This is a genomic window from Kineosporia rhizophila (assembly GCF_021277265.1).
Taxonomy (GTDB): domain Bacteria; phylum Actinomycetota; class Actinomycetes; order Actinomycetales; family Kineosporiaceae; genus Kineosporia; species Kineosporia rhizophila.
In genome coordinates this window covers 171,642-228,600 of sequence record NZ_JAJSOH010000009.1, presented here as the reverse complement: position 1 = coordinate 228,600, position 56,959 = coordinate 171,642, and the positions used below count along the sequence as shown (strand labels likewise).

Here is a 56,959-nt window from a genome sequence, read left to right as displayed (position 1 = left end):
GAGCCGGTAGCGCGGGAACAGTGCGGTGCCGCCACGGGGCAGTTCCTGAACGCCGGGACTGCCCGAAGGGGTAGCGGTGGCGGTCGTCGTGCCCGGGGCAGTGCTCGTGTCGCTCGGGCTCACCGGCGAACTTGAGGACGACGGACTCGTCGATGCGGTCGGGCCCGGTGACGCCGGGGTCGAGTCCGGGTCGGAGGGGGCCGGGCTCGCCGCCGGCGGCCCGGCGGTCTCAGCCGTTTGAGCCGTCTGGGCCGTCTGGGCCGAATCCGACTGACAGCCCGCCAGCACGAGCGGGACCAGAGCCGCCGCTCCCACCCCCATCAGCAGTTTCCGGTTCTGCAGGGGGCGAGCGGGACGCACGAGGAGCACCTCCGGGGGCTGTGGGTCGCTTGTGACATGCGGGCAGTCGACCCATCCGACCACGACCCCGGCGAAGCGCGCATCCCGGCTGCAAACGCTGCGCCGAACGAGTGCATCACCCAGCGCGTCCGGGCCGCCACGCAAAACCAGAAAGGGCCCTGTGGCCAGCCGTGTGGCTGACCGCAGGGCCCTTTCGGACCGCGGAGGCGGCGAGATTTGAACTCGCGATGGGGAATAACCCCCAAACCCGCTTAGCAGGCGGGCGCCATAGACCGGACTAGGCGACGCCTCCCCGTGATGCGGCAAGGCTACCGGTCGAGCCCGGTCCGCGGCAAAGCAGATGCTCCGGCGCGTCGTGTCCGTCCGGATTCACAGCGTTCCCCCGGGCAGTCGAAGCGTTCCGAAGGGGTCAAGATCCTGGCGTGTGGGTAGCCAACACAGCCAAGAGCTTTATTGTTAGCGCCGAGGGCGGATCCGCGCATATCACTTGCATACGGTGCGAATCGGCCCATGTCACGTGAGTAACGATTTGCCCATGTGACTCACGGCACGACCCGGATGCGGTAACGATTCTGCCGTCTGCAGCGAGGCAGAGGGTTGGAACCAGTGGTGCATCTACTACCGGTAGCTCATTCAGCAGGCACCACTTCACACGGCAGGAGGCGTGGGTGACGCAGGTCGAGCCCTTCTCGCGGCGCCCACGACGAGCCGACGCCGAGCACTACGGCGAGCAGTCGTCCGGTCAGGGCTCCGCGGCGGGTGACCGCTATGCCGATCGGGGCCGCGGCTCCGATCGCGGCGGGCGTTATGACGAGCGCGACGAGTACGCCGAGAGCCGCTCCGGTCGTTCCGGCGGCGACAACGGCGGTTACGACCCCCGGCCCGGTAACCGCAGCAGCAACGGCGGTTACGACCCGAGGCCCGGTAACCGCAGTGGCAACGGTGGTTACGACCCGCGGCCGAGCGACCGCAGCGGTGGTTACGACCCCCGGCCCAGCAGCCGTAGCAGCAACGGCGGCTACGACCCCCGGCCCAGCAGCCGTAGCAGCAACGGCGGCTACGACCCCCGCCCCAGCGACCGCAGCAGCAACGGCGGCTACGACCCCCGGCCGGGCGCCCGTAGCGCCGCAGCGGCGCCTGAGCGGCCTCGCGCCGCCGACGACCGCGAGCCCGGTGGCCACGCCCAGGCCCGGGAGCCGAAGAGCCGTCTGGCCGCGCCCCCGCCGGGCGACGAGAGCGACCGCCGCGGCAGCCACGCCACCACCTACGGCCAGGGTTTCTCCTGGGTCGTGGCCTGGACCATCATCGGCGCCCTGGTGCCCGGCCTCGGCCTGATCGCAGCCGGCTGGCGCCGGCTCGGCGCCGCCGTCCTCGGGGTAATCGCGGTGTCGTTCGCCGGCTTCGCGGTCTGGGCCCTGACCGGCAACATCCTGCAGCGCGGCCTGTCCGTGGCCCTCGAGCCGCAGAAGCTGCTCATGCTGGCCATCGCGGCCGTGGTGATCGGCGTGCTGTGGGCCCTGGTCGTCCTGCTCACCAACAGCCAGCTGCGCCGCTACGCCACCCTCGACGGCGCCCAGAAGGCGTTCAGCTGGGTGGTCGTCGCCGCCCTGGTGGTCGGCGTGGGCGTGCCCACCTACACCGTCGGCAACTACGCCCTGGTACAGCGCGACCTGGTCAACACCGTCTTCGGCGGCGACGGTGACGAGGACTCGGACGACCAGAAGCCGAACACCGAGGCGGCCGACCCGTGGGCCGACACGAAGCGGGTCAACGTGCTGCTGATCGGCTCCGACGCCGGCGAGACCCGTACCGGTATCCGCCCGGACACGATGATCCTGGCCAGCATCCAGCCCTCGAGCGGCAACACCGTGCTGTTCAGCCTGCCCCGCAACCTGGAGCGGGTGCCCTTCAAGGAGGGCAGCCCCGGCGACAAGTACTGGCCGGACGGTTACTGGTGCGAGGCCAACCAGTGCATGATCAACGGCATCTGGCGCTGGGCGGAAGACACCCCGAACTCCGGCTACGCCAAGTTCAAGAACCCCGGTCTGAAGGCCACCGAGGACGCGATCACCGGCGTGCTCGGCCTGGAGATCGACTCCTACGCGATGCTCAACCTCAAGGGCTTCGAGGAGTTCATCGACGCCATCGGTGGGGTGGAGCTCGACGTCTACGAGCGTCTGCCGATCGGCGGCAGTTCGACCAACCCGGAGAAGACCAAGGGATACATCGAGCCGGGCACGAACCAGGACATGGACGGCTACCACGCCCTCTGGTTCGCCCGGTCGCGCTGGAGCACCTCCGACTACAGCCGGATGGAACGTCAGCGCTGCCTGATCGCCGCGGTCTCCTCGCAGGCCGACCCGGTCACCCTGGCCACGAACTTCCCGAAGATCGCCAAGGCGCTGAAGAGCAACATGTCGACCAGCATCAAGCAGGACGAGCTGCAGGCGTGGGTCGAGCTGGCCACCCGGGTCCAGGGCGGCAAGCAGACCAGCCTGGCGTTCACCGACAAGGTGATCCCGGACCGGGCCAACCCGGACTACGACCTGATCCACGAGCAGGTCGACAAGGCGATCGCCAAGTCCGAGAAGGCCGCCAAGAAGGCCCAGAGCACCCAGGCGTCCACCCCGAGCCCGAGCGTGAGCGCCACCGAGGGCACGACCACCACCAAGAAGCCGAAGAAGCCGAAGGCCACCGGCGACGCCACCGAGGCACAGGACGTCGCGGCCGTCTGCTGATCCACCTCCGCCGGTCGGCCGACCTCCACATCGGCCGACCGGCGTTCTGGTGTCCCCCACTCGCACACAAGTAGCCGCCTTGTCCGTCTTTGCCGCGCCCAATGCCGTCGAGACGGGCTGCTGCGCAGGCATACTCGCGGCTCAGTGCGCGATCCGCGGCTGCCCGGGCCACCTCTAGGCGGGTTCCGGGGAACGCGACCTTGTGGGGTGGAATGTCCGACGTCCGTCAACGCCACCCCGCCCCCGGACGCCCGGGGCGGTCACGTGAGGACGCACCCGGCGCCCCGGTCGTCTCCACCGGCCGTCGCGGCAGCCACGCCACCGCGCACGGCCAGGGCTTCGCCTGGGTGATCAGCTGGACGATCCTCGGTTCGCTGCTGCCCGGCAGCGGGCTCCTGGCCGCCGGGCGGCGCCGGGCGGGCGGCTTCCTGCTCGGGCTGACCGCGGCCGGCGGCCTGGCCCTGGGCTGGCTGGCGCTCGGCGACGACCCGCTGGAACGCGTCCAGACCCTGGTGATCGCACCCGGGCGCCTGGTCGTGGCCACCGTGTCGATCGCCGTGATCGCGACGCTCTGGGTGCTGGCCATCCTGCTCACCCACGTCCAGCTGCGCCGTTACGCCAGCCTGGGCGGCGGCCAGCGGCTGTTCGCCTCGCTCGTGGTGGTGGCCCTGGTCACCGCGGTGGCGATGCCCGCCTACGAGGCCGGCCGCTACGCGCTGATCGGCCGCGACCTGGTGGACACGATGTTCCGGCAGACGGTCGACACCGAGACCAGCACGGCGCTGACCGAGACCACCGAGGCCGACCCCTGGGCCGGTACCCCGCGGATCAACGTGCTGCTGCTCGGCTCGGACGCCGGTGACTCCCGGATCGGGGTGCGCCCGGACACGATGATCGTGGCCAGCATCGACACCCGGTCGGGCAACACCGTGCTGTTCAGCCTGCCCCGCAACCTGAAGAACGCCCCCTTCCCGTTCGGCACCCCGGGCAACAGCGCCTGGCCGGACGGGTTCAACTGCTACGGCGACCCGTGCATGCTGAACGCGGTCTGGACCTGGGCCGAGGGTGCGGGCTCGGGCTACGACCGGTTCCGCAATCCGGGGCTCGCGGCCACCCAGGACGCGATCGAGGGCGTGACCGGCCTGAAGATCGACACCTACGCGATGCTCAACCTGAAGGGCTTCGCCGAGTTCGTCAACGCGATCGGCGGGCTCGAGGTGAACGTGCGGGAGCGGCTGCCGATCGGGGGCGACGGCAATCCCGAGTCGCCGATCTACCACAAGGCCACCGGCGGCTGGATCGAGATCGGCGAGAACCAGCACCTGGACGGCTACCACGCCCTCTGGTTCGCCCGCTCGCGCTGGGCCAGCGACGACTACAGCCGGATGCAGCGGCAGCGGTGCGTGATCGCCGCCTTCGTCGACCAGGTCGACCCGGTGACCGTGGCCCTGCAGTTCCCCCGGCTGGCCCGGGCGGCCAAGCGGAACATCACCACCGGCATCCCGCGTCGCGACCTGGACGCCTGGGTCGAGCTGAGCCGGCGCGTCCAGGGCGCGAAGGTGACCAGCCTGCCGTTCACCAAGGCCGTGGTCGACGTGACCGCCCCGGACTTCGACAAGGTGCACAAGCTGGTGAAGCGGGCGATCGCGAGCTCGGAGCGGGCCCCGCAGGAGCCCACTCCGAGCGCGTCACCCGGGCCGTCCCGGCCGAGGAACCCCTCGGGGCAGCCGAAGGCGGCCAACCCGAACCGGGCTCAGGACGTGGACGCGGTCTGCTGAGCCGGGCTCAGGCCGAGGCCGCCTTCTGCACCTGGACCACGTCCAGCGCCCCCTCGGCGTACCGGGCCCGCAGCACCTTCTTGTCGAACTTGCCCACGCTGGTCTTTGGCACCTCCTCGACGAAGGCCCAGCGCTCCGGCACCTGCCAGCGGGCGACCCGGGCCTGCAGGAAGTCGCGCAGCTCCTCGACCGCGGGCGTCTGCCCCTCGGCCGGCACCACGATGGCCAGCGGGCGCTCGCCCCACTTGTCGTCCGGCACCCCGACCACGCTGGCCTCGCGCACCGCCGGATGCGCCATCAGCTCGTTCTCCAGGTCGATCGAGCTGATCCACTCGCCGCCGGACTTGATCACGTCTTTCGCCCGGTCGCTGATGGTCAGGTAGCCGTCCGGGGTGAGACTGCCGATGTCACCGGTACGCAGCCAGCCGTCGTCGAACTTGTCGGCCGAGGCCGGGTCGTCGTCGCGGAAGTAGGAGCCGGTGATCCAGGGCCCGCGCACCTCGATCTCGCCCACCGCCTTGCCGTCCCAGGGCTGCGGACTGCCGTCCGGGCCGATCAGGCGGGCGTCGACGTGCAGGGCGAGCCGGCCCTGGGAGTGCCGGTAGTTCCAGTACTCCTCGCCCTCCACGCCTTCCGGGGCAATCGCCACGGTGCCCAGCGGCGAGGTCTCGGTCATGCCCCAGCCGTGCAGCAGGGTGACGTCGTAGCGCTCATGGAAGGCGTGCATCAGCGCGGGCGGGCAGGCCGAGCCGCCCACGATCATCCGGTCCAGGCTGCTGACGTCGACCTCGGGATGCCCGTCGAGGAACTCCAGGAGCCCGGTCAGCAGGGTGGGGACCGCCCCGCCGCAGGTGACCTTCTCGCCCTCGATCATCCGGGCCAGGGGCTCGGGCTGCAGGAAGCGGTCGGGCATGATCAGGCTGGAGCCGGCCATCATCGCGGCGTAGGCCAGGCCCCAGGCGTTGGCGTGGAAGAGCGGCACGATCGCCAGCGCCCGGGAGGAGTGGGTGAGCCCCAGGCCGTTGGCGCCGGCGCAGAAGGTGGCGTGCAGCAGGTTCGAGCGGTGCGAGTAGACGACGCCCTTGGGGTGCCCGGTGGTGCCGGAGGTGTAACACATCAGCGTGCCGTCGTTCTCGTCCAGCTCCGGCCACTGGAAGGTGTCGGGCTGGGCGTCCAGCAGTGCCCGGTAGTCGTGCACCTGGCGTTTACCGCCGCCGGCGAGCGCCTGTTTCACCTCGTCCGGCACCGGGCCGTTGACCACCACGTGCTCGACCAGCGGGGTGTGCTCCAGCAGCGCCGAGAACGGCTGGGCCAGGGAGTTGTCGACGAAGACGACCTTGTCCTCGGCGTGGTTGACCACGTAGACCATCTGCTGCGGGAAGAGCCGGATGTTGATCGTGTGCAGCACCGCCCCGGCCGCCGGAACACCCAGGTAGAGCACCAGGTGCTCGACGTTGTTCCACATGAACGAGCCGACCCGCTGGTCGCCCTCGACCCCGAGTGCCCGCAGCGCGTGCGCCAGCCTGCGGCAGTCTTTCGCCACCTCGGGGAACGACTGCCTCCGAGGGCCTTCCGCGCCCCAGGTGACCACTTCCGACGCGGGGTAGACGGTGCCCGCGTAGTCGATGATGCGGGAGGTCATCAGGGGAACGTTCTGCATGGTGCTGCGCACACAAATCACCTCGTCGTGACGTGGGACACATCGGTGTGTTGCCCAACGGTCACGACCAGGTGGGGGTTTCCCCAAATGCGGAGATCAGCCGTTCCACTGATCGATGACCGGGGTCCCACGATCCCAGCCCAGCACGCTGAGTGTCGAGGTGTGCAGCGCCAGGTGAGCGGCCAGCGAGGCGTCCTGCCCGATCCAGCGGGCGGCCAGGATGCGCAGATAGTGGGCGTGGGCCACGACCACGGCGCGGGTCTGCGCCTCGCGCCGCACCCGCTCGATCACGAGGTCGGCCCGGGCCGAGACCTGTTCCAGGGTCTCCCCACCGGGCACCGGGGAGGTCCAGATCGACCAGCCGGCCACCTGCTCCTGGATCTGGGCGGTGGTGATGCCCTCGTACTGCCCGTAGTCCCATTCCTGGGCGTCGGGCTCGGCCTTGGGGTCGAGTCCGGCCAGTTCGGCGGTGCGCCAAGCCCGCTGCAGCGGGCTGGACAGCTGGAGGTCGAAGTGGACGTCGGCCAGGCGAGGAGCGAGCTTGGCGGCCGCCGCCTCGCCCTCGGGCAGCAGCGGGATGTCGCTGCGGCCGGTGTGCCGGCGGTCGCGGGCCCACTCGGTCAGCCCGTGCCGGATCAGCCAGAGTTCAGGTTCATGCAAGGTCACAGGCGTGATCCTCACACGAGCGGGAGCCCGTGCTGCGGATCAGGGCCGTAGCGAGGAGACGTCCGGTGGCTGTCTGGGCGTGGCCGGTGGGGCCCCTCATAGCGGTGTTTCTACGTGGGGCCACGCCGGACGCGTCCAGGCGGCCACCGGGCGCCCCGCAGTAGGTCATGGTCCGCAGCACGGGCTCTTACACCGGCGCGAGGACGGTCCCGACGATCTGGCCGACCTGGCCCACCCGCCACAGCTCCGAACGGTGGAAGTCCAGACCGCGGGAACGCACCAGGACCAGAGCCAGCGGACCGGGGCCGATCGGGACCAGCGCGGTACCGCTGTAGGGCTCGGCCGCCCCGGGCGCAGTCATCCGCACCGTGGCCAGACGCAGCGGTGAGGTGAGGGCGACGTGTTCCGGACCCGGGCTGGCCACGCTGACGGTGAGCACGGAACTCACGGCGGCCAGGTCGGAGCCGTACTCCACCAGGGCGGCCCACTCCGCCCCGAAGCAGTGGGGTGCACCGTCGACCAGGGTCTGCAGCCCGCGCTCGGGCCGGGAGAGCACCTGGTCGATCAGGCCGAGGTCGGCGTGACCGGTGACCGGGGGCGCCGGATGCTGCACGCCGGTCACCGCCACCCCGGCCAGGGCGTCCAGCGCAGTCGCCACCCGCTCCAGGTGGGCGGCGTCGCGGATCTGCACGAACACGTCGTCCAGGGCCCGGCCGGACTCGCTCTCGAGCACGTCGATCTTGACGATGTCGGCCCCCACCGAGCCGATCGCCGAGGTGACCCGCCCCAGACTGCCGGGCCTGTCCGGGACGCCGAACCGAATCCGAGCGAGCAAGCCGGGCCTCCTGACGGCCAGGTGGAATGAGACGGACAGAATTCCACACGGCGACCGGCCGCAGACCCCGATGCAGCGCAGATCACGCACCCCGGAGAATGCGGCGGATGAACGCGCATCGCCCTGGTGAGACCCCGGCCGAACGGGCCGACCGCAACTTCGTCGACCTGCTGCAGGAGCTGCGGGTCACCCAGACCGGGGTGCAGATCCTGTTCGCGTTCCTGCTCACCCTGCCGCTGCAGAGCCGGTTCGAGGACCTGGACCGCTGGGAGCGCAACGTCTGGGTGGCAGCGCTGCTGCTGGCGGCCGGGGCCACCGTCTGCCTGATCGCACCGGTGGCCTACCACCGCGCCCTCTTCGGCCGCCGGCAGAAGGCTCAGGTGGTCCTGGTCGCCTCCCGTTTCGCCATCGGTGGCCTGTTCTTCCTGGCGCTGGCCATCTGCTGTGCGGTGGACTTGGTCCTCGACCTGGTCCTGGGGCGGTCGACGGCGCTCGTGATCACCGGTGGTCTGGGAGTGATCCTGCTCGCGGCCTGGGCGCTCTTCCCGCTCCTGGCGCGCTCCGGCAGTGCGCCCGGGGCGCAGGCGGGGGAAGGCGAGGGCGAGTCGCCCCACCAGGACCACTAAGCTACTGCCGTAGATACGCGTCGGCCCGGAGGTGGTCACCGTGACGGGGCCGGACGAGGTTCATGCCCTTGATCGCTCGAGTCCCATGCCGCTCTGGGCGCAGCTCCAGCAGGAGCTCACCCGCCGGCTGCAGGCTGGTGCGTTCGATCAGGAGTTCCCGGGCGAGCTCGAGCTCGTCGAGGCCTATGCGGTCTCGCGGTACACGGTGCGCGAGGCGCTGCGCCGGCTGCGCGAGTCGCGGCTGATCGACTCGGCCAAGGGCCGGGGCTCGTGGGTGCGTCGCGGCGGTGACTCCAACCCGCCGCTGGGCAGTCTGTACTCGCTGTTCCGGGAGGTCGACGCGCAGGGCATCCTGCAGCGCAGCATCGTGATCGCCCAGGAGATCGTCACCTGGGCGGCGGCCGCCGAGGAGCTCGGCCTGGAGCCCGACGTGCCGCTGTTCCACCTGGAGCGGATGCGCCTGGCCGACGAGCTGCCGATGGCCCACGACCGGGTCTGGATCCCGGCCGAGGTGGCCAGCCCGCTGCTCGAGGTCGACTTCACCGTCTCCGGCCTGTACGACGAGCTGGCCGCCCGCTGCGGGGTCTCGATGGCCGGCGGGCGCGAGCGGATCGGCGCGATCATGCCCACCCAGCGCGACCGGGAACTGCTGGCGGTGCCGCCGGACGTGGCCTGTTTCCAGATCGAGCGGGTCAGCACGGTGCAGCAGCGGCGCATGGAGTACCGGCACACCGTGGTCCGCGCCGACCGTTACTCGGTGCTCGCGGAGTGGTCGCCGCAGGGGTACACGGTGGCGGCGGAGCCGCTCGACGGGCCGCCCAAGGCCTCCTCGGAGTCCTGAGAAAAACAAACTATGGACGTCCGTCCCGGGTCCGCGACAATCGTCCCCAATTGTTCGGTGAGACCTTGGGGAGACCGCGAGTGACGCTGTCGTACACCTTCTGGCACCGCCCGCAGAACGGCATCTCGCCCGAGGGTTACGAGCGTGACCTGGCGCTCTTCCACGAGCGCCTGGCCATGCTGGGCGCCGGGCAGGTCCCGGGCTACCTGGCCTCGTACACCCTGCGGGTGCCGCCCCTGCCCTGGCAGAGCACCCCGGGTTACGAAGACTGGTACCTGATCGACGGCTACGCCTCGCTGGGCGTGCTCGCCGAGGCCGCGGTGGACGAGACGCGCCTCGAACGGCACGACGCCCTGGCCGGCGCGGTGCTCGACGGCACCGGCGGGCTCTACGGGCTGCGCGCCGGCACCGCTCCCCCGGTGGAAGGTGCCTGGGTGGGCTGGGGGCGCAAGCGCGCCGGAGTGAGCTACGCGGAGCTGTTCTCCGACCTGGAGGCCCGGGTGGAGACGGGCTCGCTCACCGCGGTCTGGCAGCGCCAGCTCGTGCTCGGCCCGGCGCCGGAGTTCCGGCTGGAGGGTCCGGCTCCGGTCACCGTCGCCGGTCTGGAGCCGGACACCTCGCTCGCCGTGTCAGTCGTCTCGGTGCTCGCCTGACCGCCAGCCGTAGGGGGCGGCCAGCTCGTCCGCGGCCTCCGGCCCCATGCTGCCGGGGGCGTAGGGCTGCGGCTGCGGCCGGTCCCGCAGGATCGGGTCGACCACCCGCCAGGCGTGCTCCAGCCCGGTGCTGCCGGTGAAGAGCGAACGGTCGCCGGTGAGCACGTCGTACAGCAGCGCCACGTAGGGCGGCAACGGATCCGCGTCCTGCACGTCCTGCAGTTCCAGCCGCTGCCGCACCTGGGCCAGCTTCAGCCCCTCGCCCGGGCGCTTCAGCACGAAACCGGCCTCGAGCGAACCGGCCCCGGCCAGGGACAGGTCGATCGTGCTGGGCTGCTCCGGAGCAGGCAGCGGGCCCTCGACCGGCCGCAGGACCAGGCTCACCCGCTGCTCGCTGATCCCCAGCTTCTTGCCGGTGCGCAGCAGGAACGGCACGCCGTGCCAGCGGTCGGTGTCGACCCAGAGGCGGACCGCGCAGAACGTGTCGGTCTGCGAGTCGTCGGCCACCCCCTCGATCTCGCGGTAGCCCTCGAACTGGCCGAGCACCACCTCTTCGGGCTTCAGCGGCCGGAACGCCGCGATCACCGACTCGCGGGCCTGCTGCAGGTCGTCGGCCCCCAGGCTGAGCGGCGGTTCCATCGCCACCTCGGCGGCGACCTGGATCAGGTGGGTGACCACCATGTCCATCAGGGCGCCGGTGGCGTCGTAGAACTCCGCCCGGTTGGCCACGTCCAGCGTCTCCGGCACGTCGATCTGCACCGCGGCCACGTGCTCGCGGTGCCAGATCCCGGCCATGGTCTGGTTGGCGAACCGCAGCACGTGCAGGTTCTGGGTGGCCTCCTTGCCCAGGAAGTGGTCGATCCGGAAGACCTGCTCCTCGTCGAGGATCTCGTGGACCACCGAGTCGAGCTGCCGGAAGTCGTCGGGCGAGGTGCCGTAGGGCTTCTCGAACACCACCCGGGCCCGGTCGCTGAGCCCGTGCTTCTTCAGCGCCCGGGCGGTGGACTCGAAGGCCTTGGGCGGGATGGCCAGGTAGTGCACGAAGTCCGGCTCGGCGGTGTCGTCCAGCTCGTCCTCGACGTCGCGGATCACGTCGAGCAGGCTGCCCGGGCCGGTCTCGTCGAACCCGCCCCCGGCGAACAGCAGGCGCCCGGCGAACTCGTCCCAGGAGGCCTCGTCCACCTCCGGGCCGTACTCGTCGAGGGCGGCGCGCACGTCCTTGCGGAAGTCCTCGTGCGCCACGTCGCCCCGGCCGTTGCCGATCAGGCGCCACTGCGGCGGCAGCAGATTCTTCTGCGCGAGGGTGTAGAAGGCGGGCAGCACCATCCGGGCGGCAAGGTCGCCGGTGGCACCGAACAGGACAAAAATGGTCGGTGACTGCGGGGATTCGGTCACCCGCCGATCCTCACCCCAGATCCGGAACCTCGCCATCCGTGTGTGCCGACCGTATTGTCGCGGTTGTGCATGCATGGGGGCAGGTTCGTGGAGTCAATCTGGGCGGTCTGCTGGACCTGCGGGAGGGGGTCCGGCCGGGCTGGGAGCTGCGGCCGGAGCACCTCGACGCCATAGCGGCGGCGGGTTTCGACTGCGTGCGCCTGCCGGTGCGGTGGTGGGACGAACCCCTGGGCAGCCTCGACGAGGTGGTGCGCTCGATCACCGAGCAGGCGCTGGCCCGCAATCTGGCCGTGGTGCTCTCGATGCACCATGCCGACGGGCTGATGCAGGGCGAGCCGGGCGCGGCCCAGAAGCTGGTGGGGCTGTGGGCGCACCTGGCCCGTGGGTTCGCGGACCAGCCCGACGCCCGCTTGGCCTTCGACCTGCTGAACGAACCCCGCGACGCGCTCACGCCGAGCGGCTGGAACTCCCTGCTGCCAAAGGTTCTGGAGGCAGTTCGAACCGAGGACGGGTCGCGGCCGGTCATCGTCTCGGGTGCCCGGGCCGGCACGCCGGCCGGCCTGCTGGAGCTGGACGTGCCGCGCGACGAGCACCTGGTCGCCACCCTGCACTACTACGAGCCGTTCGCCTTCACCCACCAGTCGGCCCACTGGGAAGAGGGCGCCGACGCCTGGGCCGGTACCCGCTGGCTGGGCGGGGAGTCGAACGCGCGCGGCAACGGCTGGCCGGGCGGGCCGCACTGGGACGACGCCGAGCGCGACCGGCGGGCCGTCACCAACGATCTGTCCCGGGCCGCCGCCTGGGCCGCCGACCATGGCCTACCGGTGGTGATCGGCGAGTTCGGCGCCTACGAGAAGGCTCCTTGGGCCGACCGCGTGGCCTGGACCGGCTGGGTGCGCTCGGAGTGCGAGCGGCTCGGCCTGGGCTGGGTGCACTGGGACTTCGCCACCGACTTCGGCGTGTTCGACCCCGCCACCCAGATCTGGCGTGCAGACCTGTTGCAGGCCCTGCGAGGCGCCTGACCGCCGCTCCTCAGGATCGTGCACAATCAGACGTTGATTGGATCCCAAGGAGGCGTCGGCATGGTTGCTCAGCAGGACGAGCAGGCCGCGGAGCAGAACGATGGACGGGTGGCGGCCGGGCGGGCCCGCGACCGGGCTGCGGTGGTGCTCGCCTTCGTGAGCGGTGCTACCGACGCGATCGGCTTCCTCGCCCTGGGCGGCACCTTCACCAGCGTGATGACCGGCAACCTGGTGCTCTTCGGCACCGGTCTGGCCCACGGCGAAGCGGACGTCTGGGCCCACGCCCTGGCCGCCATCGCCGCCTTCGTGGCCGGTGCGGCGATCGGCACGCGGGTGGCCGGCACCTCCTCGGCGGCCGACCCGGTCTGGCCGGCGGCGGTGAACCGGGCCCTGCTGGTGGAACTCGTGGTCCTCGCGGTCTACGCCGGCTTCTACTGGGGCAGCGGCAACCACCCGGAGGGTCTGCTGATGGCCGCCCTGCTGGCGCTGAACTCGTTCGCCCTGGGCCTGCAGAGCAGTGCGATCACGCGCTTCGGGGTGTCCGGCCTGTCCACGACCTACATGACCGGCACCCTGACGACTCTGGTCGTCCGACTGGCCTCCGGACGTCCTCTAAAGGATGTCTCGCACAGCGGCACCCTGCTCATCGCCCTGGTGGTCGGCGCCGCCGTGGCCGCCGCCCTCCTGGAGTGGGCCGAGGGGCTCGTGCCGGCGCTGCAACTGGGCGGGGTGGCCCTGGCTCTGGGCCTGGGCGTGTGGACGACCCGCCGACACGGTCAGGCGCCCCGCTAGATTGATGCTCATGGGCGAGTTCAAGCTGACCCCGCGGGTGCGGATCGCGATCGCGGTCTGGCTGGCCGTTCTGGCGGTTCTGGTCGTGGTCACGGTGCTGACCGAAATCAACAGCACAGTCTCCGGCGGCCTGCTGGGAGCCTGGTGCGGCGGTGCGATCGCCGTGGTCATGGTGATGCGCGAACGGGCCAAGAAGGCGGCCCCGAGCAAGCTCGACCGGGAGCGCTACGGCCGGCGGTGACCGGATCGTGACTGCCACCGGCCGGTGACCAGCAGGTAGATTGACGGCATGACCAAGGAACAGCGTCTGAGGATCATCTTCTGGTCCGTCCTGGGTTTCCTTGGCTTCGTCCGGGCCGTCCTCGGCGCGATGCACGGCAACCTGCTGGGTTTCGTGATCGGCCTGCTCTGGCTCGGGGTCTGCGGCTGGAAGGCCTGGTCCGAGGCCAAGAAGATCGACGAGCAGAACCTCGGGCAGGTCCGGATGCGCAAGCAGCCGGACCGGCCGGCCAAGACCAAGGCCCGGCGTAAGTGACCCTCAGCCGGCCCGGCGCGTCACCTCGGCGCTCATCGAGCTGAACACGGCCGGCAGGTCGGAGGTCACCCCGTCGACCCCGGCCGCGACCAGCTCGCCCGCCCGCTGCGGGTCGTTCACCGTCCAGGCCATCACCTTGCCCAGGCGCTGCAGACGTTCGATCGTGCCGTTCGGTCCCGAGGTGAGCAGCGGGTGCCGGACCGTGACCGCGTAACCGGGCGCCGCGTCGTCCTCAAGCAGTCCCTTCAGAGCCCATGGGTGCGCCACGCTGCGCCAGGTACGGAAGCCCTCGCGCTCCAGCTCCTCCATCGAACGCCAGTTCTTGCTGCTCACGTAGCACCGGGCCGGGTCCAGGCCGAGCGTCAGCAGCTTGCGCACCAGCCGGAACGCCTCGGTGCCGCGGTCGCACTTCAGGTCCAGCAGCATCTCCACCCCGGACGGGAGCAGCTCGGCGACCGCCGCCAGCGGCGGGCCCACCGGGTGCCGGCCGAACATGAACCGCAGTCCGTCGTGCCGCAACCAGGGCACGCTGGTCAGGAACGGGATGTCGTGCGAGAGCACGATCTCGTCGTCGGCGGCCAGCATCAGGTCCACTTCGAACACGTTCGCGCCGGATGCCACCAGGGCCTCGCAGCTCGTCCGGTCGGCCGGGGTGCGGTGCGCGATCATCAAGGGGGACGCCACAAACCCGATTATCGGTGACATCCCACGGAGGCCGTCAGACGCCCGGGGGTTACCAGTACCCAAAGCTTGTCGGTATCAGAGCTTGACTGGTGCGCCGCGTCCGCCGAAACCCACGACATGCCCTTGTCCCTGCGTCGCGCCCGGCCCCCAGGGCCGCCCCGGCCGGAGCAGGTGCGCAGGTACAGCCGAGCCGTGCGGGTCGCCCTGCTGGTCCTGCTGGTGACGGCCGCCGCGACACTCTGGCTGGGGTACACGGCCGAACGGGGGGCCACGGCCGAACGGGAACTGGCCCTGATCACCAGCGCGGTGCACGCCCAGGACGCGATCCGCTGGCGCACCGGGGCCGGGCAGATGACCGAGGAGGCCGCCCGGACCTGGACCCGGGACAGTCAGGAGGACGTTGCCCAGCAGATCTCGCAGCTGTCCGGGCCGGGGCTGGACCAGGACCGGGTGAACGAACTGCTGTACGCCCACCACGACTACGCCCGGGTGGTGGAGCGGGAACTGGGCGAGACCGACTCGGCCGGGGCCGACCCGATGCTGGACACCATGCTGACCCGGCTTCAGGAGCTCACCGACTCGGTCGGGTCGGCCGCCACTCGGGCCCGGTGGCTGAGCGACGGTGCTCTGGTGGTGGCGTTCGCGGCGGCCGCCGTGATGATCGGGCTGCTCGGCAGCGGCCGCCGGCTGGGCCGGGTGCTCCAGGAGCAGCAGGAGCGGATCGCCGAACGCAACCGGCTGATCGCCCAGGAGTCCTCGAACCTGATCGCCGTGGTCCGCCGGGACGGCACGACCACGTTCCTGACCCCCACGGCCGCGCGTGTCCTGGAGGTCCGGCCGGACGATCCGGAAACCGGTGACAGCGTCCTGCGCCGGGTCCATCCGGCCGATCGCAGCACGCTGCTGACCAGCCTGGTCAGCGTGCGGCCGGGCGACGGGGTGCTGCGCACCGAACTACGCATCCAGGCGGCCGCCCACCAGAGCGGGGAGAAGGACGACGAGGGCCTGTGGCGCACCTACGAGGTCTCGCTGCGCGACCACACCGCCGTCCCCGACCTGGCCGGGGTACTGCTGACCGCCAACGACATCACCCAGCAGCGGGAGCTGCAGAACGAGATCCGCCGCCGCGCCCTGCACGACGACCTCACCGGCCTGCCGAACCGGGCCCTGCTGACCGACCGCACCCAGCAGGCGCTGCGCGACGGCGCCCGGCACGGGATCCGGGTCGGCCTGCTGATCTTCGACCTCGACCGGTTCAAGGAGATCAACGACACCCTCGGCCACCACTACGGCGACGAGCTGCTGATCCAGGTCGGCCGGAGCCTGGAGCGGGCGCTGCGCGGGGTGGACACCGTCGCCCGCCTCGGCGGTGACGAGTTCGCCGTGCTCCTGCCCCAGGTCAGCGATCTGAACGGGGCCTGCGCGGTGGCCTGGAAGCTGCACGACGCGCTGGAGGAGCCGTTCGTGGTGGAGGGCGTCGAGCTGGACGTCGAGGCCAGCATCGGTGTGGCCGTGTCCGACCCGGCCGGCGAGGACTCGGCCGCGGGCCTGCTGCAGCGCGCCGACGTGGCGATGTACGTGGCCAAGGGCCGCAGCACCGGGGTGGCCGGCTACGACCCGCGCGACGACGTGAACACCCCCCAGCGCCTGGCCCTGCTCGGCGACCTGCGCCGGGCCCTCAGCAACGGCGAGCTGTACCTGGTCTACCAGCCCAAGGTCTCGCTCACCGACGGCGAGGTGCACTCGGTCGAGGCCCTGCTGCGCTGGAGCCACCCGGAACGGGGTCTGGTGCCGCCGGACGCCTTCATCCCACTGGCCGAGAACACCGGCCTGATCGGGGCTCTCACCCGGCACGTGCTGGACCTGGCGCTCACCCAGGCCCGGGTCTGGATGGACGCCGGGGTCCCGCTGCGGATCGCGGTGAACACCTCGGCCCGCAACCTGCACGACGACGAGTTCGACCGGACCGTGCGCAGCCTGCTGGCCAAGCACGGGGTGGACGCCTCCCTGCTGCTGCTCGAGGTGACCGAGAGCGCCCTGATGGCCGACCCGGTCCGGGCCAAGCAGCTGCTGCAGCGCCTGGCCGCGCAGGGCATCACCATCTCGATCGACGACTTCGGGGCCGGCTACACCAGCATCAAGCAGCTGCGCAGCCTGCCGATCAGCGAGCTCAAGGTGGACCGCTCGTTCGTCCAGGCGATGGAACAGGACGAGGGCGAGGAGCTGATCGTGCGCAGCGTGGTCGAACTCGGCCGCAACCTGGGCCTGACCACCGTCGCCGAGGGCGTGGAGAACCCCGAGACCCTGGTCAAGCTGGTGAGTTTCGGCTGCGACACGGCCCAGGGCTATCTGCTGGCCCGGCCGATGCCGGCCGAGGACCTCGACCGCTGGCGCGCGGAATGGCGCGGGCTGGAACTCATCTCGGCCCCCTGAAGGACCGGTACAGCCCTTCCCGGGCCGCGGCCGGCCGATCTTCGGCGCTGGGCGGCGGCGTCACCGTGACGCCGGTGTCGGTCAGGATCGAAAGGTCCAGCTCCCAGGGGTGACTGGAGCGCCGGTAGTACTGCTCGGTGGCCACCTCGATCAGGATGCCCACGTCACTGGCGCTCAGCCCCATCACCTTCTGCAGGTGCGCACGGGCCTCGGAGGCCCGGCCCCGGATCCCGGCCAGGCCGTAGTGGGTGGTCGTGTGGCAGTCGCTGCACAGGCAGATCAGCCGGCCGAGGCGCTGCACCCGGGTGGGCTCGTCGTACGTCCAGCGCTCGTGCACCTCGAGCCAGCGTCGCCGGCTCCGGTCCTCCGGGGCACCGCAGGTCTCGCAGCGCTGACCGGCGCGGGCCGTGACCATGCGGCGGATCCGCTCCCAGTCGCGCGGGCTCACGCACGAGCGCACATTGGTGAACCAGCAGGTCGAGGGCACCATGTCGACGAACAGCCCGGCCCCCAGCGAGCGGTCCTCGCCGGGCAGCAGGTCGGGCAGCGGTTCGGCCGCTGTCCAGCGTTCCAGCTCGCCCATCCCGGGCCGCGGCGCGTACCAGGACCGGCGGCCCGTGTCCCAGCGCGCTCCCGCCGCCTTGGCCTGGTCCTTCTCGTCGAACGGCACGTCCAGCCAGATGCGCTCCACGCCCCCATCGAATCACGTCCAGCATCCGACAAGCCGCACTGTGAGCGCTTGATCACACTACGCTGTGAGCCGCGCAGACGAAGATCGTTCAAGGAGACCTGTCATGCCCTTCCGCGAGACCGCCCCCTCCGGTGCCCCGATCTGGTTCGACCTGAGCAGTTCCGACCCGGAGCGGATGCGCGACTTCTACGCCGGCGTCTTCGGCTGGACCTACGAGGTCAGCGGCGACGAGTTCGGCAACTACGTGATGTTCCGGCACAACGGCCGGGACGTGGCCGGACTGGGCGCCAAGCAGCAGCCCGACCAGCCCGACGCCTGGATGATCTACCTGCAGACCGACGACGCCGATGCCACCGCGGTCAAGGTCCGCGAGGCCGGCGGCACGGTCGTGATGGACCCGATGGACATCGCCGACCTGGGCCGGTTCCTGATCGCGGCCGACACCTCGGGCGCCCTGGTGGCCGCCTGGCAGCCCCGGCAGCACCAGGGCACGCAGATCTGGAACGAGGACGGGGCCCCGTTCTGGGTGGAGATGCACGCCACCGACTACCCGGCCGCGGTCGAGTTCTACAAGTCGGCCTTCGCCTGGGACACCGAGATCACCGGCGACAGCGACGACTTCCGCTACACCGTCCAGATCGCCGACGGCGTGCAGGTCGCGGGCATCATGGACGCCAAGTTCCTGCCGCCCGGGGTACCTGCCAACTGGCACTTCTACCTGGGCTGCGACGACGTGGACGCCACCGTGGCCAAGATCGTGGAGCACGGGGGCAGCGTGAACATGAGCCCCGAGGACACGCCGTTCGGGCGGCTGGCCGGAGTGGCCGACCCGGGTGGCGCCGGGTTCATGCTCAGTTCGCTGTCCGACTGGAAGAACGCCTGATTGAAGACGTTCGTGGGCCTCTGGGCGGGTCGGTGAGAGAGGCATCGTGATCGGGAGTAGGGAAAGAGGCACTCCAACGGACCATCATTAACGGATAGTCACCGGACGACGGATGCACCATGACGACCACCCGTCCCGGACTGCGCTCCGTGCTGATCGCCCTGGCCGTGACCGGGTGGTTCACCGTGACGGTGCTCCTGGTCCTCCAGCCGGGGTCCCGGTCCACCGACGCCCTGATCTCCCAGTTCTCGCTGCTCGTGGCGGGCCCGCTGGCCGGGGTCGCCTGCCTGGTCCGGGCCCAGCGCAGTGCTCCGGGCCGGGTCCGGACCACCTGGCGGATGTTCGGCGCCTCGGCCCTGTTCTGGGCATTGGGGACCTCGATCCAGACGGTCTACGTCCTGCTCGACCGGGTACCGCCCACCCCGTCCCTCGCGGACCTGCCCTTCCTGTTGATCGCCCCGCTGTTCGCGGTCGGCCTGCTGCAGATGGCGGTGCCGGAACCCAACCTGGCCGCCCGGCTGCGGGCCCTGCTCGACGGCCTGCTGATCGGCGCCGCTGTGCTGCTGGTGGGCTGGGTCAGCGTGATCGGCCCGGTGGTCCAGGCCAGTTCGACCGGGGTGCTCGGCAAGGTCGTCCTGTTCTACTACCCGGTGAGCGACGTCGCCCTGATCACCCTGGCCACCTACCTGGTGCTGCGCGTGCGGGGCGACGGCGTGCGCACCACCCTGCCGGTGGAGCAGATCTCCGCCGCCGTGATCGCGTTCTGCCTCGGAGACAGCGCCTACACCTACCTCTCGCTGTCCGGCGAGTACTACAACGGCCACCCGAGCGACGCCGGCTGGCTGGCCGGGCTCACCCTGCTGTTCGTCGCCGCCCTGATGCCGCAGCGTCCCAGCGAGACCGAGAACGAGCGGATTCCCCGCCAGATCGGCCAACTGCTGCCCTACTTCTTCATCGTGGCGGCCACCGCGGCCTCTCTGGTGATCCCCGAGATCACCGGCGTCGACGACGACACCACCCGCTGGATCCGCTCGGCCCTGATCCTGCTGATGGTGGTGCGGCAGCTACTCAGCCTGCAGGAGAACGCGGCCCTGACTCGCGAACTCGAACAGCGGGTGAGCACCCGTACCCAGGAACTGAACACCTCTCACAAGCGGTTCCAGGCACTGGTCGAGAACAGCTCCGACGTGGTCTCGATGGTCGACCGCCACGGTCGGATCATCTACCTGAGCGACTCGGTGGCCCGGGTCTTCGGCGTCCCGCCCCAGATCATGATCGGCCGGGACATCCAGGAGTACCTGGACGAGCCGTCCCGGCGCAGCATGACCGAGACCCTCACCGGCATCGCCGCCGAGCCGCTGGCCACCGCCACGTTGGAGATCGGGGCGATCTTCCCCGACGGGCGCCGGGTGACCATCGAGAACACCATGACCAACCTCCTCGACGACCCGTCGGTGCAGGCCATCGTGCTGAACTCCCGGGACATCAGCGAGCGCCGCCAGCTCGAGGACGAACTGGTCCACCAGGCCTTCCACGACTCCCTGACCGGCCTGGCCAACCGCTCGCTGTTCCTGGACCGGGTGCGGCACGCGATGCGTCGGCGCACCAACGGCACCGAGAGCGTCGGCGTCCTGTTCCTCGACCTGGACGGGTTCAAGGAGGTCAACGACAGCCTGGGCCACGCCACCGGCGACGCCCTGCTGGTCGACGTGGCCCGCCGGCTCACCGGCTGCCTGCGCCCCGGCGACACGATCGCCCGGCTCGGCGGCGACGAGTTCGCCATCCTGGTCGAGGGCGCCACCTCCGGCGACGAGTTCGTGACGGTGGCGAGCCGGATCCGCGAGGCGATGGAGGCGGCGATCGTGATCGACGGCCGGGACCTGTTCATCCGGGCCAGCATCGGGATCGCCAGCGCCCCGGTCGGCACGGTCGGCGCCGACCAGCTGATCCGCAACGCCGACCTGGCGATGTACCGGGCCAAGGAGCGCCAGGACGGCGAGCCGGCCCTGTACGACCCGAGCATGCACAGCACCCTGGTCGAGCGGCTGGCCCTGGAGGCCGAGCTGCGCAAGGCCATCGCCGACGAGCAGCTGCAGGTGCACTACCAGCCCACCTACATCCTCGACTCCGGCGACCTGGTCGGGGTGGAGGCCCTGGTGCGCTGGCCGCACCCCGAGCGCGGCATGGTCCCGCCCGACGTCTTCATCCCGCTGGCCGAGCAGACCGGCCTGATCCACGACCTGGGCCGGTTCGTGCTGCGCCAGGCCTGTTTCCAGGGCCAGGAGTGGTCCCAGCTGTCACCGTCGATGCCGCTGAGCATCGGTGTGAACGTGTCGGGCAAGCAGCTGCAGCGCCGCGACTTCGCCGACGAGGTGAATCGGGCGCTGCTCGAGAGCGGGCTGGCGGCCGAGCACCTGGTGCTCGAGATGACCGAGAGCGTGCTGATGAACGACACCGAGAGCACGGTGCGCACCCTCCAGGCCCTGAAGGACCTGGGCATCCGGATCGCCATCGACGACTTCGGCACCGGCTACTCGTCACTGAGCTACCTGCACCGCTTCCCGGTCGACATCCTGAAGATCGACCGCTCGTTCGTGGAGCGCCTGTCCGGGGCGGACGCCGAGGACAACCTGGTGCAGAGCATCGTGCAGCTGGGCCACACCCTGAAACTGGAGACGATCGCCGAGGGCATCGAGGAGCACGGCCAGCTGATGGCCCTGCGCCGACTCGGCTGCACCATGGCCCAGGGCTACCACTTCGGCCGCCCCGGCCCCGCCGAGGTGGTGTCCAAGCTGGTCGCCGCCTCGACCGAGCCCCTCGCCCTGCCCAGCACCCCCCGCTCCTGACCGCTACCGCTCCGGCTCCGGCTCCGGCTGTGGGCAGGCGACCGGCCCTATCTGCGCCACATGAACCCAGCGCCCGAACCGCCGGCGCAGCTCGACCCCGCAACGGCGGCAGAAGGTCTTGGCCATGCGGCGATGATGACATCCGCTTCCGGTCCCAGTGTTCACGCTGAGCACCCTCAGGGAGGGGAGGGAGTTTCCCGAGAGAACGCTTGGACGTCCAAGTGTTCTCTCGACAAACTCCCCCTTGAGGTCATGTCCGGGCACCGACCATCACGGCATGAGGCTGACTCAAGGCACGGGCAAAGGCTTGATAACCGCGCGGATTCAACTTCTGCGTGGCACCTTTCGCGACCAAGGCCGGTGAACCCGGTCGCCTCAGATGACGGCGCCCTCGACCATTTCCCGCACCTGCTTCACCGTGCGCCGGGCCGCGTCGATGTGGTCGCGTACCCCGTCCGCATCCTTCATCCGCACAGCTACCCGCGTCATCATCGCCGACTCCGAAGCGCGGCTGCAGAGGGTGGCGGCGCGGGCCAGGCGGCGGTGCACGTCCAGGTACACGTCGCCGGGGCCGATCGGTACGTCCGGGCCCTCGCTGGGGGCCACCGCCTGGGCGTGTTCACAGGCCTCGCGCACCAGTTCGAGGATCTCGTCGAGGTCCTCGGCGATCTCGGCCAGCTCGGCCCGGACCGGCCGGGAGGGCACGACCTCGATGACCGTCCGGTAGCGACGGACGGACCGCGCGAACCGATCGTGCACGCGGCGCCACACGCCGTTACCGAGGGGGCCCGGGCCGATGACCGGCGTCCGGATCCAGTCGAGCATCCCCACGGTTGACCTTCGTCTCTCTGCCTGACGCCCTTGACCTACAGGTACTGGCCGGTGCCGCCCGGGCGGGCCTGCGGCTGACCCGCGAGCCCCTCGGCACCCTGGGGCAGGCCGCCGCCGGGGCTGCCGGGCAGGGCTCGGCGCATCTGCTCGAGCTGGGTGCGGGCCGCCATCTGCTGGGCGAACAGCACGGTCTGGATGCCGTGGAACAGGCCCTCCAGCCAGCCGACGAGCTGGGCCTGGGCGATCCGCAGCTCGGCGTCGGTGGGCACGGTGTCGCTGCTGAACGGCAGGACGATCGAGTGCAGTTCCTCGACCAGCTCGGGGGCCAGGCCGTCTTCCAGTTCCTTCAGCGAGCGCTCGTGGATCGCCGCCAGGCGGGCCCGGCCGGCCTCGTCGAGCGGGGCGTTGCGCACCTCTTCCAGCAGCTGCTTGATCATGCTGCCGATCCGCATCACCTTGGCCGGCTGCTCGATCTGGTTGGCCGGGTTGGTCTCGCTGTCGGACGGGCCGGTGACCGCCATGCCCTCGGGGGTGACCACGACAACTCGTTCCGCCACACCGTCGGCGCCGGCCTCCTGGCTGGAATCGGAAATGTCGGTTACGTCCCCCGTGGTGGCAGACGGGTGCGGCTGGCTGGTCATGGCTCCCATCGTGCCCTGCCGTTCGGCGCCGCGCGAGGCGTTCGCCCTCCGCGTAGACGGATCTCCGCCGCTCGGCGATGCTCCGGATCAGCCGGTCAGCCGATGAAGAACCATGACTGGGAGTGAAGTGTTCTGCATCACGCCCGCAAGAGCCGGTGCTTCAAGACTCAACTTCCACTACGGAACGTGATTCTGGCTGTGCTTGGTGTGGTCAGTGGGTCGTCAGCAGGATCTTGCCGATGTGCTGCGACGCGGCCATCACCCGGTGCGCCTCGGCCGCCTCCGACAGCGGCATCCGGGCGTGGATCACCGGCTTCACCAGGCCCGAGCTGAGCAGCGGCCAGACGTGCTGCCCCACGCTGGAGACGATCGCCTCCTTCTCCGCCGCCGGCCGGGCCCGCAGCGTGGTGGCGATCAGGGCGGCGCGGCGGCGCATCAGGTGGTTCAGGTTGATCTCGGTCTTCGCCCCGCCCTGCATGCCGATCATCACGATCCGGCCGCCGTAGGCCAGGCTGGCCAGGTTCCGGGCCAGGTAGGAGGCGCCCATGTTGTCCAGCACCACGTCGGCGCCGTGGCCGTCGGTGGCTTCCTGCAGCACCTCGACGAAGTCCTGCTCCCGGTAGTTGACCAGGATCTCGGCCCCCAGCTCGCGGCACCGCTCCAGCTTGTCGGCCGATCCGCAGGTCACCGCGACCCGGGCGCCGACCTGCCGGGCCAGCTGGATCGCCATCGTGCCGATACCGCTGGAACCACCGTGCACCAGCAGCACCTCGTTGGGCCGCAGGCCCGCCGCCATGAAGACGTTGCTCCACACCGTGGCCGTGACCTCGGGCAGGGCCGCCGCGTCGACCAGGTCGATCCCCTTGGGCACGGGCAGCACCTGGCCCTGGGGTACGGCTACCCGCTCGGCATAACCGCCACCGGTCAGCAGGGCGCAGACCTGATCGCCCGGGGTCCAGTGGTCGACCTCGGCGCCGACCGCACTGACCGTGCCGCTGACCTCCATGCCGGGCCATTCCGGGGCGCCGGGCGGGGGCGGGTAGTGGCCGGCGCGCTGCAGCAGGTCGGCGCGGTTCACCCCGGCGGCGGCGACGTCGATGAGGACCTCGCCGGCGCGGACGGTGGGATCCGGCACGTCCTGCGTCCGGAGCACGTCGGGGTCGCCGAACTCACTGATGACCACGGCCTTCATGGAACAGGACGATACGGCCGAGAAGCCCCGGGATCGGGGAGCCGAGGCTTCGACGTCACCGGCGTGGCGGTGACCGGGCGGCTGCAATCCGTGATCGGATGTCACTCAATCTGCGCCGTCAGGCCGCCGAGACCCTCACGGTGCCCCCCTCAGGTGAACGCCGGCTGCTCGGCCTGCTAGTCGTACCGGCCCTCGTGCTCGACGTGGTCTGCGCCGTCGGCGTGGCCGCGGCCAACGAGGGCGGTGCGCGCACGGTCCTGCTCGCGCTGCTCGGCCTCTGTCTGCTCCTGACCCTGTTCACCCTGGCGATCGGGCCGAGCCTGCTGCGCAACGGCCTGGGGCACGACGAACAGACCCGTACCGCCGCGGCCACCCGCCACCACTCGTCCATGATGCCCGCGGTCCCGGTGCAGCGAGGCCCGCTGCCGATCGTGATCCAGCCACCGGCCGAACCGGACCGTCCGGCCCAACGGGAACCGCGGGAACACCGGCAGTACCCGGCCGAACTGGTGGTGGTGGCGGCGCGGCGCAACGAGGTGCTGGTGTCCCGTCAGCTGTCCTGCCTGGACCAGCTGTCGGCGGACGGCAACGGCTCGCTGGAGACTCAGTCGGGGCTGTGGCGGGTGGGGGAGCTGGCCACCCGGCTGCGCCGCAACGGCGAATCGCTGCTGGTGGTCGCCGGTGCCGAGACCGAACGCCGGGCGAGTGAGCCGATGCCGCTGTCCGAGGTGATCTCGGCCGCCACCGCCGAGATCGAGAACGGCTCCCGGGTGGTCACCACGAACTCGCTCGACCGAGCGGTGCGGGCCGAGCACGTGGTCCCGCTCGGGCACCTGCTGGCTGAACTGCTCGAGAACGCGGTCGGTTACGCCTTCCCGGCCGGCGGGGTCCGGGTCCAGGCGGATCCGGTGCGGGGGACGAACGCGGTGCGGGTGCGGATCGAGGACTCCGGTCCGGGCTTCTCCGACGCCGATCTGGAACGGGCCAACCAGCGCCTGCGCAACCCGGAAGCCGTGGTCACCGAGGAGATCGGCGCGCTCGACCTGGGGTTGTTCGTGGTCAGCCGGCTCGCCCGGCAGGTGCCGTGCACGGTGGAGATGTCCCGGGCCGAGTCGGGCGGGGTGTGCGTGAGCGTGGACCTGCCCGGGGGCACCTTCGTCACCGGAGCCGGGGCCCGGCCCGCCGAGAAGATCGAACTCAAGGACGGCGCTCAGCCCACCTTTGCGGAGGCGCCGGTGGCCGACTACACGCACTACGACGATCACACCGACCTTTCCGAGTACGCCGAGATGCAGGGTTACACCGACCTTCCGGTGCCCGAGCCCGAGGTCATGCCCGCCGCAGACGATTTCGGTTCCACCGGGCCCCGGCCCGAATACCCGGGAATGCCGGAACCACCGGCCGTTCTGGCCGATCCGGTGGCCGTGGCCGGGCCGCTCTCGCTCGACCAGCCGTTCGGGGCGAATGCTCCGCTGCTGCCGGAAGAGACGCAGCCCTTCGACGAGGCGACAACCCCGGGCGAGGCGCCAACCTTTGCCGAGACACCCGCTCTGGCAGCTATTTCGGCAACGGACGAGGACCCGGCGTTCAGCGAGCCGGAGGTCTCGTACGAGCAGCCGCAGACCTCGTCCGAGCTTCATGACCCCCTTGAACAGGAGTCTTTCGAGCCGACCGAGGTGTACGACGAACCCCTGACCGCTGAACCGAACCCGATTGCGGACGATCTCGGGTCGCCGGACGATGTTCACAACCTGGACGAGTCGCCCGCAGTCGACGAGACAGTGCCCCGCCGACATGGCCGGCGGGCCGCCGTCCCCCAGACGTTCTTCGCCCCCATCGAACCAGTGACGACGGAGCCCCCGGCCACCTTCACGGTGTCCGAGCCCGATTCGCCGGCCGACCCGCTGAGCCACCCGCCGCACGTGTCCCACCCCCACGAGGCCGAGCCTGCGGCCCAGCCCGAGCCGGTGGCCCCTCGGCGCTACCCCAGCCGGGCCGAGCTGCGCCGTCAGCGTCGTGCGCTCGAGGAGGGGGCCGAGGCCGCAATGCAGGCCGGCGCGCAGGCCGCCGCCCAGGCCGCGCAGGCCGCCGGACTGACCGTCCGGGGTCCGCTGCCGACTCAGCCCGGCCTGCCCCGGGCCACCGCCGAGCCCCTTCGCGCCGTGCCGATGCAGCCGATGCAGCCGGTACAGCCGGTGTCCCAGGACTCCGTGTCGCTGCTCGAAGAGGTGCTGAACCGGCAGGCTCGTGAGGCGGCCGCAGAGGCGGAGACAGCGGCGGAGGCGGCGGTCCCGGCCCAGGTCACCCCGCTCGACGACCCGAACTTCCAGGTCCCGGCCGACGACGACCTCACCCCGCCGGAACAGTTCGGCCCGCCGCCGGTCGCGGACTGGCCGGAGAGCCCGGAGGAGCAGCCCGCCGAGCCCACCGAGGCTCCCCCGATCCCGGCCCAGGCGGCCGCGGCCGAGGACGAGCCCGGCTTCGAAGAGGCGACCGCCCAGCCGACGGCCCTCACGTCGCCGGAGCCGCCCGGACCGCGCGAGCCGCTGGACGAGGAGCCGGCCCGCCCCGCCCCCCGGCACGCAGCCACCGGCCCGGTCCCGATGGTCAGCGCCAGCCGGTCGTCCCTGGCCGGCCAGGCCGTTGCTCCTGCGGAGGCCACCCGTCAGCGGGCCGCCCACGTCCGGGCGATGCTCGCCGGGCTGCGTTCGGGGTCGGAGAAGGGCCGGGAGTCCACGGGCGAGCCGGGGGTGCCGCAGCCGCGGCCGGGAGACAACCCCGAGCGCTGAACGTATGGTGAGGGCGTGGTCGACGCTGCCGATGACCGTCACTCGCCCCTGCCGCCGCTGATCCTGCGGATCCCGGTGCCGGTGGTGGCCCTGGTGATGCTCGCGGTCTGCGCCTGCTCGTTCGTGGCCATCTACCTCGACGTCCCGCCCACCGCGCGCGGCATCCTCGGCGTGATCGCCGCCGGGCTCTTCGCCGTCGCCCTGGGCTGCCTGCGGATGTACCTGGAGGCGGACGAGGAGGGCGTGGCCGTGCGCTACCTCCTGCGGGAGCGCTGGGCCACCTGGGAGCAGATCGAGCGGATCGAGATCGCCTCCGGCATCAAGGGTTCCGAGTCCGTCCGGGTGACCCTGAAAGACGGCTCGCTGATCAACGTGCCGCCGCCCCTGGTGCAGCCCACGGCCCCGACCAGCCGCCCTCGGGCGCTGGCCCGGCTGCGCGGCACGCTGCGCGAGATCGAGGCGAGACGGCCCGACGCCTTCCGGCGGTGAGCCGATCGCCGTAACATCTGGCCAGACGAGAGGTCCTGTCAGTGTCGACGCCTTTCGGAGGATGAGGTGCGCTGTGGCTACGATGGCGGACGTCGCGCGGCTGGCCGGTGTGTCGGTCAGCACCGTTTCGTACGCCCTTTCGGGTACCCGCCCGATCTCCGTCTCCACCCGCGAGCGCATCGAGCAGGCCATGCTCGACCTGGGCTACACCCCCAACGCGTTCGCCCGCGGGCTGAAGAGCAAACGCAGCCGCATCATCGCGTTCCTGCTCCCGGCCCACACCGGCAACCTGCGCCTCAGCACCCTCGAATACGTCCTGGGCGCCTCGGATCACGCCCAGGAGCGCGGTTATCACCTGATGCTCTGGACCACCGGCATCGAGGCCGTCGACGACCTGGCCAACTTCGCCGGCCAGGGACTGGTCGACGGGGTGCTGGTGATGGACGTGCGGGCCCAGGACCCGCGGATCCCGGTGCTCGCCGACGCGGGGGTGCCGTTCACGACGATCGGTCACCACGCCGGCCCGGACGGCTCCGACGGTTCGGACGGCCCTGACCGGATCACAACGGATTTCGACTCCTCGGCCCAGCTGGCCGTCGGGCACCTGGCCGAACTGGGGCACCACATCCTGGGATTCGTCGACCATCCGCCCGGCGACGAGGTGCCGGAACTGGGCCGGGCGCTCGCTGCGGCGGCCCGGCGGGCGGGGGTGGAACTGGTCTCGGTGCGCGCCGGGCGGTCGGAGGCCGAAGGCCGGGCCGCATTCGAGGAACTCGTCGGTACCGAGGCCCGGGTCTCTGCCGTCATTGTTTCCGGTGAGCACGCCGTGCCCGGCCTGATGCGGGCCGCCGCGGATTTCGGGAGGCGAATTCCCGATGATCTGTCCATGATGTGCATCGACATGGCGCCCCCGGTCGCAGAACTGACAACGCCACCGATGAGCACGGTCGGACCGTTCGCCGCGCAGATCGGTCAGGCGGCCGTGGACTTGTTGCTGCGGCGTCTGGACGGTGAGAAGGGGCCTGCCCGGCAATTGCTCTTCAGGGGGGAACTGAATCTTCGGGGCTCATGTGCACCAGCCCCGGTCGCCGATCAACTCATGGGTAATTCCGAGGCCCGATCCGGGTCTCGACAACGTCGGTACCTGCGGTGATCACCACAAGTTATCTGAACTCTCATCAATAACAGGTCGATCGCAGTAGGTTTACCGCCGTTGACAGCCGGTCAGGGAAGACCTAGCTTCCCTGAAATAGTCGAAACGAATCGACGAGTCCGGTCCCAACGGAAAGGACACAGGTCATGCGAGGCAAAGGCGCCGCGGCCCTAGCAGGTCTTTTAGGCACGGTTCTGGTGTTGACCACCGCATGTGGGGGCGGTGACGACGACGGGGGAAGCGGTTCTGATTCTGCCGCCCGGGAGGCCCGGGGCCCTTTCACATTCGTCACCGGTAAGGACAACAGCGGCACCATGCCGTACATCGAGGAGGAGTGGAACAAGCTCCACCCCGACGAGAAGGTCACCATCAAGCAGCAGTCGGACTCGGCCGACCAGCAGCTCGCCGATCTTCAGCAGCACTTCCAGTCGAAAGACGCGAACTACGACGTCGTCACGGTCGACGTGGTGTGGACGGCCGAGTTCGCGGCCAAGGGCTGGCTCGTCCCCCTGAAGGACGACTTCGCACTCGACCAGGCCGCACTGCTCCCGGCCACGGTCGAGGCGGCCACCTACAACGGCACCCAGTACGCAGCGCCCTACGCCTCCGACGGTGGTCTGCTCTACTACCGCAAGGATCTGGTCGAAAAGGCGCCCACCACCTGGGAAGAGCTGATCTCCTCCTGCGAGGGCAAGACCACCAGCGGCACGATCAAGGGCGACAAGCCCGCGTGCTACGCCGGTCAGCTGGCCAAGTACGAGGGCCTGACGGTGAACGCGGCCGAGGCGATCAACGCCACCGGCGGCACCGTGGTCAGCGAGGACGGCAAGAGCGCGACGGTGAACTCGCCCGAGGCCACCACCGGTCTCGACTTCCTGGTCAACGGCTTCAAGGAGGGCTACATCCCGAAGGAGGCCCTGGGTTTCAAGGAGACCGAGAGCCTGAACGCCTTCTCCGCCGGCCAGCTGATGTACCTGCGTAACTGGCCCTACGCGGCGGCCATCCTGAGCGGTGACAGCTCGAAGGTGGCCGACAAGTACGGCATCGCACCGCTTCCCGGCCCGGACGGCCACGGCGCCTCCAGCCTGGGCGGGCACAGCGTGGCGATCAGCACCTACTCCGACACCCAGGCCAGCGCCCTCGACTTCATCAAGTTCATGCAGTCCGAAGAGGTTCAGCGCAACGACCTCACGGTCGGCACGCTGGCGCCGGTGCTGGCCGAGCTGTACACCGACCCGGAGCTGGTGAAGGAGTTCACCTACCTCCCGGACCTGCTCAAGAGCATCGAGTCGGCGGTCCCGCGCCCGGTGACGCCGTTCTACCCCGCGGTCACCCAGGCCATCCAGACCAACGCCTACGCGGCGTTGCAGGGTGAGACGTCCACCGCCGATGCGCTGAAGAACATGGCTGAAGCGATCGACTCGGCGGCCGCCGGCGGCTGAGTGCGTGTTCGGGAGGATCGTCGCGTGGTCTCCGGCGGAGACCGGCGGGTTCCCACGCTCCGGGGCTCGTGACGCCCACCGAAAGCGGTGATCCCCAGTGGACCGGGCGACCTCGACCAGGTCGCCCGGTCTGCCCGCACCAGCCCTAGGACACCAGTAGCTCAGGAGCAGCCATGAGCATCACCTCCGAGCCGATCGCGGAAAATGCGGCCGACACAAGCGGAAAACGGCGTCGCGGCGGGCGGAACCGGGGCCTTCGCTCCGGCGACAGCAAGCTCGCCCTGATTCTTCTCGCCCCCACCATGATCATGCTGGCGCTGATCGTCGGGTACCCGATCCTCAGCGCCATCTGGTCCTCGTTCCAGACCGACCAGGGACTCAACGCCACCACCGGCCTGTTCGACGAAGGTGGCGCCTGGAACGGTATCGACCACTACAAGCACTGGCTCCTGCAGCAGTGCCCGACCGCGGCCGGCGGCACCACCTCCTGTCCCGAGGGCACCACCGGGGCGCAGTTCTGGAGTTCGGTCGGTATCACCCTCGGATTCACTGTGGTGACGGTGATTCTCGAGGTCATCATCGGCATGTGCTTCGCGCTGATGATGCACCGCGCCTTCCGGGGCCGTTCGCTGGTCCGGGTGGCCGTGCTGATCCCGTGGGCGATCCCCACGGCCGTCATCGCCAAGCTGTGGGTGGTCATCTTCGACCCCCAGGGCGTGCTGAACAACGTGCTGGGAACCAATTTCGCCTGGACCTCCGAGGTCGGCGCGGCGCGGATGGCCATCGTCATCGCCGACGTCTGGAAGACCACGCCGTTCATCGCCCTGCTGATCCTGGCCGGGCTGCAGGGCATCAGCAACGAGATCTACGAGTCGGCCAAGGTCGACGGAGCCAGTGCCTGGCAACGGTTCTGGCGGATCACCCTGCCGCTGGTGAAGCCGGCGCTGGCGGTGGCCGTCATCTTCCGGGCGCTCGACGTGCTGCGGATGTACGACCTGCCGTACATCCTCACCGGCGGGGCCAACGGTACCCAGACCATCTCGATCCTGGTGGTGCAGGAGCTGAGGAGCGGGATCAACTCGGCCTCGGCCCTGTCCACGATCACCTTCATCCTGATCTTCGCGATAGCCCTGCTCCTGGTCCGCCTCTTCAACGCCAACATCGTGGAGAGGGGAACGCGATGACCACGACCTCTGTCGGTGCCCCGGTCGGCCAGGCGGCGGACCGGCCGGTCACCGCCTACAAGCCGGGGTTCAACTGGAACCAGCTGGGCACGGCCGCGGCGATCACGCTGATCGTGTTCTGGTGCCTGGCGCCGTTCTACTGGATGCTCGTGCTGTCGGTGCGGGACAACCAGAACACCTTCGACAACACCCCGTGGTTCACCGACTTCACCCTGGAGAACTTCCGGTACGCGTTCGACACCGGGATCAACACCTTCGGGCGGTCGCTGGTCAACAGCCTGATCATCGGTTTCGCGGTGACCGCGCTGGCGATGATCGTCGGGGTGTTCGCCGGGTACGCGTTGTCCCGTCTGGTCTTCCGGGGCAAGTCGATCGTGCTGGCCTGCATCCTGGGTGCCTCGATGTTCCCCGGCGTGGCCATCCTGACGCCGCTGTTCCAGCTGTTCAGCGACTGGGGCTGGCTCGGCACCTACCAGGCGCTGATCCTGCCGCAGGTCTCGTTCTCGGTGCCTCTGGCGGTGTACACCCTCACCAGCTTCTTCGCGGACATGCCGTGGGAACTGGAGGAGGCCGCCCGGGTCGACGGCTGCACCCCGCTGCAGGCGTTCCGTAAGGTCATCATCCCGCTGGCCGCCCCGGCCATGTTCACCACCGCGATCCTGGTGTTCCTGGCCTCCTGGAACGAGTTCCTGCTCTCCAGCGTGCTCTCGAACGGGGTGAAGAGCGTCGAGCCGTCCACCGTGGCGATCGCCAACTTCACCGCCGGGCCGCACATCGTTCCCTACACCCAGACGATGGCCGCCGGCGTGGTGGTCACCGTGCCGCTGGTGATCGTGGTGCTGCTCTTCCAGCGCCGCATCGTCAGCGGTCTCACCGCCGGCGGTGTGAAGGGCTGAACTCGCACGCTGGGCCGGGTGAGCAGCGCCCGGCCCAGCGTGCGAGGGTGAGGCAAGGACAGCGCCGAAAGGATCAATGCCGTGGCTCAGACCCCGCACCCGGAAGCCGACTGGTGGCGTCAGGCCGTCGTCTATCAGATCTACCCGCGCAGCTTCGCCGACAGTGACGGCGACGGCATCGGCAACATCGCCGGGGTGACCGCGAAGGTGCCCTACCTGAAGGCGCTCGGCGTGGACGCGGTGTGGCTGAGCCCGTTCTACCCCTCGGCCCTGGCCGACGGCGGCTACGACGTGGACGACTACCGCGACGTGGACCCGAAACTGGGCACCCTGGCCGATTTCGACGAGATGAGCGCGAAGCTGCACGAGGCCGGGATCCGGCTGATCGTCGACATCGTGCCCAACCACTCCTCCGACCGGCACGTCTGGTTCCAGGAGGCGCTGGCCGCCGACCCGGGCTCCCCGGCGCGCGACCGCTACATCTTCCGCAACGGCCTCGGGCCGAACGGCGACCAGCCGCCGTCGGACTGGGTCTCGCACTTCGGCGGCAGCGCCTGGACGCGGGTGCCGGACGGGCAGTGGTACCTGCACCTGTTCGCCCCCGAGCAGCCCGACTTCGACTGGAGCAATCCCGAGGTCCGCGACGACTTCCGCAAGACCCTGCGCTTCTGGTCCGACCGCGGGGTGGACGGCTTCCGCGTGGACGTGGCCCACGGCCTGGCCAAGGACCTGGCCGAGCCGCTGCGCAGCATGCCGGTGATCCCGGAGCTGGACATCCAGGTGGACGGCACCAACCCGCTGTTCGACCGGGACGACGTGCACACCATCTTCGAGGAGTGGCGCGAGGTCTTCAACGAGTACAGCCCGCCGCGCGCGGCGGTGGCCGAGGCCTGGGTGCCCACCACCCGCCGTGCCCTCTACGCCCGCCCCACCGAGCTCGGGCAGGCGTTCAACTTCGACCTGCTGCGTGAGGACTGGGACGCCGAGGGCTTCCGCAAGAGCATCACCGAGAACCTGGCCGAGTCGGCGGCCAGCGGTGCGTCCTCCACCTGGGTGCTGTCCAACCACGACGTCATCCGCCACCCCAGCCGCTACGCCCTGCCCACCGGCCTCGGCCGTGAGGGGCTGGACGAATGGCTGCTGTCCGACGGACTCGACCCACTGCCCGACCACGCGGCCGGACTCAGGCGCGCAACCGCGTCCACACTTCTGCTTCTGGCTCTTCCCGGCTCGATGTACCTCTACCAGGGTGAGGAACTGGGCCTGCGCGAGGTGCCGGACATCCCCCGCGACCAGCTCGCCGACCCGATCTGGCTGCGCACCGGCCACCAACTGAAAGGCCGCGACGGCTGCCGGGTCCCCCTGCCCTGGACCGTTGCCCGCGACGCGGCCGGCGGTAGCTCGTTCGGTTTCGGCAGCGGTGGGGCGCATCTGCCCCAGCCCGACTGGTTCGGTCAGTTCTCGGTCGAGGCCGAGGAGGTCGACCCCGACTCCGTGCTGGCGCTCTATCGCACGGCGCTGCGTCTGCGCCGGGAACTGCAAACCACCGAAACGCTCGAATTTGAGACGTCCGTGCCCACCGACGTCCTCAGTTTCCGGCGACCGGGTGGCTGGCTGGTGATCACCAACTTCGGCACCACCCCCGTTCCTCTGCCTTCCGGCGAGGTTCTGGTGGCCAGCGGACCGCTGGCCGACGGCCAGTTGCCCGGGGAGACCACGGCCTGGATCCGGGAGTGAGATGAAGGCCCCCCTTGGGGGGCCTGCAAGACGGGCTTAGGGTTCACCCTATGGAAAGCACCGAGATCACCGTTCGCTCCGGGGACCGTCTGGTCACCGACCTCACCGGGGAACTGGCGCGATTCTGCGCCGGCCGGGGCGACGGCCTGGTCAACGTGTTCGTCCCGCACGCCACCGCCGGGGTGGCCCTGATGGAGACCGGGTCGGGCAGCGAGCCCGACCTGGCCGGAGCGATCGACCGGTTGCTGCCGGCCGAGGACATCTACCGGCACCGGCACGGCAGCCTCGGTCACGGCCGCGACCACGTCCTGCCCGCGTTCGTCAGCCCGTCGGTGAGCATCCCCGTCCTGGCCGGGGAGCCGACCCTGGGCACCTGGCAGAGCGTTGTCCTGGTGGACAGCAACGGGGACAACCCGAACCGGAGGGTGCGGCTGTCCTTCCTGGAGGGATAAGCACTCCGAAGGGTTGTCCCGCGGGTACCCGGCCGTGAACAATCTGTTTCTCGACCATATCGCCAAGGAATGTCTCTCAGAGGGGTGACCTGCAGCAATGCCGATCTACGATGACGCGACCCAGCTCGTCGGGCGTACTCCGCTCGTCCGGATCAACCGACTCACCGAGGGCGCCGGCGCCACCGTCGCGGCCAAGCTCGAGTTCTACAACCCGGCCAACAGCGTCAAGGACCGGATCGGGGTGGCGATGATCGACGCCGCCGAGGCCTCCGGCCAGCTCAAGCCGGGCGGCACGATCGTCGAGGCGACCAGCGGCAACACCGGCATCGCGCTGGCGTTCGTGGGTGCCGCCCGCGGCTACAAGGTCATCCTCACCATGCCCGAGACGATGAGCAAGGAGCGCCGGGCGCTGCTGCGCGCCTACGGCGCCGAGCTGGTGCTCACGCCGGGCAGCGAGGGCATGAAGGGTGCCGTGGCCAAGGCCGAGCAGATCGGCCAGGAGCAGGGCGCCGTGCAGGTCAAGCAGTTCGCCAACGAGGCCAACCCGGAGATCCACCGCAAGACCACGGCCGAGGAGATCTGGGCCGACACCGACGGCCAGGTCGCCGCGGTGGTGGCCGGCATCGGCACCGGTGGCACCATCACCGGCGTGGGCCAGGTGCTCAAGGAGAAGAACCCGGACATCAAGATCTTCGCGGTGGAGCCGAAGGCCTCGCCGATCCTCAACGGCGGCGCCCCCGGCCCGCACCCGATCCAGGGCATCGGCGCCAACTTCGTGCCGGAGATCCTCGACACCAAGGTCTACGACGAGGTGCTCGACGCCGAGGTCGACGACGCCGTGGAGTGGGCCCGCCGGGCCGCCAAGGAAGAGGGCCTGCTGGTCGGCATCTCCTCCGGGGCCGCACTGTGGGCGGCCAACGAGGTCGCCCGCCGCCCCGAGTTCGCGGGCAAGATCGTGGTCGTGATCATCCCGTCGTTCGGTGAGCGCTACCTGTCCACGATCCTCTTCAAGGACCTCCTGGACTGATCACGTTGGCCATCATCCTCAAGTCGATGCTGTCGGTACTCCGGGAAGACCTGCAGGCGGCGAAGCTGCGCGACCCCGCGGCCGGGAGCAACACCGAGCTGATCCTGGGCTACCCCGGGCTGCAGGCGATCTGGAGCCACCGCATCACCCACCGGATGTGGCTGCGTGGATGGCGCGTCCCGGCGCGACTGATCTCGCTGTGGACGCGGGTGGTCACCGGGGTGGAGATCCACCCCGGGGCCACCATCGGGCGGCGCTTCTTCATCGACCACGCCACCGGTGTGGTGATCGGGGAGACCGCCGAGATCGGCAACGACGTGATGCTCTACCAGGACGTCACGCTGGGTGGGCGCAGCCTGAACACCGGCAAGCGGCACCCCACCCTGCTCGACGGGGTGGTGGTCGGGGCCGGCGCGCGCGTGCTGGGGCCGATCACCCTGGGCCGGGACGTGCAGGTCGGGGCCAACGCCGTGGTGGTGCGCGACGTGCCCGACGGTGCCGTGGTGGTCGGCGTGCCGGGTGTGATCCGGCACCCGCAGGTCGACGTGAACAACCAGTGGGCGGAAGACCCGGCGATCTACATCTGAGTCCCCCGAACAACCCATCCGATGATCCGGATGATCTAACGGGTCAAGCCGTTCAGGCGGTCGGCCGATACAGAGCTCACTCCGGTGCGCTATGTATCGGCCTCGCTTATTGTAGCGATACGATTACTCAGCGCATTGGTTCGTCGGCCCGCGCCCTCTCTCCGGTCTGCGGGCTCTCAGGGGACGTGTGACGGAGACAAACTGTCATGAGCCAGATGTTCGCGAACGACGCCCACCTGGTCACACCGGGGAAGGGGGTCCGCCCGATCCGCTGCGTCGGCTGCGCGCGCGACACCCTGCCCCGGCACGACGACGGGGCCCCGCTGTGCCCCCGCTGCTCCGACGTCCTGGCCTCGGCCGCTCTCGGGCGGCCGCTGCTGACCGAGGGCAGACCCTCGCGCTGGTTCTGGTGGCGCTACGAGGACTGATCCACCGAGTCTGTCCGGGTGAATCCACCTCAGCCGGGCCCCCTGACGGTCGAAGATAGTCCGCGAGGCATTCTGAGCCGAGGCGGAGGGGGGATCGGTGCCGGTAAAGCTGCGACTGACCCAGTACGTGCACCGGCTACGGGCCGTTCTCCCGGCCGGAACGGGACTCAGTCACGCCGACTGGCAGAACCGGCACCGGCTGCTGACCTGGCTCACCATCGTCTGCGGCCTGGCCCTGGCGCCGGTGGCCGCCCTGCGCGACCGGCTCGACGTCGAATGGGGCGTCGCCTCCCTGCTCATCGCCGCGATGATCGCCGGCGCGGTGGAACTGCGCTCGCAGCGCCTGGCCGCGTCCGCCGTGGCCGTCGGGCTCACCGTCGTCTGCGCCGAACTGGTCATGCTGTTCGACGGCCGCACCGAGGCGCACTTCTCGTTCTTCGTCGCGGTCGGCGCCCTGGCCCTCTACCGCGACTGGGTGCCGTTCCTGACCTTCCTGGTCGCCACCACGCTGCACCACGCCCTGTTCGGGTCGTGGATGCCGCACATGACCTTCCAGCACGACTCCGGCATCGGGCACCCCTGGTTCTGGGCTGCCATCCACGGCGTCGCGGTGCTGCTCGCGGCCGCCACCCAGGTCACCGCCTGGCGGCTCACCGAGGCCGAGGAACGCCGGGCCCTGGAAGACCTGAGCCAGGCCGAGGCCCAGTTCACCGCGGCCTTCGAGGAGGCCCCGATCGCGATGACCATGCTCGCGGCCGACGGCACCGTGCTGCGGGTCAACCCGGCCTTCAAGAGCTGGACCGGGATGGCCGGCCCGCTGCCCCCGCGCGCCCAGCTCAGCGACCTGCCGATCCAGATCGAGGGAGCCCGCGACACCCGGCTGCACCGGCGGATCCTGCAGGGTGAGGCCGACGTGCTGCGTGAGGAGCGCACCTTCCACAACGTGGACGGCCGCGTGCACCAGGTGGAGATGCACGCCAGTGCCCTGCGCGACAGCGCCGGCCGGCTGCAGGTGATCGTCTCGCACTACCTGGACGTGACCGAGAAGCACCAGCACCAGGAGGCGCTGCGCAAGCAGGCCCGGGAGGACGCCCTCACCGGGCTGCTGGGCCGCCGCGCCTTCGAGGCCGACCTGAACATGCTGGTCTCGGAGTACGCCGGCGAGGTGTCGGTGATCTACATCGACGTGGACCGCTTCAAGAGCGTGAACGACAGCTACGGCCACAGCGCCGGAGACGAGGTCTTAAGGACGATCGGGGCCCGGTTACGCGCGGTCGTCCCGGACACTGCGGTGCTGGCCCGGCTGGGCGGTGACGAGTTCGCCGTGGCCCTGGTCGGCCCGACCACTGCGGTGGAGAACCTGGCGATCAGCGTGGCCGGCTGCTTCGAGGCGCCCTTCCCGCTGCCCACCGGCCGGAAGCTGACGGTGACCGCCAGCGTCGGGCTCAGCCTGGCCGGAGCGACCGGGCCGGAGGCCACCCTGGAGAACGCCGACCTGGCCATGTACGCGGCCAAGCAGGGCGGCCGGGCCCGGGTGCAGCTGTTCGACGACAGCATGCGCGAGGCCACCCAGCAGCGGGTCTGGGCCGAGCGCACCCTGCGCGCGGCCCTGGAGGGCGACCTGAAGTCCTCCCTGCCGGTCTGGTTCCAGCCGATCTACTCGCTGCAGACCCGCACGGTGGTCGGCGCCGAGGCCCTGGTCCGGCTGCGCACCCCCGAGGGCGAACTGATCCCCCCGGGCCTCTTCATCCCCCTGGCCGAGGAGACCGGGCTGGTGGTCCCGCTCGGCGAACACGTGCTCCGCACGGCCCTGGAGCAGCTGGACGCATGGGGCGAGGCGATGCCCTACGTCTCGGTCAACGTCAGCCCCAAGCAACTGGCCGAGCCCGGCTTCGTGCCCATGCTCACCGACGAACTCACCCGCTCCGGCCTGCAGGACCCCTCCCGCCTGGTCCTGGAGATCACCGAGACCTCGATGCTGGAACGCGGCATCGACCTGAGCGAGCGCCTGGCCGCGATCAAGGCCCTGGGCGTACGGCTGGCCCTGGACGACTTCGGCACCGGCTACTCGTCCCTGACCTGGCTGCAGAGCGTGCCCGCCGACATCGTCAAGCTCGACCGCAGCTTCGTCGTGGGCCTGTCCCACGACCAGGACAAGACCGCGATCATCACCGCGGTGCTCTGGCTGGCCCGGGCGATGAGCATGACGGTGATCGCCGAGGGCGTGGAGGAGCTGGAAGACGCCGAGGCCCTGGACAAGGCCGGCTGCCCCGCAGCCCAGGGCTGGTACTTCTCCCGCCCGGTCGAACCCCCGGCGATGACCGCCCTCCTGACCCCCCGCCAGGTACGCGCGGTGAGTTGAGCCCCTTCATAGGGGAAGGCGCCGATCGTTGTGCCAGACTGGTGTGCGCATCCTTGGGGCTGACGGGCCCTGGGGCTGTGGAGGAGAGCTGGCCGAGTGGCCGATGGCGGTGGTCTTGAAAACCACTGAGGTGTCAAAGCCTCCGGGGGTTCGAATCCCTCGCTCTCCGCCGGTAGCACCACGAAAACGGCCCCTGACCAGGTTGTATGCCGGTCGGGGGCCGATCTGGTTTGGCGCTTCGAGGTCTGGCTCGCTCTCACGAAGACCGGCCGGATCTCGCTCGTTGTGTCGGATGCGTGTCGGCGTTCGCGGCCGCCTGGGCTACGGCTTGGCCGTGGTCCGGGCGATGTGGCCGACGGAGACCGTTTCGCCCTTGATCTCGTAGACAACGCGGTAGCGGCCGATGCGGATGCGGCGAAGGTCGGGGGAGCCGAAGGGGAACGAGTCGGCCGGCCGCGGATCAGCGGTCAGGGCATCGATGGCGTCCATAACCTGGCGCAGGCCCTCCTGATCGTCAGCCAGGAAGGCGGAGGCTTGATCGAGGGCTCGGGCTTCGTAGACGACCTCGAAGGTCACCGGTCGAGGCCCAGACGGCGGCGGGCGTCGTCGGCGTACGTGTAGGACGTCGTGCCGGCTGCTTCGCGTGCCTGCCAGTCTTGGATAGCGGCGAGGTCTTCGGCGTCTTCCAGGGCTTCCCGGGTGGCTGACTGCTCAAGGGCACGAAGCCGGAGGAAGTCCGCCATCGGGACGACTACGGCGCTCTGACCGCCGAGGTGGATGACCTCGTACGGGACCTTGTCCGACTCCGCGGCCGGTGTGGCGTCGGGCTGGATCGGTTGGGCGCTCATGGCAAAAGGCTACGTCAATCTGCTGGTGCGTCGACCGCCAACTTTCCAGGCGTCTGGCCGGCGTCCGGCAGAGGCATGACGGGACAGCCTGAACCGGTGAGTACGAACCTGCACCTACGATCTGCGCATGAATGATCTTGCTCGGGCATGGAGCAAACACCTCGACGTGCTGGCGGTTAAACACTGGGAAGCCAAGCTCCCCGGATCCACGACGCGAGGGGCGCAGCCGTGATGACCCGCCGACGCCTCACGATAATCGCGACCCTGCTCGTAATGGTCGCTGGTCTGATCTATTTTCAGGGGCCGGCGATCCTTGCTCCACGGCAGGATGAGGCCCTTCGTTATTGCTCAAACCGAGCGACGGACCCGGACGCATCGGCTGGCGTCGATTGGCGGGCAGGATTCCCCAGCGGATGGTGGTGTCATATCGATAGCCAACCGGAGGACACGTATCTCTTCTGGTGGAACTGACTTTCGCACTGCCCTCTCACGCTGGTTGATTCAGTTGTGCTGCTACATGCGGCAAAAATGGGAAGCAAAATGAGGCGCGGCCCGGATGCCGGTTCCGGGCCACGCCTTGGGTACCACTACGCGTTCAGAGCTGCTGAGATGCGTTGTCGGGCGGCGTCCTCTTCGCCGTCGATGCACTTGGCATAGACCTTGAGGAGCACGTGCAGGCTGTGGCCCGCCCACTCCGCCACCTGCGTACCCGGCACGCCAGCGTTGAGCCATAGCGAGACGCCGGCGTGCCGGAGTTGATACGGAACTCGAGCCAGACCGGCCGCTTGCTGCTCAGCGGTGAGAGCCTTGATACGAGTCTGACGCCAGATCCGGGTGTAGGTCTCGGCTGACAGAGGGAGCCCTGGGTTCGAGCCGCGTCTGGTGACGAAGAGTCGGCCGGTGGGTGGCACTTGATGGTCGACGATGTGGCGGTCCAGGAGTTGGACGAGCTGCGGAGGGACGGGCACACGTCGCGTGCTGCGTTGCGACCGGTGCTTGAGGCCCCGGTCTTCGTGGAAAGCGTCAGCGCCCGTCCACTCCTTGCCCAGGGCGATGGTGGCGCCGGTCAGCGTGAACCAACCCCAGTCGCCCTCCCGCCCCGGCCGCTCGTAGTTGGACCGGCTCAGGTGTAGGGCTTCCTCTGGGCGCAAGGCCGAGTAGTACAGGCACCCGAAGAACGCTCGAAGGTCGGGGCGAATCTCGCCCGCTGTGTCGATGAGCTTCCGGGCGAGGGCCGGCCCGGGCACGGTGCGCCGGTCGACCTGGTCGTCAGCCTTGGGGGACGTCCACGACACGTAGGTGAAGGGGTGAGTGTCGAGACGCTGGAGTTCGACGGCGTATTTGAGCATCCCGTAGACGATCCCGCGCCGACGAGCGATGGTGTTCGGTGCGGCGGCCTTTCCGTCCAGGCGTAGGGCCAGGAGATCGAGTGCCTTTCGGATTACCGCCGCGTCACCACAGTCATTGATGCTCAGTACATTTCGTTCGACCCAGGCCAGGATGCGGGCGATGTCGTCCGGCATCTCACCGGACTCTCGGCGGGTCTTGTTGAAGGCCCACCCGTAGAGGGCGGCGCGCAGCTCCTTCGGGGCGGGCGCCCCCCGGTCGGAGGTGAGGAGCGCCGGGGTGATGGTGGCGAGGGCTTCAGCGATGCTGATGCGGTGCTTGGGGGACGAGTGGGGCCACTTCGCGTCGACGAACTCCTGAGCGTGGGTAAGGAAGGAACGGCTCTGGAGCTTGCGGGCGATTGGTTCAGGGAGACCGGACGCGACGTCGAACGCCGTGCCCTCCCTTTGGGCGATAAGCAGCTTGGAACGGTAGCTTTCGGCCAGAGCCTTAGTAGCGAAAGTGTCTCGGAAGGGCCGATTTTCGACCTTCCAACGGACGGTGTAGGTCTTCCCTCGTTGGCCTGTGTTTGTCAGGATCGAGTGGACCCGAACGTCGTAAGTGGTGTTCACGCGGCCTCGGGCTCCTCGTGCGCATCAAGCCAGGCGTCCAGCACAGCCCGACGCACGTAGATCTTCCGGTTGGGCAACTTCACGACACGCGGTGCCTTGCCGATGGCCTTCCATCGGAAGAACGTCGACTTGGGCAGCGGTTCGCCGCCGTCACCGCCGAGGATGCGCAGCACCTCCACGAGCGGGAGCAGTTCGCCGCCGTTGCTTGGGCGGAACGTCCGAGCACTCACTACTTCCTCCTCTCGTTAGTCAAGTCAGGCAGCCACAGTCGGCGGCGGACCGTTGCCTTCCTTCGCAGCTTCATAAGCCGCCCGCCAGGTCTGGCGCTGGCTGATCGCATGCAGCAGCCGCGTGGACAACGGGGGCAGTTCGTTCGGATTGACCGGCTCCCACACGTACCGGTCGGCGGTCTTGTCTCCTCGGGTGGCGTCGGCGCTGTCGGGGTCTACGCCGAGCAGGGCCAGGACGAAGGCACGGCGTTCGTGGCGGTGGTCGGTGAGGGTCTTGCCCGACCACTTGCGGGAGACCAGGACGCGCCGGCCGCCATAGCCGAGGTGTTCGCGCCGGTGGGCTTTGGCCTTGCAGGAGCCGGGGATCAAGCCGGGGCGAGCGTCTTTCGGCTGTATCCCGTAGCGCAGCCAGTTCGCGCAGCGTGGGGAGCACGGTTCGTAGCGCAGAGCGTGGACGAGGCGGTCAACGTGCGCTTTGACGGCCGGGTTCTCGTCTTCGCCGTGGGCGGTGCCCATGGACTTGGTCAGGTACTTGGCCAGGTAGCCCACGCGCCGGTCAGCGTCGGGGGAGCCGGCCAGCAGGCCCTGGATGTCGGACTGGATGCCGAAGCGGACCACGTGCTGGGGTTCCAGGTCGTCTACGGTGTCGAGGTCGTCGAGGGCTTCGTCCCAGGTCGGCAGCACCGCCGCGGTGGTCGGGTCGAGGTAGCCCACGCTTTCCCCGGCAGAGTTGCCGGCCGCATCGGGTGTGTCGGCGTCTTCGTCCCACACGGGCAGTTCGTCTTCGCGGACGTAGACCGGCGTATCGGCCTGGGGCCACCAGACCTGGTGGTAGGTGGCGGCGATGACCTGGCGTACCAGGGCCCGCGGGATCGTGCCCCGAACAGCGATGTGCGCGTGCGGGGCCAGGCGCTTCTGTGGCTCGACGGTGGCGAAGTACTGCACGTCATAACCGGCCACGCGGCGCAGGTTCTGCACCAGACGATCCAGGAGCTTGGGGAAGTGGATCGCATCCCGCGCCGCCCGCCGGTAGTCGTACCGTCCCGGATCCAGGGGCACGCCATTGCCGTCGACACGTCCGTAGCCGGGAAGGGTCACGGTGACGAACATCGATGGCCGGTAAACCTTGCCATCCTTGCCAGGGAATGTCTGTCCCACCGTGGTTTTCGCCATCGTGCGCTTGGGTAGATCGGGTGCGTCCTGACGTCGGCGGGTGGAGCGCTTGCGCCGGGCCGTTTCCGGTTTCCCACGCTCGAGGGGGCCGCGCACGCCCATTTCGGCCAGTTCGGCGTCGATGACGTCCAGCGTCTCGGAAGCGGCCTCAGCGACGTCGTGGTCCCCTCGGGCGAGGTAGTCATCCCGGACGGCAGTGACGTCGGCGCGGGCTGCCACCAGGTCCTGTTGGGCGGAGGTGGAGGGGTCTTCGTCGGGGATGGGGTCGGACTCGGCGTGCCAGCCGACCCGGCACTGGTGCATACGCAGGCGGCGGGCACGTTGGGCGCAGGTCGGGCACTTGGACTCAAGGGTGGCACCGCAGGGGACGTCGACCAGGGTCACTTCCCCGGTCAGGGTGTCCGTCACCCGCTGGGTGATCGGTCGGACACACACGCCGTTGGCGATGGCGACGTCTTCGGCGACGTGGAGGGCGACGGGCATGCGGGCGCGTTCGGCGCGGCTGTTGCGGGTCAGGTTCGAGATCGAGGCGCCCGAGGGCTGCATCGGGTTGCCCAGGTTCTCCGAGGCGGTCGCGGGAGGCGTGGGGGTGGTGGTCATCGGCGTCCCTTCAGTCGAGGCTGGAGCCAGCTCGGCAGGTGAGCGATCCGGGGGCGTGGGTCGGCGATGTGGCGCAGGGCATGGACACGAACGGCGTCGACGGCCTGTGGCTGGGGGGCGGTCTTGTCCCAGTCACAGGAGGTGCACCGCACCCGCATTGGCCGATCCGTCGGTGAGGCCGGGGCCAGGGAGAACGTGACGCCGACGTCGGTGACGATCGAGCCAACCGGAGGGACGACGGCCCACCCTTCCGGCCACACCGCCCGGGGCGGTGCCGAGGTAGGTGCATCGGGCAGGGCCACGTCGTCGGCCGGGTCGGTCTCGTCGGTGACGGTCTCGTCGTGGTCGGGGTCCGTAGGGCTGTGGAAGCGGGACCACCAGCCGGACGATGGGCTCGTCTCCCCGGCCGCGTTCTGATCGGGGCTGGGTTCTGGCATGGCCGTTCCAGGGGTGGCCGGGTTCTCGCTCACGCGTCGTCACCTTCACCCGTAGTCCAGAAGCGGAAGGGGTAGGACTCATCCGGGCCGGTCTCCAGGCCGGCAGTCGGGTCGGTGATCGGGTCGGTGGCCGGCGTGTCGGGCAGGGGTGTCCAGTCGGTGTTCTCGGGTGCCGGCCACTGCGACGCCATGTCGACGATGTCGGTGTCGGACAGGTAGGAAAAGCGCACCCGGACCGGTTCCAGGGCTCCTTCGACGCGGACGTAGGCGATGCCGGGCAGGCTGGCCGGGATCAGGTGACAGGCCGCGCCCCGTTCCAGCGCTCCTTCCCCGAGCACCATGTCGACGTGGGAGTCCTCGGCCAGCCGTAGCGCGATCCGGTAGGTGAACAGGTCCCGGAACGGCAGCACCTCCTTCCGAGGGTCCTGCAACGCGGCCAGGACGCTGTAACCGACCGCCCGGCCCTGGGACAACAGAACCTGCATCGCGGCAGCAACTTTCGCCTTGACATCCTTGGGTGCATAGGCCGTCAGGAAAGCCAGCTCATCAATCACGATCACTTCCAACGGATCCGCTTTCGACGGCGTGAAAACCCGCACACCAGCTGCTTTCAGGCGGCGTTTGCGGTCGTTCATGTCCGCCACAGCCCGTGCCAGCAGGGCGAGCATGGCGTCCAGGTCTTCATCGGCGTACTCGGCGAACAGCGCCCGCCCGGGGAACAGCTCCATCCCACCCTTCGGATCCACCCCACGCAGACGGACCGTGCCATCAGCAACGGCCGGAGCCAGCGCACGCACCGTCGACCACAACGCCGAGCCCTTGCCCGAGCCCGAGGCGCCGGCCAGCAGGACATGCCGGCCCAGCAGCCACAGCAGGAAGAGCTGACCGTCCTCGCCCAAGGCGACGGGCAGGGCATCCAGGACCGGGACCGGCGCAGGGTCCAGCGGTGCGACGAGATGGCGGAGCGGGTCCTTGGCGTAGAACAGCACCCGCACCCGCCCCGGGGCGTCCTCGATCACGCTGCACCGGTGAGCGGCATACACGTGCCGCAAGCCCTCAGCCCGAGCAGCCACATCAGCCGGTGTCTGGCCGTGCAGCAGGCGCAGGTGCAGCGTGTCCACCACCCCAGTCGAGCGGACACGTGTGACGGCCGGGACGTAGACCTCACGGTCGGGGGTGACGCGGGTCAGTCCGGTTCCGTCCATTGCGGGATGCCAGCGACGCTTGTACTTCGTCCACCAACGCCACACACCCCGGGCCGGTTGGGAGACGGCGATGTCGAAGGAGGTCGGCCACTTGTAGGCCCATGCCAGGCCGAGCGTGAGCCACCAGGTCAGCGCCGTCAGCGCCCACAGCCCGCCCAGGCGAGACCAGATGACCAGCAGGACGAACGCGGGCAGGGACAGGCCCCAGTACGTGAGCGTCTGGCGCAGCAGCCACGCCGAGGCCCGGGCCAGGTGCTTGAACAGGAACAGTGGGACGGTGACCCGGAGGGGCACGACGTAGCGTTGCCGGGTGGTGAGGCCGGTTCCGGCCAGGTCTTCTACCCGGGTGCCGTTGACCAGCATCAGAGGGTGCTCCCATCCGTGGATTCAGTCGCGGTGGTCGAGGGGGTGTTGGTGCGCGGGGCGGGCGCCTCGGGCAGGCCGAGGGCCGTACGCAGGTCATCTACGACGTCGCGCAGGCGCACCAGACGATCGGTGTCGTCCCAGCGCTCATCCGGGTCCAGCAGGGAGCCGGCCATACCCACGGCGCGGCAGGCCGCCAGGACCCGCTGGTTGCTTTCCTGGTACTGGTCGAACCAGAACGAATCCAGGCCGCCGGCCATCACAGGCCACCGCCATCGGTGTGGCTGGTGAAGGAGATGAACCGGCCACCCTCACCCCGCAGGGGAAGGGCGACCAGGTGTGCGCAGTCGGGGCACTGCCCGAAGTGCAGCCGCCCCACCGGGTGAATCTCGGTGCAGGTACGGCACGGCTTGGCCAACGGCCCACGACGCTTACTGCCAGTGCTGGAACGCATTTCAAACCTCAATCCTGGGGAACGCGTGCTGATCGACGACGGGCAATGCCCGGAAGGGGGCGCCCCGAACCCAGTGATGGGACGGGACGCCACATCCATCCGAACGAGAGGACCTGGACTACGACGCCTGACGCTGCGCTCGAGCCGGGGCGCGGAAACCCGTTGCCCGGTAGGCGATAGCGACGCGCGGCTTGGCGCGGTTGGAGTCCAGGTAGGGGATCACCTGCAGGCCGTCGAACTCCGCCGGAGCCATCAGCCCGGCCGGCGGTACCGGCTGGTGATCGGCCGGGATCTTGATCTTGATCTCGCGTCGTCCCTGCTGCGCGGTCGGGTCCAGGATGCTGACCGCCCACAGTCGCTGGCCGGTCTGCTTGTCCAGTTCCTGCGGGTCGACATTTCCCGCCTTGCGCTTGTCGAAGTCCTCCACAGCGTCCACCGAAAGAACCATGATGGGCTGGGTGAACACGTCCTCGTGACGGACATTGATACGACCCTCAACAGCCATTTCTTCGGCTCCCACTCTCCCCATTCAACCGCCCACACCTCCCCGCCCCTAACGAGCGGTGCGAAGTGCTTTCGCTGCGGTGTCAGCCCTGTCTGAGCTGCGAGAACATCGTGAACCGCTCGACAAGCGCGCATCAACGCTTAGGTAGGCGGTACAAGGCAGACCTCATATTTTCTATGCCAACCTCATATGAGCGCGGAGCCGGAAATAGACATGGTTTGCATAGTGGCCAGAAAGGCAGTGCGTGAGGGTAAGAAATGCTGGTATCGGCGGTTACTATTTCGGTCATGGCTGAGCGGGGAACGCCAACGGTGTACACGGCCCGGGGGCAGGTCGACGGCGAAGACTGGCAGGCAGTGGCAGCAGCGCTCAACGAGCGCATGGCAGCCCGCAGGATCGGCCAGCAGGAACTGGCACGCCTGTCAGGCATCTCCGTCTCGACACTGCGCACGGTCCAGCACGGCGCGAGTCGACGCGTGCAGAACAAAACGCTGGAAGCGATCGCCGTTGCCCTGAATTGGCCGGCCGATCACCTGATCAGCATCCTGGTCACGCCCCAGCGACAGGTGCCGGCCGAAGAGCCCGCCGGGGACCAGGTGGCCGTTGCGATAGCCCGGGTCGAGCGCACGTTACAGCAGCTCAGCGACCGGTTGGCCAGCGTCGAGAACCACCTGCGGGCCGACCGGCCGACCGGCTCAGACCCACGCGCGTGAGTTCAGGCCCAGGGACGAGTACGTCACGAACATGACCCAAGACGTGATGGCCGAGAACTTCACCGAGCTCACCCCATCGAGCTGCATCACGCAGCCACGAGCCAGTTCCCGCTGATTGCGCGTCGGATCCAGGAACACCGCCACCGCCGACTCCCCGGTGAGCGCCCGAGGCAGCGGCGAGGTGCGATGCACCGTGACCCCGTGCTCACGCAGCATCGAAGCAAGCTCCTCTGCATCCATCCCGACTCCCTTTAGCCAGCAAAACGGGAAGCCCGCGCGCACTTTCCCCGTCGAGTGCGCGCGGGCAGTCAATGTGTGGGTGCGTGCCGGCCTTCATCCCGAATGAGGCCGACACGCACCCCGGCGCCGCTCTTACCGCAGCGGAGGGAGGCTGACCGGGAGCCAGGCGCCGCCCCCGGCCCTCACTGGCCGGGAGTCTTCTGCCGAGGGATCACGGCGCGTCGAGCCGGACCCTTCGGTGGTTCGCTTCCGCGCGGTTCGGCCGGCACCGCTCTTGCCCGTCCTACTCTCACGCGTTGCCCCGCCATACGTCGGCGTGGAAAACGGCTCAGATTCACAGCTTCCCTCCCGCTCCGATCCTTGGAGCCGGCCTCTCCCGAGGACTTGCGCCGCTGTCACCCGGGAAAGGCCGGTGAGACAAGCCTGCTTCGCGGCAAGACCTGCGGAAACGCACGGCGCATCTATACCGACCCTGCATGGACCCTGCCCAGAACGGATGCCTGTCGGCGGTTGCCGAACGCTTTCGGAGCGCCCGAGCGCTTGAAAAGCGGCATGCCGCTCATACAGGGTTGACTTGGGCGCGGTAACCTTCCGCCTACCGAACGCAACGCAGCAGTGGGTGCCACCAGCGAGGGGGAAGCATGCGGGAGCTGTCGGACTACACGGTCTCGGAAGACCTTCTGGCCCGTGCCGACTTCCAGGAAGCGTGCCGAGAGCGCGACTTCCAGCGCATGTTCCACCTGATGAGGCAGTGGGACCACACCAGCCAGGACCGCATTGCCGCCCCGATCGAGAACATGACCCAATCGCGGGTCAGCCGGATCATGACCGGCAAGGACCGCATCGCCTCCGTCGAGGTGGTCGAGCGCATTGCAGACGGCCTGCACATCCCCGGCAGCTTCCTCGGCCTCGCGCCCCGGCTGTGGGAGAGCCATGACCCGAACCGGACCACCACCGACACCGCAGCGACCGGACTACCGAGCGCCCAGCGTCCTCAATTCGCCCCCGCCACAGCGGCCGGTGAGCTGGTCGATGAGCGCCTGGACGTCACACTCGACGTCTACCCGGACGGGCGCGTCGACGTCCGCCAGGTCCACCACCTGAACAACCACGGCGACACCCCGGTCACCGGCCTCACCCGCCAGGTCTGGTTCAAGCACACCCACGCCCCGATCGTGATCGAGGCCACCGACAGCGACCGCAGCGTCTTCATCAAGCCCATCCACGACGTGGGCGTGCAGGTGAAGTTCATGGCGCAGATCTTCCCCGCCCTCGCTCCCAGCGAGTCCGCCACGGTCGGCTACACAGCCACCGGTGGGCAGTTCGCCAGCGAACTGTACTGGCGTCAGACGGTTTTCCTTCCCACTCAGCTCCTTCGGTTGCAGCTACGCCTGCACGGGGTAGAAGCTCTCAGCGGTTGCACGGCGGTTGAAGAGCGCCTCGATGGCTCCGAGATCACCGCGACCGAGAGCCTGTCTTTGGAGTCTGAGGAGAGCGTGACCGTGATCGATCTGACCCGCCGCGACCTGCGGTCCAACCAGAGTGTGACGCTGCGATGGGACGTGGCCCGTGCGACTGCGTGACCAGGTCGAATCCCTCGTCCGTTCCTGGGGAGCCTACGAGGAAGCGCGCGGCGGCCGGCAGGTCATCGACTACGACTGCGCCCCCACCGACGCACCCATCACCCCGGCCACCAGCCGCATCGACGTCTACGACCAGCTCACCAGGCTTAACCAGCAGGCCAAGGCCGATGGTGAGACGAAGGTCGAGCAGACCACCCGCGCCCACCTGGCCTATCTATCGTGCGTGCTGGGTGAGCGGCCGGAGCTGGACGCGTACATGCGGGCCACGCAGGGATGCGGCACGGCCGGCTGGTCCGAGGAATACGTAGTCGAGCTGGGCGACCGCGCCCGCAAGGCGTACGCCGACCTGGGCATCACCTGGGACGCGAACCTCGCCGACGCCGTGGAGCAGCTCGAAACGCCCATGACCATCGAGCGGGCCGCGACGCAGGTGCAGGTGCTGGCCGATGAGGCCGAGCCCGTGGTGCGTGAGCTGACCGGAACCACGGCGACCTACACGGTGGACGTGCAGGTCGTGGACATCGACGACTACTGGTCGTTCTGGGTCGACGGCGCCGGCCACCACTCGCGGCTGCGCTTTAACCAGCGCACTGCCGTGTTCACCGAGGATGGGTTGCGGTTTTTCGCCCAGCACGAGCTCCTGGGCCACGCCTTGCAGCTGTCGAGCTTCGCGCAGACCGCCGAGAACGAAGACGTGGACTGGGTCCGCACCATGACGGTGCACCTTCCCTACCAGCCGCTGCTGGAAGGGTTGGCGACGGCGTGGCCGATCTACACCGAGCCCCACAACGCCCCGCTCATGGCCAAGGCCCGACTCAACCACTACCTGCACATCGTCCGAGGAGAAGTGCACCGGGCGATCAACGCCGGCTTCCCGCTACGCGAGGTTGCCGAACACGTCCTGGCCCGCGCTCCGTGGCTGAGCCTGGACCAGATCGGCAACCTTCTGTCCGACCGGGGCACCGAGCCGTTGCTCAGGTCTTACCTGTGGTCGTACACGGCCGGCACCGACTGGTTCATGAACCTCGGGGACCAGGCCGACGAGGCGACCATCAAGAAGGTCCTCACCGCGGTCTACCACCATCCCCATACCCCGACGGAGCTTGCCGAACTCTGGCCGGCCGGTCCTACCTTCGGCGGCGACGGCGCCCCCATCGTCCTGCGACGACCCACAGCAGGCTGACACCAGCCCCGACGTGATGACGGCAGGAGGCACCAACGGTGTGCTTCCTGCCCTCAACTCACGCCCAAACAGCAGTTGCCGAACAACCGCGACCACGCCGCGACTCCAGCAGAGCCTCAGCTGCGGCAGCACTGAGACCAGTTGCCGAACACCGAGGAAGGCCGGGACGCCCCGCCGGGCATGCGGCACCTGCGGCACCGACCCGACGGGGCACCCGGCAGCTCGACGCCAGCGACAGCCAGGCACTGCCGAATTACTCTCTTCTGGATCAAGGCCGCGGTATCGCGGATAAAGCTCTGAGGATCACCTGCATCCAAGTATTCTCGGGCGTAGCCATCCACCACGGAGCGGAGTTCAAGTGCCAGGGGACAAGTCCAAGCAGCCCAAGCCAGCGGGACGAACCAGAAAGCCAAGCCTGGAGCCTGCTGCCTCAGCCTCGACAGATGCGGCCAGCACGTCGCCCATCACTATGCAGCTGTTCGAAGGAGAGGAGGTCGATCTTCGGTCCGGAAATGATGCCGAAACGACCATTCCCGACGAGTTGATCAATGAAAAGTACATTTCGGGAGACGTTCGCATCATAACCGAACAGGCGCGATATCCCCTAAGTACTATTACCTCCCTAATCGCAAGCGGTGATTACGAACTAAACCCCGAGTTTCAGCGCAGGCATCGCTGGTCACCCGAAAAGCAATCGCGACTTATCGAATCCTTTATTATGAACGTGCCCGTGCCGCCGATTTTCTTATACGAAGATGAATTCTCCCACTATGAAGTTATGGATGGACTGCAACGACTGACTGCCATTTTGTCGTTCTATCGCAACGAACTTGAGCTCACCGGGCTCACCGAATGGCGCGAACTGGAAGGGCGCACTTACTCGAGAATCCCGGAACAGGTGAAAAAGGGGATCGACCGGCGATACCTTTCCTCCATTATTCTGCTTCGCGAGACGGCAAAGTCGGCCGGAGAAGCGGAGCGGCTCAAGCAGATGGTTTTCGAGCGGATCAATAGTGGTGGCGAGGCGCTCAGAGAACAGGAAACGCGCAACGCCATCTATAATGGGAGGCTCAACAAACTGTGTATAGAACTGTCCCGAGACAGGAACCTTTGCCGAATGTGGGGCATTCCTGAGCCGACTCCTGAAGAGCTTTACGACCCTACCAATTGGCTAAACGGTGCCGAAGCAAAGGAACTCGAACTCAATCGCTATTATAAAACAATGTTCGACGTGGAGTTGGTGCTACGCTTTTTCGCTCATCGGCAGAGACGACGCATCGGCGGCGGAGCGCTTAGCACCTACCTAGACGCCTACCTAAAACAGGGAAACATGTTCTCGCAAGAGACACTCGAATCCCTTCGCCACCTCTTCGTGCAGACCACAGAATTGCTTTACGATGTCTTGGGTGAGCGCGCCTTTTGGCTTTGGCGATACCGGCATAATCACTGGGATTGGCTAGAGCGCCCTACCACTACAGCTTACGATGCGTTTATGTTTGTGTTCAGCCAAAATCTTGATCGAGCTCACAAAATGCGTGAGCTGGCACCGCAGTTCCAGGAGTCCGTGAAGGAATTCTATCAAACTCACGTAGACAGTTTTGATGCCCGCATGACTAACATGAGCAATCTTCGTGAACGTGATCGTTTAGCGGCAGATTTTGTCAACAGCGTGCTAGAGAATGGCCGATACGTGCCAGCGGATGCGACGTGAGGGGCGAGTATCGCCAGCTACTCCAGTCCGCGGAGAGGCTGCGTGCAAATCTGGATCTGCATGAGTCCATCCTTGACGCATTCTCTGTGCCCGATTCCGACTTGCAAGTGGTGTCGCCATCCACTTCTGCGATATCCGCGATTAAAAGCAACTTGGTTTCAACCACTGATGTCCAGAAATTCGTTTACTCCGGAACGATCGTATTACTTTATGCTGCCTTCGAGCAGTTCGTCGAAGGGCTGATGCAGGAGACGGTTCAAAAGATTGCCACCTACTGCAAGTCTTATAAGGAACTACCCGAGACTTTGCGTCGACATCACCAACTATTGACATTAGAAGTCCTGAACGCCATGGAGTCAGGTCGCTACCATGGCCCCCTCAATGGAAAGGACTTGATCGCCGGGCTAAGTCACGAGCTTGGAGAACTCAGTCCCGTTCGAGTTAACCATCAAGTTTATTCGCATCACACGGCCAACTTTCGTTTTGAGACCGTTCGATCGCTCTTCAATCGGGCCGGCATTGATCTATCATCACTTGAACAGGACCCAATCTATATAGCTGCTGTGAAGGAGGTGTTTCCCGACGAGAACAACCCCTTCTTCGCCATTGACGACCTAGCTGAACGACGAAACGCGGTGGCCCATGGTGGGACGGTCGAACTCTTGGCACCAGAGTTGTTACTCGCCTACATCAGGGTCGTAGAAGCTTTTGCTGGTGCTTTATACAGCAAGTCTGCAAGCGTGGTGGCCGAGTATGTTGCACAAACTCTGGGGCGTGATCTGGGCGTCCCCGATAGAGTTTTTAGGAACAGCATTGCCGGCTACTACAACGTAAGTTCAGCGCTTGAGAAGGGGGATGTAATATGCATTGTTTCTGACGGAGGCAAAGCGTCTGTGTGCTGCGAGATTCTGGAGCTGCAAAGTAAGGACACTTCCATAACTGCCGCCTATGAAGGATCCGAAGTGGGTGTGAAGCTCTCCCTTCGCGTGACTAAGCGCAATAGACTGATTCTTTTTCCGAGGGAAATGTCGTTTCTGGTGCTGCCGAATGAGTTGCTCCCCCAGGCGCAAACTAGCGGCGACCCAGAAGGTACGAACGATAACGGGTGAACCGATAAGAAGGTTCCACGCCAACTGACCTACTCAATTCAATGGTCGCTGCCCGCTGGCCGGACAGAATGGAGAAGAGCTTTCAAGCGTACGGTTCGCACGCTTCGTCGACCATAACGGCCTGCGTCTGATCACGGCCGAATAGGTCTGTTTCCCACCTGTGTCCCACAGCAAGCTCAGCGGACGTAGAGCCCAGGTCAGGAGCAGAGCCGCATCGGTTTCCTAAACCGTGTATCGGGAACGCGGGCTTGAACCCTGTCGCCGGCGTGTCGCCGACCTGGTCGAAATTTGAGAATGCCCAGCTCAGGGGCGTGCCTGGTGTGGTCTTGAAAACCACTGAGGTGTCAAAGCCTCCGGGGGTTCGAATCCCTCGCTCTCCGCACGGTGAGCAGTGAAAACGGCCCCTGACCTGGCACTATCTGGGTCAGGGGCCGTTCTTGTGTGAGTGGTCCGAGTCTCGCCCGGTCTCAGTTGGAGCCGCTGAATCTCACTGGTTGGGGCAAGGGTGGGGCAAGATCTCGCAGTTCCGCAGGCCACAAGAGGTCCCACCCTGACTACGCCAGGAGAAGGACCCCCCTCTACAGGGGGGCGAAGTGCTGCCGATGCAGCACATGAGGTGATCCCGGCCCGGAATGAGGAGCCCCATGTCTGAGACCACGAATAATCAGTTCCTCAGCACATGTATTGCATGCGGCCACACGGTCGCCAAGGCCGCTCCAGCCTGCCCAAAGTGCGGCCAGCCGCAGACCGCCGCTTCGAACGCTCTCTCCGGGAACCGGGAACGAGGGCCAACGATGATTCACCCCTACGTCTCGTTCGCGGTCATCGGTCTGTTTCTCTTAATCATCGTGATCGCCGTCCTGAGTCAGTAGCGCGGCATCCTGCTTAGTGGACGGGGACGCAGCATTCGGCCGTGCCTCGACCCTGCCCCTCAGAGCGTCGGCAACTCGGCGGCGAGCCTGCTCCTCCTCGCCGTCGATGCACTTGGCATAAACCTTCAGTAACACATGCAAGCTGTGGCCTGCCCATTCGGCTACCTGGGTCGGGGGTACTCCAGCGTTGAGCCAGAGGCTCACACAGGCGTGCCTGAGTTGGTACGGCACCCGGGCCAACGGTGAAGATTGCTGAGCCTCTGTCAGGACCTTCTCGCGCGCCTGACGCCAAATCCGGGTGTAAGTGGTGGTTGAGACCGGCCGCCCTGGACTGTGTCCAGTCCGGGTGATGAACAATCGGCCGGCCTGCGGCACCTTGTAGGTCGTGATGTGCTCGTCCAGCAGGGCCACCAGTTCTGGCGGCGCAGGCACGCGGCGGGCGGTCTGCTTGCCGCGGTGCTTGAGCGTCCGATCCTCGTAGTAGTCCTTGCCATCGTTCCAAGCAGCATTCATGCCGACCGTAGATCCGGTGAGGTTTGGTCAACCCCAACCTGTTTCGTCGTTGGGTCGGATGTAGTTCTCCGGCCTGAGATGCAGGGCTTCTTCAGGCCGAAGCGCCGAGTAGTACATCACGGCGTAGAACGCTTTGAGATGGGGTGCCATCTCTCCTGCCGCGTCGATGAGCATGGCCGCTGCGGCCGGGCCGACAACGGTTCGCGTGTCGATCGCGCCGTCTGACTTGGGCGCCTTCCAGGAAATACGATCGAACGGGTGTGCGGTGAGAAGGTTCAACTCGACCGCGTACTTCATTGCCCCATAGAAGATTCCGCGGCGCCGGTTGATCGTGTTTGCGGCCACCGCACCCGTACCCTCGAGCTTGACGGCAGCCTGGTCCAGAGCCTTCCGAACCAAGGCGCCATCCGACAAAGCGGTGACGTGCACCGTATTCTCGTTCGCCCCACCTAATGATTCGCGCAATGTCGTCCGGCATAGCTTGGGATTCTCGACGACCTTTATTGAAAGCCCATCCATAGAGGGCGGACCGCAGTTCCTTCGGAGAAGGGCGTCCTCGATCGGTGGTCACCAGAGCAGGTGTGAGAGAGGCCAGTGCATCGGCAATGCTGGCACAGTGTTTCGCCGCCGCGTGCGGCCATTTCATGTCCGCGAAGTCCATGGCGTGGGCTAGCCAGGAGCGGCTGTTTAAAAGCGTCGACAAGGATCCCCCCCCCCGGACTAGAATCGTCTACCACAAGTACAGCCAGGGGGAGTGGATGCCTAACCTTTAGGCACCAGCGAGCGAGAATTAAACACAACGGATGACCCTCCGTGACGACACATTGAGCGGAAGCGCAAAAAACGTCATTAGATCATAAAGCGAACCGGAGACTTCTGGCCGATATCTTGTCGCGACTATTCTCGCTGAGTAATTCAAGCAGTCCGCAGTGGCCGCTGTGCAGTTGCAGAACACGGCTCGGGAGCCCTGCAGCGGCAATCGCCTACACTTGGGCTGAGTGACAACGCTCCGGGACGGCGGCGACTACTCAGGACTGTCCTGGACTCGCCCTCACGGCAAAACTTGCTTCTGACCTGCTTGTTCGCCTTGGGAATTGCCTTGCGAACAGGGGTTTTTCGGCATCCCGCACTTTGGAAGCATCGAGCAGAACAATCACGGAACCATTCGCCGGCCGAGCTACGCCCGATGGGTTTGAGTTCCGGGTCCCGGAGACCAGGGCTAGGGCACGGCCCGTCCCTGGATCCAACGAACGTGCCGGTCAGGCCGTTCTGAATGGCCCTCCTTCAACGGCTGAGCCGGAGACTCTCTTAACAATTCTGCCTCGGCGCTGATCTGAGAAACTACTTAACATTGCGTGGACTATCACAGTTCTAACCCTTTCGAGTACAGCAGCCGACGTTGCTTGGGCCACTTACCCAATATCGAATCGCGTGCGCTTAACAGATGCAGCGTCCAACCGACAGCCTAATGTCGCGCTTCCGGGGGGTGCTCTTCGTCACTTGACGGCTGGAAGCCCAAGTTAATAGGTTCAAAGGGCACAACCGACACAAGGAGACGCAGTGCGAAAAAGATCCTTTGGTATCGCCCTCGGCGCGGCTGTAATGAGCGTGGGCCTGCTGGCCCAGCCCGCTCTGGCTGACGTCGGACTTCCTTACACCTTCAAGATCGATTTCATTTCCGGTGCTGATAATGGCGTTAAGACGCCAAACTTCTCCAGCAATGCAAGCGGAAAGATTTGCGTCAGGCCTGATCTTTTCCAGTCGCGTCCGGCGTTCGAGGAGGGCGGGGGTGACTTTAGGTATAAAATTCAGCTTTGGCAAAACAAGACCGGCAGTGACTCCCGAGTCGGCACATTCAACTTCACGGTTGGTTCAGCGGGGAAACAGTGCTACACCGGCGTCCCCAAGAATAAAAAGGTGTACCTCCACATAACAAAGACCGTGCACGTGCAAAATCAGTTGCTCGCGGGAGACGGCAAGGTCACCTATACGTGACAGGCTAGTGTTTCGCCATGAGACCCACGCTAGCGGACGCTCCCACCTTCATGGCCATTGGACTCGTCGGCTTCGTGCTGATCATGAGGGCTATCCGGCGGGTCTGGTTGCAGGGTAACGACCTCCTTGCACGACGACTCTGCGCAGGCCTGTTGGTGGCTTGGTTGCTGGGAGTGTTTTTTCTCACGCTGCCTGGTATTGAGGTAGTGGGAGCGACCCGCAGGTTCAATGTCATCCCATTCGGTGGAGGATATCGCACCTATACGGAAACCGTCGGAAACTTCCTGATGTTCATCCCCGGAGGGGCAGTGCTTTCGCTGGGGTGGGGGTGGCTGATGAACTGGCGGATTGCGGTTGCCATGGGTGCGGTTCTCTCGCTCGCCATCGAGGTTTACCAATGTCTTGCAATGTCCGGTCGCGCGGCTGACATCACCGATGTCATCCTAAATAGCGCCGGTGTAGCGCTTGGATATCTCCTGTGCGCAGCTTGGGTGAGGCGTTGGTCTGGCGAAGAATACTCGCACAGCCAAGGGGAGAGTGAGGACTTCGGTTCGTCCTCTCGCGGTAAGCGCGCCAACTAGGCTGAACGAAAGCGCGCGTAGCGTCGGCTACGCGCGCT

General features: G+C 68.1%; 54 protein-coding genes and 2 tRNA genes (1 of these 56 running past the window's edge). 32 read left to right on the top strand and 24 right to left on the bottom strand.

Annotated elements, in window-relative coordinates:
- On the bottom strand, positions 1-123 hold the 5' portion of the coding sequence (locus LWF15_RS16105) for a hypothetical protein (protein ID WP_232811630.1). The gene continues 747 nt to the left of window position 1, outside the view; the window shows 123 of its 870 coding nt (coding positions 1-123); the start codon lies at positions 121-123; its stop codon lies beyond the left edge, outside the window.
- 438 nt (positions 124-561) lie between these two features.
- Positions 562-652: transfer RNA gene (locus LWF15_RS16100), tRNA-Ser, on the bottom strand.
- 376 nt (positions 653-1,028) lie between these two features.
- Here LWF15_RS16100 and LWF15_RS37585 point away from each other — a divergent pair.
- Both LWF15_RS37585 and LWF15_RS16090 read left to right on the top strand, forming a co-directional pair.
- Complete coding sequence (locus tag LWF15_RS37585) at positions 1,029-3,098, top strand: LCP family glycopolymer transferase (RefSeq protein ID WP_232811629.1); 2,070 nt, start codon at positions 1,029-1,031, stop codon at positions 3,096-3,098.
- A gap of 212 nt (positions 3,099-3,310) precedes the next feature.
- The gene (locus LWF15_RS16090) at positions 3,311-4,876 is read left to right on the top strand and encodes an LCP family protein (RefSeq protein ID WP_232811628.1); all 1,566 of its coding nucleotides are present in this window, start codon (positions 3,311-3,313) and stop codon (positions 4,874-4,876) included.
- A 7-nt stretch (positions 4,877-4,883) separates the two neighbouring features.
- On the opposite strand, the gene LWF15_RS16085 is transcribed toward LWF15_RS16090, so the two are convergent.
- From LWF15_RS16085 to LWF15_RS16075, 3 genes are all read right to left on the bottom strand, one after another.
- Positions 4,884-6,548 carry a long-chain fatty acid--CoA ligase gene (locus LWF15_RS16085; protein ID WP_232811627.1) on the bottom strand — a complete coding sequence of 555 codons (1,665 nt, stop codon included), beginning with the start codon at positions 6,546-6,548 and terminating at the stop codon, positions 4,884-4,886.
- Positions 6,549-6,632: 84 nt separating this feature from the next.
- On the bottom strand, positions 6,633-7,202 hold the full coding sequence (locus LWF15_RS16080; protein ID WP_232811626.1) for a histidine phosphatase family protein: 570 nt from the start codon (positions 7,200-7,202) through the stop codon (positions 6,633-6,635).
- A gap of 187 nt (positions 7,203-7,389) precedes the next feature.
- Positions 7,390-8,037, bottom strand: a complete 648-nt coding sequence (locus LWF15_RS16075; protein WP_232811625.1) for an ACT domain-containing protein — start codon at positions 8,035-8,037, stop codon at positions 7,390-7,392.
- A gap of 107 nt (positions 8,038-8,144) precedes the next feature.
- On the opposite strand from LWF15_RS16075, the gene LWF15_RS16070 reads away from it, so the two are divergent.
- The 3 genes from LWF15_RS16070 (at position 8,145) to LWF15_RS16060 (ending at position 10,157) form a co-directional block, all read left to right on the top strand.
- Positions 8,145-8,663: a DUF6328 family protein gene (locus LWF15_RS16070; protein ID WP_232811624.1), complete on the top strand. Its 519-nt coding sequence runs from the start codon at positions 8,145-8,147 to the stop codon at positions 8,661-8,663.
- A 40-nt stretch (positions 8,664-8,703) separates the two neighbouring features.
- Positions 8,704-9,504, top strand: a complete 801-nt coding sequence (locus LWF15_RS16065; RefSeq protein WP_232811623.1) for a GntR family transcriptional regulator — start codon at positions 8,704-8,706, stop codon at positions 9,502-9,504.
- A gap of 80 nt (positions 9,505-9,584) precedes the next feature.
- Complete coding sequence (locus tag LWF15_RS16060) at positions 9,585-10,157, top strand: hypothetical protein (RefSeq protein WP_232811622.1); 573 nt, start codon at positions 9,585-9,587, stop codon at positions 10,155-10,157.
- Here the strand turns inward: LWF15_RS16060 and LWF15_RS16055 are convergent.
- Positions 10,134-11,552, bottom strand: coding sequence for a glucose-6-phosphate dehydrogenase (locus LWF15_RS16055; protein WP_232811621.1), 1,419 nt, complete (start codon positions 11,550-11,552; stop codon positions 10,134-10,136). The two genes, LWF15_RS16060 and LWF15_RS16055, sit on opposite strands and share 24 nt — an antisense overlap.
- 65 nt (positions 11,553-11,617) lie before the next feature.
- Between LWF15_RS16055 and LWF15_RS16050 the strand changes: the two genes are divergently transcribed.
- From LWF15_RS16050 to LWF15_RS16035, 4 genes are read left to right on the top strand one after another with little or no spacing between them, the layout of a single operon-like run.
- Positions 11,618-12,574, top strand: coding sequence for a glycoside hydrolase family 5 protein (locus tag LWF15_RS16050; RefSeq protein ID WP_232811620.1), 957 nt, complete (start codon positions 11,618-11,620; stop codon positions 12,572-12,574).
- A gap of 60 nt (positions 12,575-12,634) precedes the next feature.
- On the top strand, positions 12,635-13,366 hold the full coding sequence (locus tag LWF15_RS16045; protein WP_232811619.1) for a DUF1275 family protein: 732 nt from the start codon (positions 12,635-12,637) through the stop codon (positions 13,364-13,366).
- Positions 13,367-13,376: 10 nt separating this feature from the next.
- Positions 13,377-13,607 (top strand): hypothetical protein, encoded by a 231-nt coding sequence (locus LWF15_RS16040; RefSeq protein WP_232811618.1) that lies wholly within the window; start codon positions 13,377-13,379, stop codon positions 13,605-13,607.
- A gap of 48 nt (positions 13,608-13,655) precedes the next feature.
- Entirely contained in the window at positions 13,656-13,901 is a 246-nt protein-coding gene (locus LWF15_RS16035) for a hypothetical protein (protein WP_232811617.1), read from the top strand.
- Positions 13,902-13,904: 3 nt separating this feature from the next.
- On the opposite strand, the gene LWF15_RS16030 is transcribed toward LWF15_RS16035, so the two are convergent.
- Positions 13,905-14,585, bottom strand: a complete 681-nt coding sequence (locus tag LWF15_RS16030; protein ID WP_232811616.1) for a glycerophosphodiester phosphodiesterase — start codon at positions 14,583-14,585, stop codon at positions 13,905-13,907.
- 117 nt (positions 14,586-14,702) lie between these two features.
- Here LWF15_RS16030 and LWF15_RS16025 point away from each other — a divergent pair, with 117 nt between their 5' ends.
- The gene (locus tag LWF15_RS16025; protein ID WP_232811615.1) at positions 14,703-17,018 is read left to right on the top strand and encodes a putative bifunctional diguanylate cyclase/phosphodiesterase; all 2,316 of its coding nucleotides are present in this window, start codon (positions 14,703-14,705) and stop codon (positions 17,016-17,018) included.
- Here the strand turns inward: LWF15_RS16025 and LWF15_RS16020 are convergent.
- Positions 17,002-17,709: a DUF5710 domain-containing protein gene (locus LWF15_RS16020; RefSeq protein WP_232811614.1), complete on the bottom strand. Its 708-nt coding sequence runs from the start codon at positions 17,707-17,709 to the stop codon at positions 17,002-17,004. The two genes, LWF15_RS16025 and LWF15_RS16020, sit on opposite strands and share 17 nt — an antisense overlap.
- A gap of 103 nt (positions 17,710-17,812) precedes the next feature.
- Between LWF15_RS16020 and LWF15_RS16015 the strand changes: the two genes are divergently transcribed.
- Together LWF15_RS16015 and LWF15_RS16010 are read left to right on the top strand one after the other, a co-directional pair.
- Positions 17,813-18,592 (top strand): VOC family protein, encoded by a 780-nt coding sequence (locus tag LWF15_RS16015; protein WP_232811613.1) that lies wholly within the window; start codon positions 17,813-17,815, stop codon positions 18,590-18,592.
- Between the two features lie 119 nt (positions 18,593-18,711).
- Positions 18,712-21,438: a putative bifunctional diguanylate cyclase/phosphodiesterase gene (locus LWF15_RS16010; RefSeq protein WP_232811612.1), complete on the top strand. Its 2,727-nt coding sequence runs from the start codon at positions 18,712-18,714 to the stop codon at positions 21,436-21,438.
- 375 nt (positions 21,439-21,813) lie between these two features.
- Here the strand turns inward: LWF15_RS16010 and LWF15_RS16005 are convergent, their stop codons facing one another.
- The 3 genes from LWF15_RS16005 to LWF15_RS15995 form a co-directional block, all read right to left on the bottom strand.
- Positions 21,814-22,263, bottom strand: a complete 450-nt coding sequence (locus LWF15_RS16005; protein ID WP_232811611.1) for a hypothetical protein — start codon at positions 22,261-22,263, stop codon at positions 21,814-21,816.
- A 41-nt stretch (positions 22,264-22,304) separates the two neighbouring features.
- Positions 22,305-22,919, bottom strand: a complete 615-nt coding sequence (locus LWF15_RS16000; RefSeq protein ID WP_408623343.1) for a bacterial proteasome activator family protein — start codon at positions 22,917-22,919, stop codon at positions 22,305-22,307.
- Positions 22,920-23,121: 202 nt separating this feature from the next.
- Complete coding sequence (locus LWF15_RS15995; protein ID WP_232811610.1) at positions 23,122-24,102, bottom strand: NAD(P)H-quinone oxidoreductase; 981 nt, start codon at positions 24,100-24,102, stop codon at positions 23,122-23,124.
- Between the two features lie 98 nt (positions 24,103-24,200).
- Between LWF15_RS15995 and LWF15_RS15990 the strand changes: the two genes are divergently transcribed.
- The 13 genes from LWF15_RS15990 (at position 24,201) to LWF15_RS15930 (ending at position 38,817) form a co-directional block, all read left to right on the top strand.
- Complete coding sequence (locus LWF15_RS15990; RefSeq protein ID WP_232811609.1) at positions 24,201-26,891, top strand: sensor histidine kinase; 2,691 nt, start codon at positions 24,201-24,203, stop codon at positions 26,889-26,891.
- 15 nt (positions 26,892-26,906) lie between these two features.
- Positions 26,907-27,380 carry a PH domain-containing protein gene (locus LWF15_RS37580; protein WP_232811608.1) on the top strand — a complete coding sequence of 158 codons (474 nt, stop codon included), beginning with the start codon at positions 26,907-26,909 and terminating at the stop codon, positions 27,378-27,380.
- Between the two features lie 82 nt (positions 27,381-27,462).
- Positions 27,463-28,533 carry a LacI family DNA-binding transcriptional regulator gene (locus LWF15_RS15980; protein ID WP_232811650.1) on the top strand — a complete coding sequence of 357 codons (1,071 nt, stop codon included), beginning with the start codon at positions 27,463-27,465 and terminating at the stop codon, positions 28,531-28,533.
- A gap of 146 nt (positions 28,534-28,679) precedes the next feature.
- A complete protein-coding gene (locus LWF15_RS15975; protein WP_269810237.1) occupies positions 28,680-29,975 on the top strand; it encodes an ABC transporter substrate-binding protein in 1,296 nt (431 codons plus the stop codon).
- A gap of 173 nt (positions 29,976-30,148) precedes the next feature.
- Positions 30,149-31,159: a carbohydrate ABC transporter permease gene (locus tag LWF15_RS15970; protein WP_232811606.1), complete on the top strand. Its 1,011-nt coding sequence runs from the start codon at positions 30,149-30,151 to the stop codon at positions 31,157-31,159.
- Positions 31,156-32,055 (top strand): carbohydrate ABC transporter permease, encoded by a 900-nt coding sequence (locus LWF15_RS15965; RefSeq protein ID WP_232811605.1) that lies wholly within the window; start codon positions 31,156-31,158, stop codon positions 32,053-32,055. The genes LWF15_RS15970 and LWF15_RS15965 overlap by 4 nt, the downstream gene beginning before the upstream one ends.
- 81 nt (positions 32,056-32,136) lie before the next feature.
- Entirely contained in the window at positions 32,137-33,792 is a 1,656-nt protein-coding gene (locus tag LWF15_RS37575) for a glycoside hydrolase family 13 protein (RefSeq protein WP_232811604.1), read from the top strand.
- 50 nt (positions 33,793-33,842) lie between these two features.
- On the top strand, positions 33,843-34,244 hold the full coding sequence (locus tag LWF15_RS15955) for a YjbQ family protein (RefSeq protein ID WP_232811603.1): 402 nt from the start codon (positions 33,843-33,845) through the stop codon (positions 34,242-34,244).
- A gap of 97 nt (positions 34,245-34,341) precedes the next feature.
- Positions 34,342-35,271 (top strand): cysteine synthase A, encoded by a 930-nt coding sequence (gene cysK / locus LWF15_RS15950; RefSeq protein ID WP_232811602.1) that lies wholly within the window; start codon positions 34,342-34,344, stop codon positions 35,269-35,271.
- Positions 35,272-35,297: 26 nt separating this feature from the next.
- Entirely contained in the window at positions 35,298-35,858 is a 561-nt protein-coding gene (gene cysE / locus LWF15_RS15945) for a serine O-acetyltransferase (RefSeq protein WP_232811601.1), read from the top strand.
- A 206-nt stretch (positions 35,859-36,064) separates the two neighbouring features.
- Positions 36,065-36,286: a hypothetical protein gene (locus tag LWF15_RS15940; protein ID WP_232811600.1), complete on the top strand. Its 222-nt coding sequence runs from the start codon at positions 36,065-36,067 to the stop codon at positions 36,284-36,286.
- Positions 36,287-36,383: 97 nt separating this feature from the next.
- Positions 36,384-38,648 carry a putative bifunctional diguanylate cyclase/phosphodiesterase gene (locus LWF15_RS15935; protein WP_232811599.1) on the top strand — a complete coding sequence of 755 codons (2,265 nt, stop codon included), beginning with the start codon at positions 36,384-36,386 and terminating at the stop codon, positions 38,646-38,648.
- A gap of 82 nt (positions 38,649-38,730) precedes the next feature.
- Positions 38,731-38,817 (top strand) — tRNA-Ser (locus LWF15_RS15930).
- A 152-nt stretch (positions 38,818-38,969) separates the two neighbouring features.
- Here the strand turns inward: LWF15_RS15930 and LWF15_RS15925 are convergent.
- The 10 genes from LWF15_RS15925 to LWF15_RS15880 all read right to left on the bottom strand — a co-directional run bounded on the left by LWF15_RS15925 (position 38,970) and on the right by LWF15_RS15880 (position 46,421).
- Entirely contained in the window at positions 38,970-39,224 is a 255-nt protein-coding gene (locus LWF15_RS15925) for a type II toxin-antitoxin system RelE family toxin (protein WP_232811598.1), read from the bottom strand.
- The gene (locus LWF15_RS15920; RefSeq protein ID WP_232811597.1) at positions 39,221-39,496 is read right to left on the bottom strand and encodes a hypothetical protein; all 276 of its coding nucleotides are present in this window, start codon (positions 39,494-39,496) and stop codon (positions 39,221-39,223) included. The genes LWF15_RS15925 and LWF15_RS15920 overlap by 4 nt, the downstream gene beginning before the upstream one ends.
- 587 nt (positions 39,497-40,083) lie before the next feature.
- A complete protein-coding gene (locus tag LWF15_RS37570; protein WP_232811596.1) occupies positions 40,084-41,454 on the bottom strand; it encodes a tyrosine-type recombinase/integrase in 1,371 nt (456 codons plus the stop codon).
- Entirely contained in the window at positions 41,451-41,684 is a 234-nt protein-coding gene (locus tag LWF15_RS15910; RefSeq protein ID WP_232811595.1) for a helix-turn-helix transcriptional regulator, read from the bottom strand. Before LWF15_RS15910 ends, LWF15_RS37570 begins: the two co-directional genes overlap by 4 nt.
- 24 nt (positions 41,685-41,708) lie before the next feature.
- Positions 41,709-43,457 (bottom strand): helitron helicase-like domain-containing protein, encoded by a 1,749-nt coding sequence (locus tag LWF15_RS15905; RefSeq protein ID WP_232811594.1) that lies wholly within the window; start codon positions 43,455-43,457, stop codon positions 41,709-41,711.
- Positions 43,454-43,927, bottom strand: coding sequence for a hypothetical protein (locus tag LWF15_RS15900; RefSeq protein WP_232811593.1), 474 nt, complete (start codon positions 43,925-43,927; stop codon positions 43,454-43,456). The genes LWF15_RS15905 and LWF15_RS15900 overlap by 4 nt, the downstream gene beginning before the upstream one ends.
- Positions 43,924-45,462 carry an FtsK/SpoIIIE domain-containing protein gene (locus tag LWF15_RS15895; protein ID WP_232811592.1) on the bottom strand — a complete coding sequence of 513 codons (1,539 nt, stop codon included), beginning with the start codon at positions 45,460-45,462 and terminating at the stop codon, positions 43,924-43,926. Before LWF15_RS15895 ends, LWF15_RS15900 begins: the two co-directional genes overlap by 4 nt.
- Positions 45,462-45,722 (bottom strand): hypothetical protein, encoded by a 261-nt coding sequence (locus LWF15_RS15890; protein WP_232811591.1) that lies wholly within the window; start codon positions 45,720-45,722, stop codon positions 45,462-45,464. Before LWF15_RS15890 ends, LWF15_RS15895 begins: the two co-directional genes overlap by 1 nt.
- Entirely contained in the window at positions 45,722-45,916 is a 195-nt protein-coding gene (locus tag LWF15_RS15885) for a hypothetical protein (protein ID WP_232811590.1), read from the bottom strand. The genes LWF15_RS15890 and LWF15_RS15885 overlap by 1 nt, the downstream gene beginning before the upstream one ends.
- A 118-nt stretch (positions 45,917-46,034) precedes the next feature.
- Positions 46,035-46,421, bottom strand: coding sequence for a hypothetical protein (locus LWF15_RS15880; RefSeq protein WP_232811589.1), 387 nt, complete (start codon positions 46,419-46,421; stop codon positions 46,035-46,037).
- Between the two features lie 287 nt (positions 46,422-46,708).
- Here LWF15_RS15880 and LWF15_RS15875 point away from each other — a divergent pair, with 287 nt between their 5' ends.
- Positions 46,709-47,134, top strand: a complete 426-nt coding sequence (locus LWF15_RS15875) for a helix-turn-helix domain-containing protein (RefSeq protein ID WP_232811588.1) — start codon at positions 46,709-46,711, stop codon at positions 47,132-47,134.
- Here the strand turns inward: LWF15_RS15875 and LWF15_RS15870 are convergent.
- Positions 47,117-47,374: a hypothetical protein gene (locus LWF15_RS15870; protein WP_232811587.1), complete on the bottom strand. Its 258-nt coding sequence runs from the start codon at positions 47,372-47,374 to the stop codon at positions 47,117-47,119. The genes LWF15_RS15875 and LWF15_RS15870 overlap by 18 nt on opposite strands.
- 641 nt (positions 47,375-48,015) lie before the next feature.
- Here LWF15_RS15870 and LWF15_RS15865 point away from each other — a divergent pair.
- From LWF15_RS15865 to LWF15_RS15850, 4 genes are all read left to right on the top strand, one after another.
- Complete coding sequence (locus LWF15_RS15865; protein ID WP_232811586.1) at positions 48,016-48,957, top strand: helix-turn-helix domain-containing protein; 942 nt, start codon at positions 48,016-48,018, stop codon at positions 48,955-48,957.
- Positions 48,944-50,140: a hypothetical protein gene (locus LWF15_RS15860; protein WP_232811585.1), complete on the top strand. Its 1,197-nt coding sequence runs from the start codon at positions 48,944-48,946 to the stop codon at positions 50,138-50,140. Before LWF15_RS15865 ends, LWF15_RS15860 begins: the two co-directional genes overlap by 14 nt.
- Positions 50,141-50,498: 358 nt before the next feature.
- Positions 50,499-51,851, top strand: a complete 1,353-nt coding sequence (locus LWF15_RS15855) for a DUF262 domain-containing protein (protein ID WP_232811584.1) — start codon at positions 50,499-50,501, stop codon at positions 51,849-51,851.
- A gap of 86 nt (positions 51,852-51,937) precedes the next feature.
- Positions 51,938-52,960 (top strand): MAE_28990/MAE_18760 family HEPN-like nuclease, encoded by a 1,023-nt coding sequence (locus tag LWF15_RS15850; protein ID WP_232811583.1) that lies wholly within the window; start codon positions 51,938-51,940, stop codon positions 52,958-52,960.
- Positions 52,961-53,799: 839 nt separating this feature from the next.
- Here LWF15_RS15850 and LWF15_RS15845 read toward each other — a convergent pair.
- Both LWF15_RS15845 and LWF15_RS15840 read right to left on the bottom strand, forming a co-directional pair.
- A complete protein-coding gene (locus LWF15_RS15845; protein ID WP_232811582.1) occupies positions 53,800-54,345 on the bottom strand; it encodes a tyrosine-type recombinase/integrase in 546 nt (181 codons plus the stop codon).
- A 27-nt stretch (positions 54,346-54,372) separates the two neighbouring features.
- On the bottom strand, positions 54,373-54,774 hold the full coding sequence (locus tag LWF15_RS15840; RefSeq protein WP_232811581.1) for a hypothetical protein: 402 nt from the start codon (positions 54,772-54,774) through the stop codon (positions 54,373-54,375).
- 1,131 nt (positions 54,775-55,905) lie between these two features.
- Here LWF15_RS15840 and LWF15_RS15835 point away from each other — a divergent pair.
- Both LWF15_RS15835 and LWF15_RS15830 read left to right on the top strand, forming a co-directional pair.
- Complete coding sequence (locus LWF15_RS15835) at positions 55,906-56,340, top strand: hypothetical protein (protein WP_232811580.1); 435 nt, start codon at positions 55,906-55,908, stop codon at positions 56,338-56,340.
- A 50-nt stretch (positions 56,341-56,390) separates the two neighbouring features.
- Positions 56,391-56,921, top strand: coding sequence for a VanZ family protein (locus tag LWF15_RS15830; RefSeq protein ID WP_232811579.1), 531 nt, complete (start codon positions 56,391-56,393; stop codon positions 56,919-56,921).
- Positions 56,922-56,959: the final 38 nt, after the last annotated feature.

Excerpts from the sequence above, each read along its gene's own strand:
- LWF15_RS16090 (WP_232811628.1), top strand. The coding sequence starts at position 3,311 with ATGTCCGACGTCCGTCAACGCCACCCCGCCCCCGGACGCCCGGGGCGG.
- LWF15_RS16070 (WP_232811624.1), top strand. The coding sequence starts at position 8,145 with ATGAACGCGCATCGCCCTGGTGAGACCCCGGCCGAACGGGCCGACCGC.
- LWF15_RS16045 (WP_232811619.1), top strand. The coding sequence starts at position 12,635 with ATGGTTGCTCAGCAGGACGAGCAGGCCGCGGAGCAGAACGATGGACGG.
- LWF15_RS16040 (WP_232811618.1), top strand. The coding sequence starts at position 13,377 with ATGGGCGAGTTCAAGCTGACCCCGCGGGTGCGGATCGCGATCGCGGTC.
- LWF15_RS16035 (WP_232811617.1), top strand. The coding sequence starts at position 13,656 with ATGACCAAGGAACAGCGTCTGAGGATCATCTTCTGGTCCGTCCTGGGT.
- LWF15_RS16025 (WP_232811615.1), top strand. The coding sequence starts at position 14,703 with ATGCCCTTGTCCCTGCGTCGCGCCCGGCCCCCAGGGCCGCCCCGGCCG.
- LWF15_RS16015 (WP_232811613.1), top strand. The coding sequence starts at position 17,813 with ATGCCCTTCCGCGAGACCGCCCCCTCCGGTGCCCCGATCTGGTTCGAC.
- LWF15_RS16010 (WP_232811612.1), top strand. The coding sequence starts at position 18,712 with ATGACGACCACCCGTCCCGGACTGCGCTCCGTGCTGATCGCCCTGGCC.
- LWF15_RS16005 (WP_232811611.1), bottom strand. The coding sequence starts at position 22,263 with ATGCTCGACTGGATCCGGACGCCGGTCATCGGCCCGGGCCCCCTCGGT.
- LWF15_RS16000 (WP_408623343.1), bottom strand. The coding sequence starts at position 22,919 with ATGGGAGCCATGACCAGCCAGCCGCACCCGTCTGCCACCACGGGGGAC.
- LWF15_RS15995 (WP_232811610.1), bottom strand. The coding sequence starts at position 24,102 with ATGAAGGCCGTGGTCATCAGTGAGTTCGGCGACCCCGACGTGCTCCGG.
- LWF15_RS15990 (WP_232811609.1), top strand. The coding sequence starts at position 24,201 with ATGTCACTCAATCTGCGCCGTCAGGCCGCCGAGACCCTCACGGTGCCC.
- LWF15_RS15980 (WP_232811650.1), top strand. The coding sequence starts at position 27,463 with ATGGCGGACGTCGCGCGGCTGGCCGGTGTGTCGGTCAGCACCGTTTCG.
- LWF15_RS15975 (WP_269810237.1), top strand. The coding sequence starts at position 28,680 with ATGCGAGGCAAAGGCGCCGCGGCCCTAGCAGGTCTTTTAGGCACGGTT.
- LWF15_RS15970 (WP_232811606.1), top strand. The coding sequence starts at position 30,149 with ATGAGCATCACCTCCGAGCCGATCGCGGAAAATGCGGCCGACACAAGC.
- LWF15_RS15965 (WP_232811605.1), top strand. The coding sequence starts at position 31,156 with ATGACCACGACCTCTGTCGGTGCCCCGGTCGGCCAGGCGGCGGACCGG.
- LWF15_RS15955 (WP_232811603.1), top strand. The coding sequence starts at position 33,843 with ATGGAAAGCACCGAGATCACCGTTCGCTCCGGGGACCGTCTGGTCACC.
- cysK (WP_232811602.1), top strand. The coding sequence starts at position 34,342 with ATGCCGATCTACGATGACGCGACCCAGCTCGTCGGGCGTACTCCGCTC.
- cysE (WP_232811601.1), top strand. The coding sequence starts at position 35,298 with ATGCTGTCGGTACTCCGGGAAGACCTGCAGGCGGCGAAGCTGCGCGAC.
- LWF15_RS15940 (WP_232811600.1), top strand. The coding sequence starts at position 36,065 with ATGAGCCAGATGTTCGCGAACGACGCCCACCTGGTCACACCGGGGAAG.
- LWF15_RS15920 (WP_232811597.1), bottom strand. The coding sequence starts at position 39,496 with ATGAGCGCCCAACCGATCCAGCCCGACGCCACACCGGCCGCGGAGTCG.
- LWF15_RS15905 (WP_232811594.1), bottom strand. The coding sequence starts at position 43,457 with ATGACCACCACCCCCACGCCTCCCGCGACCGCCTCGGAGAACCTGGGC.
- LWF15_RS15895 (WP_232811592.1), bottom strand. The coding sequence starts at position 45,462 with ATGCTGGTCAACGGCACCCGGGTAGAAGACCTGGCCGGAACCGGCCTC.
- LWF15_RS15890 (WP_232811591.1), bottom strand. The coding sequence starts at position 45,722 with ATGGCCGGCGGCCTGGATTCGTTCTGGTTCGACCAGTACCAGGAAAGC.
- LWF15_RS15885 (WP_232811590.1), bottom strand. The coding sequence starts at position 45,916 with ATGCGTTCCAGCACTGGCAGTAAGCGTCGTGGGCCGTTGGCCAAGCCG.
- LWF15_RS15880 (WP_232811589.1), bottom strand. The coding sequence starts at position 46,421 with ATGGCTGTTGAGGGTCGTATCAATGTCCGTCACGAGGACGTGTTCACC.
- LWF15_RS15875 (WP_232811588.1), top strand. The coding sequence starts at position 46,709 with ATGGCTGAGCGGGGAACGCCAACGGTGTACACGGCCCGGGGGCAGGTC.
- LWF15_RS15870 (WP_232811587.1), bottom strand. The coding sequence starts at position 47,374 with ATGGATGCAGAGGAGCTTGCTTCGATGCTGCGTGAGCACGGGGTCACG.
- LWF15_RS15865 (WP_232811586.1), top strand. The coding sequence starts at position 48,016 with ATGCGGGAGCTGTCGGACTACACGGTCTCGGAAGACCTTCTGGCCCGT.
- LWF15_RS15845 (WP_232811582.1), bottom strand. The coding sequence starts at position 54,345 with ATGAATGCTGCTTGGAACGATGGCAAGGACTACTACGAGGATCGGACG.
- LWF15_RS15830 (WP_232811579.1), top strand. The coding sequence starts at position 56,391 with ATGGCCATTGGACTCGTCGGCTTCGTGCTGATCATGAGGGCTATCCGG.